Below are 56,728 nucleotides of genomic sequence, written 5' to 3'. Positions count from 1 at the left end.
GCAGGCTTGTCCTGCGTTGGGCTGCGAAGCGGCCCAAGTGAAGGCACTGAAATTTTCCTGAAAAAACTCGGCGTCCGGGTTAGGGGCTGCTTCGCAGCCCAACGCAGGACAAGCCTGCTCGCCACAGGAGAAATTGGCGGCCTTCAAACCAGCTCCCACATTGGACCATCAGTCTCTGTCAGTCCTGATTCAAGCCGACGCGATACAGCACGCCCTTGTCTTCATCGGTCAGCACATACAGGAAGCCGTCCGGCCCCTGACGCACATCGCGAATCCGTGCCTTCAACCCGCCCAGCAGGCGCTCCTCGTGGATCACCTTGTCGCCATCGAACTGCAGGCGAATCAACTCCTGGCTGGCCAACGCGCCGATAAACAGGTTGTGATCCCAAGCTTTGAAACGCTCGGCGTCATAGAACGCCATGCCACTGATGCCGGGTGATTTTTCCCAGACGTGGTGGGGTTCCACAGTGCCCTCCACAGCCTTGCCCTTGGCTTCCGGAATCGGCGTCAGCGAATAATTGATGCCGTGGGTTGCCAGGGGCCAGCCATAGTTTTTGCCGCGCTCGATGATGTTGATTTCATCGCCACCGCGCGGGCCATGTTCGTTTTCCCAGATCGTGCCGCTCCAGGGGTTCAACGCCAACCCCTGCGGGTTGCGCTGGCCATAGGACCAGATCTCCGGGCGCACGCCCTGCTGGCCCACAAAGGGGTTGTCGTCCGGCACACGGCCATCCGGGTAAATGCGCACGACCTTGCCTTGCAACTTGTCCAGGTCCTGGGCCGTCGGCCGGTCATTGTTCTCGCCCAGGGTCACAAACAGGTAGCCATCCCGGTCGAAGGCCAAGCGCGAGCCGAAGTGATTGCCGGTCGACAGCTTGGGCTCCTGGCGCAAGATCACCTTGAAGTCTTTGAGCCCGCTCAAGTCATCGGCCAAGCGCCCACGCCCCACGGCAGTGCCGGCCTTGCCACCCTCGCCGCCGCCTTCGGCATACGACAGGTAGACCAGGCGGTCCTGCTTGAAGTCTGGCGACAGCACCACATCAAGCAAACCGCCCTGCCCTTTGGCCCACACCTGCGGCACGCCGGTCAGCGGCGCGGACAGTTTGCCGTCCGGGCTGACAAAGCGCAGGTGGCCAGGGCGTTCGGTCACCAGGAAGCCTTGTTTGTCCGGCAGAAACGCCACGGCCCACGGGTGGTCGAGGCCTTTGGCAATGGGGGTGGCGGTGATGCTGCCTTGTTCGCTGGGGAACTGCTGGGCATCCGCCGCCATGACGACCGTCGCGGGCAGCAGGGTTGCGCAAATAGCGGCTAACAGGGTTTTACGTAGAAACATAAGACGGAGTCCTTACCGGCGATTGCCGTTCGCATCGTAAGTGGGCGCTTTGGGTGCAGTGGCAGGACGGCTCGGGGCCGCGTTACGCGTTGGGTAACGATTGCCGATACCGCCGTTTTCCACGGTCGGTGCAGGGCCGGTCGGCGCGGGTTGAACCCCGCGGGTGGCGGCCGGCGCATTGGGCTGGGTGCCCTGCATGCTGTTGGGGTTAGCCCGATGGATTGGGCTGTTATTGGTGTTGTAGCTGCCGGGCAGGTTCTGCGCCTGGGCCAATGGCGCGAGGGCCAGGCCCAACGCGACTACGGCGAGGTAACGCACACAGCTGTTCATGACAAAGCCTCATTGGGGCGAGTAGTACGTACTTTCGATAACACGCTACGCCTTGGGTTCGGCTTTCGACATTAAATAGTTTCTCATCAGATGTAACACGATCTGTCCGCGCATCCGTCCGCCGAAACTTTTGCACCAGCCTGCGAGTCACCAGAACACCGACTCTTCTCAAGGAACCGCAGCCATGCCAAGGGCAATCTGGAAAGGCGCCATCAGTTTCGGCTTGGTCCATATCCCGGTCTCGCTGGTCTCGGCCACGTCCTCCCAGGGCATTGACTTTGACTGGCTGGACAAACGCAGCATGGACCCGGTGGGCTACAAGCGCATCAACAAGACGACTGGCAAGGAAGTCACCAAAGACAATATCGTCAAGGGCGTGGCCTTTGAGAAAGGCCGCTATGTGGTGCTCAGCGAAGACGAGATTCGCTCGGCCCACCCCAAGTCGACCCAGACCATCGAAATCATTGCCTTTGTTGCCGCCGACCAGATCCCGCTGCAAAACATCGACACGCCCTACTTCCTGGCCCCGGACAAACGCGGCGGCAAAGTCTATGCGCTGCTGCGTGAGACCCTGAAAAAAACCGCCAAGGTCGCCCTGGCCAATGTGGTGCTGCACACCAAACAGCACCTGGCAGCGCTGATGCCGCTGGAATCAGCGCTGGTATTGGTGATGCTGCGCTGGCCCGCCGAAGTACGCAGCCTCGACGAGCTTGAACTGGGCAGTGACGTGACCAAACCGAGCCTGGCCAAGGGCGAATTGGACATGGCCAAGCGCCTGGTCGAAGACATGAGCGCCGACTGGCAGCCGGACGAATACCGCGACAGCTTCCAGGAAAAGATCATGGCGCTGGTGGCGAAGAAGGCCAAGGCCGGCAAAATAGAAGACGTTGAAAGCCAGCCAGGCAGCGAAGAACGCAAATCTGCCGATGTAATCGATCTGACCGAACTGCTCAAGCGCAGCCTGGCCGGCAAGCCCGCCGCGAAAAAGCCCGCAGCAAAAAAACCGGCCGCGAAAAAAACCAGCAAAAAGGCCTCTTGAGCCCGCCATCAGCAGGAGAACGCCATGGCCAAGCCCCTGAGCGAATACACGCGCAAACGCGACTTCGAGATCACCGCAGAGCCCGCAGGCGATGCACCTGCCAGCAAATCCAAAGCCTCGGCATTGTCATTCGTGATTCAAAAACACGACGCGCGCAACCTGCACTATGACTTTCGCCTGGAACTTGATGGCGTACTCAAAAGCTGGGCGGTGCCCAAAGGCCCGAGCCTGGACCCCAGCCAGAAACGCCTGGCCGTCCACGTTGAAGACCACCCACTGAGTTACGGCAACTTCGAAGGCAATATCGCCGCCGGGCAGTATGGCGCCGGCGATGTGATCGTGTGGGATCGCGGGGTCTGGCAGCCTCACGACGATCCGCACAAGGCGTATGCAGCCGGCAAACTCAAATTCACCCTGGTCGGTGAAAAACTCTCCGGCGATTGGGCGCTGGTACGCACCCGCCTCAAGGGCAGCGGCGACAAGGAACAGTGGCTGCTGATCAAGGAAAAGGATCAGCAAGCCCGCCCGGCCGCAGACTACGACATCGTAAAGGCCCAGCCCAAAAGCGTGCTCAGCGATGCCACCGTGGGCAAGCCCGCGCCTGCACCGCGGGCAAAGCGCCAGAAAGCCAAGATCGCCCTGTCCGATCAATTCGCGCCACAACTGGCCACCCTGGTCGACCGCGCCCCGCCCGGCGATTGGCAATACGAGATCAAATTCGACGGCTACCGCATGCTGGCGCGTATCCGCGACGGCGATGTGCGCCTGTTCACCCGCAACGGTCATGACTGGACCGAGCGTTTGCCGCGCCAGGTCAAGGCCCTCCAAGCCCTCAAGCTCAAGGACAGCTGGCTGGATGGCGAAGTGGTCAGCCTTAACGCCGACGGTTTACCGGACTTCCAGGCGTTGCAAAATGCGTTCGATATCGGCCGCAGCCTGGACATCGTTTACTACCTGTTTGATGCACCTTTTTTACACGGAAAAGACCTGCGTGAAGCGCCCGTGGAACAGCGCCGTGCTGCGCTTAAATCCGCGCTGTCGGGCAGCCGCAGCAAATTGCTGCGGTTTTCCGAAACCTTCGCCGCCAACCAACGCGACATCTTCGAAAGCGCCTGCGACCTGGCGCTCGAAGGCGTGATCGGCAAGCGCATCGGCAGCCCGTATGTGTCCAGCCGCAGTGCCGACTGGATCAAACTCAAATGCCGCCTGCGTCAGGAGTTTGTGATTGTCGGTTACACCCGCCCGCAAGGTTCGCGCACCGGCTTCGGCGCGTTGCTGCTGGCGGTCAATGACGACAACGGCTTGGTGTATGCCGGGCGTGTCGGCACCGGGTTTGATCAGCACGCGCTCAAAGCGATTTACGCCCAGCTCACGCCTTTGGCGCGCAAAACTTCGCCACTGCAAAACCCGCTGACCAGCAGCCAGGCACGCGGCGTGCACTGGGTGGAGCCCGAGCTGGTCGGCGAAGTCAATTTCGCCGAATGGACCCGCGAAGGCGTGGTACGCCAAGCCTCATTCGTGGCGATGCGCAGCGACAAGCCTGTGGCGCAGATCATCCATGAGCAACCGCGCGCGGCCAAATCTCTCAAGCAGGCCTCAGCGCCGAAAAAAGCCGGCAACGGCGTGAACATCACGCACCCCGATCGCGTGATCGATCCACGAAGTGGCACGCAAAAGCAGCAGTTGGCAGAGTTTTACGCCAGCATCAGCGAATGGCTCCTGCCGTTTCTGCGCCATCGGCCGGTCTCGCTACTGCGCGCGCCGGATGGCATCGAAGGCGAGCAATTCTTCCAAAAACATGCAGAGCGCCTGGCCATTCCCCATATCAAACAACTGGACCAGAACCTCGACCCTGGCCATGCACGGCTGATGGAAATCGACACCACCAAAGCCCTGCTCGGCGCCGTGCAGATGGGCACCATTGAGCTGCACACCTGGGGCGCGACTGCCGACAAAATCGAAACCCCGGACCGGTTTGTGCTCGATCTCGACCCGGACCCGGCGCTGCCCTGGAAAAGCATGCGGGAGGCCGCGCAATTGACCCTGTCGGTACTGGATGAGTTGGGCCTTGAGGCGTTCGTCAAAACCAGCGGTGGCAAAGGCCTGCACGTGGTCATTCCGCTGGCGCGCCGGGACGGCTGGGAGACAGTAAAGGCCTTTGCCAAGGCCATCGCACAGTTTATGGCACAGCAACTGCCTGAACGCTTTACCGCTACCAGCGGCCCGAAGAACCGCATTGGCAAGATCTTTATCGACTACCTGCGCAATGCCCGCGGCGCGAGTACGGTGGCGGCCTATTCGGTACGGGCACGCCCGGGCCTGCCGGTCTCGGTGCCGGTGAGCAAGGACGAACTGAACGGGTTACGCGGTGCGCAGCAATGGACGGTGGCTAATCTGCATGAGCGTTTGAGCACGCTCAAGGATGACCCCTGGGCGGGTTACGCCAACCGGCAGAAGATCAGCAAGAAAATGTGGGACAAGCTGGGGGCGCAGCCGCCACAGTGATTGGCATCCAGCGTCCGCCGCCGACAGCGTGCGGGCACTGTAGGTGTGCCCCATCAGGCGGGTGGGCAGTACGCGCCACTGTTCATCGAGGCTGTCGCCTTGCGGGTTGAGGAAGGCGAAGGTATACGGCCGCAGGCAGGCGATGTGCAGCAGCAGCTTGCCGAGGGCCGCCTGGTGGAAGTCATGCCGGACTGGGCCTGCATGGGCGAACCGCTGTGCATGTACTACCCGAGCCGCCGCCAGTCGCAACCGGGTTTGCGCCAGTTGATGGATATTATCCGGATGAAAACCATCGGTTCGCAGTTAATGGAAACACATTGAACCTGGGCCAGGCAGGTTGGCCTGGAGGGGGCGAAATATAGGGTTACGACTGAATCGGTGGAAGCAGGGAATCAAACCGAAGCGGCTGTTACGTAAGGGAAATGCCTCGTTAGTTCCCACATCGAGGCGCTATTCCCACACGCACAACGGCAGCCCACTATGAACAGTGTTTCCAATCAGATCATCGCACGCCCTTCATCTGCTCCAACGTTGCCGCTACTGCCGCCGCTTTCAAGGCCAAAACGTGACACCGCGTCCCCGCAGGAAGCGCAGGCTGCCACACGGGCCAATGGAGACAGCGAACTGGCCATGCAATACGCGATCGCCCTGAACCTGGCTGGCCGTCGCACTCATGTTGAAGACTTCGATCACATTGCTCCCCACTCCACCTTTGGCCAATGGTGGAGGCACTTGCATGATGCCTTCCAATCGCCCGATGTTCAGCAGTGGATCAAGGCCTTGGGGGTTGATACCACCTCGATAAAAATCGATCCAAAATCAGGTCAGATTTCCTTTTACCGTGAGCGCTTTCTTGACCCGCTAAGCACATTACACACGCTGGGCCAGGACGACAGCCAGTGGGCTGCCCTGAGCGGGCCTATCCTGCGGGCCGCAAGCGTCATAGATGGCGAATTTCCTTTTGCGCCTCCCGTCAATAGCCCGGACGCACCTGTACCCTGGAAGCTCGTCGGTCGATTTTATCAGGAGCCACAGAACCTGACGCTGTCTGGCATGCTCAAGCGAGCGGAAGAAATCAGCCACCAGACGGGTAACTTCAAAACCCTCGATCCAGGCCGCTTTGCGGACAAGATCCAGTCGCGCAGCGAAGAAACACTACAGGAACAGAAAGCGGCACTGGGTGATATCCACAACTGGCACCGGGCGGGTGCTGCACTGCAACGCCTGGCGATGGCCCTGGAGGATGGCAGTAAAAAGTTCGAGGAACTCCAGCCCGAACTGGGACAGCCGCTCCCACTGTCTGCAGACAGCACCTACCGGCCAACGGGCACTGGCGCCGCCAACGAAACCAGCCTGCTTCAATTTCTGACGGAGCATGGCATTGACGTCCCCACCAATTTCGAGCAACTGGAAAACCTCTCCAGCGCGCTCCTCACGACGCCCCCCAAGGCCGCCCCCCATGGCGACTTGGGCGGCGCGCTGACATGGCCCGAACCACTTGCACGTGACAACCAGACACAACTGAAGACGGGAATTACCGAAGGAAAATTCGGCGACGTCAGATTAAAACCCTTCAAGCATGTCCTGGATTATCTGCTCAACGGCAGATCGATCTCCGCGCAGGAACAGCTGAATCCACGGCAGTTGATCAGCAGCTTGATAAGTTCAGACAGAGGTACCGCACTGGGCAAGGCAATTGAAGCCACATTCGAGGCTCGCTCAGTCAAAGGCAGTGTCACCGACTGGCTGCTGGCGGCCTTGGGCGTGGGGAAATACGACCAAGCCCACGGTGAAACACGTATTGAGGGCTACCCCCTGGTTTCAGCCCACAACAGCCATAAATCGGCTTCGAGGGTGGTCAAGGAGCTGGAGGAGCATCTGCTTGCCAACGGCCTCGCTTCCAGCGCGCAAACAGCATCCGTGCAGGCCCACCTCATGCTCGCCAGTCGCGCACCGCAGTTTCTGGTCAAGGGTATCCCGCAGGAAGTGACGATGGGTTCGCACAGCTGGGTCAGCTTCACTACGGCGGTAGCGCGCGTGGAGGCGAAAGCGCCAGGCGCGACAGCCAACATGGACTACGCGCAAATCATGCTCGCGGCCAATATTGCACCGATCTCGAACGAGGAACGCCAGATCGAATATGCCGCCCAGAACGAGGCGATCAAAGCCTGGGGCGTTCCCAACGGCATGGGCTATCCGACCACGCAGACAGCCCTGTCCGAGGTGCGTGAGGCGTTCAACCGGCATATCAGCGAAATGAGCGAAGCCGCCTCACTGCCGCTCCTCGAGACGCCGACCACCAAAGCCATTGCGGTCGAGCTTTTGAAAAAAGCATGCCCCGGGATGGACCCAGCGCTGTTTGAGAAAAAGTGCATTACGTCGCAGCCCTCTACCAACGTATACCCCGGCCCCTACTCACTGTTGGACCTGCTCATTGATCGCAGGGCGCTTAGATCCCCACCACCAGATTCCGACAACAGAAAGCCTGCGGTATGGGTTTCATCATCAGACGAAATCAATATCGGCGATCTGCTGCCAATCCTCAAAACCCTGCCGGATCCCATCAAGCAGTTCAATGAGGACTTTCGCACGTTCTCTGACGCCGTCAAAAAGGCCACGTCGGCGCAGTTCAAGGTCATGATTTCGAAATTGCCACTGGAAGACCGGCAAAATCTGGCGTTCGGCGAAATCGTCGTACACAAAGAAATTCGCTACGACCGCATTCAAGGCTCCAGTTATGACAAGCGTGTTGAAACAGGCGTGGTACTGGTCGAGACCCTGCGTACCGTCAACGGTAAACCTCAGACCAGGCAGTACGCAATCAACCGGCTGGAGGGCACTATCACCCCGCAGCCGAGCCTGTTTTATGCATCACTCCCGCCCGCCAGCCTTGCGTCTACCGGCCCACGTTATATAGCAGACCAGATAACGCCCAGGGGTGAGTACCCCGCGGGAATAACAGACGAACGCAAAGGCGCCACGGGTGTACCGAAGAGCTTCGCCAGTGCCAGAACCCAATACCTGGCCGATGCATTGATTGAGGATATGAAGCTACCTGAGTTGGGCGCATATTCCAGGGGAACAACGACCTTTCAGACGGAACACAGCACCACCGAAGCCATTCGCGAGGTCTTGCTGGGCTTTATTCCGTTCAGGTCGGCCATTAAAAATTTCAACGAGGGCAAGACTGCCGACGGTGTTGTCGACTTGGCGTTCGACATTTTTGGTTTCGTGGTCGGCGTCGGCTCCGCTGCCAAGGCCGCGAGAGCTTCATTTGTCGGTGCTTCCGTGCTGTCAAAAGCTGCCCTGGGGTTCAAGATTGTCGGGCGGGCAGCAGTGGGCGCGCTCAATCCGTTGGGCGGTATTGATGACCTCGCGCGTAGCGCTATAAGGGGCGTAAAGTTTGTAGCCGGCAAAGCCTATAAAGGTGTCAATTACCTGCGCGGTTCGTACCGCCATGTCAACTTGTTGGAGGTGGCCAAAAGGGCCGATATCGCTGAAGGCGCATTCAGTGCCGCCAACAGCGCTCGCAATACAAAAGCCCTGGCTAAGTTCGATGAGGCAACCCATAAGTGGTACGCCTTGGATCCGCGCACGAAGCAGGCCTACGGCAAGCCGCTGGAGAACTTCGTCCCAGACGTGCCAAAACCGGGCGACTCGAATAGTTTGCGAGCAATCTCCAGTGACGACGCAATCCAGAACATCAGCAAGCAACACGGCCTGGCAGCAACCGGGACAATTCAGGTGGGCCAAGAAACAGTCGAGCGCCAGGCTGTGATGTTTCTGGGTAATTGGCATGAGTACGATGCATTGAAGCAACGCGCCATGGGCCTGCCCTTGAGAGACTTTAAACCTAACCGCGTTGCTGCCAATGGAGAAGTACGCTCACTGGATGATTTGCACAGTTATGAAACCCGCTACATCGCCGCAGACGAGTTATCGACCACGGGGTTGCAGAACAACGTGTTTGTGGGCCGTAGTAAACGCGAGTATGTGAAGGTTGATGGCAGGCTCTTTGAGTCCCAAGTCACAGACAGCCGGCGCGTCATCCGCCATCCGAACGGCACGAGCCCCGATATACCTGTCAAGGATCTTGGCCATTCAGGGTGGGCACCTTTATCCCGATCCGAACGTTTGCTGGGCGGCGCAAGTGGCACACCGACGCATTTCAGGCTGGGAGATGGAACCTACGTAGTGCCGATGGACGATATTAAACGCGTGGAAACCTCAGGCAATCCATTCAGGATTACTTACAAAAACGCCGATCAGGAAGTTGCGTTCGACAGCACGGCCGGCGCATGGAGAGGCACCCACGAGCAAGGCCAGCAGTATTACTGGCGAACTACCAAAGGCCACTGGCAACGGGGAACACTTGAAGCGTCCAGAAAGGCTAAAAAAGCCAGCGCCCACCACTATAACTTTGTGGATATTTCGTCGATTCCCAGAATCCCCAAACAACTGGCTCCCGTGCCCAAAACGTTGAACTATTTCTGGGCGGGCCAGGAGATTCCCGCCCACTTGGTCGACAACATGATCAAAAACGCCACCCGAGCTTCAGGCTATAAAACAGTCCTGCACGTGGACGCCGACAACCCCGCTGTGTTCAAACAAATAGAAAGCAAGCTGAAGGAGAAAATTCCCGGCGTGACGGTGCTCAACCTTAATGAAGATGCCGCATTTAAGCAGTTGAAGACCGGCGAAATGTACAACTACTTCCGACAAGGGCAAGGGAAGAATCTGGCTGCAGCTTCGGATGTAGCCCGCTACCCGATAATGAATAAACACGGTGGTTTTTACCTGGACACCGATGATCTTATCCAAAGCAACGTGGGTGCCGTCGATGTAGCAGCGGGCGCCGACGATGTGCTGCTCGGTTTACCAGTGGTGCACCAAGTGGCCGATTACAAAACGTTCTATAACACCAGTAACTTTGCTACTCGACCCGGTAACCCGGTGCTTGACGAGATGATCAGGGAAATGAATAAACGGTTTGCGACTAACAAACCCTACTTTGCGAATAATCGACCGACTATCACTCGAGGCCCCGAGGGCAGGCTGCAATTCACCCCGGAATTCAAGGAATATGAGGCAAAAATTTTCGATACCGTAGGGCCGAATATGTTTAATGACACGCTTAAAACGAAAAGACCCGACATGTATGATTTAGGTTTGGATGGCCTCTCTAAAGAAGCAACATTAGTCGATGGCATGCTCGTGTCGCACGGTCCGGTCGTCAACATTCAACAAAGGGTGAGTGAGGCCTATGCACGTCACGGCGTGGTGGCGCCAGTCACAGCGCCCTACCAGATCCTGAAGACCAAGGAGCATTACTTCCCGCTTCGCTACACGTTCAATGTGAAAGTTGGGGCTGACCATTCCTGGATCAGTACTTGATCGAAACACGTTGAAGCAACCTGCACCGAGTTGCTGGGCCGTCGTTCATGACCTGAGCACTCAGCCAAAGCTGGCGTGGTATGAACGACGAGCCAAGGCGAACGCTCAATCCTGACTTTCGGTGTTGCCTACATCCGCTGCATCATCGAGGTCGTTGAGCGGTACTTCTGCATCATCCATCAATGAACCTGGGTCTTCATTGCCCGGGTCATTGAGTTCTTCATCGTCATCGAGTTCCTGGGACATCACCTTCTCCTCTAACCACCTTGGGTGTCGATATCGGCATCGGTTTCAGGCTTGGGCTCGCGCGTGGGCTTGAAGTCTGGACTGTAGTCGTTTTCCCGGGCTTTGGGGTCGCTGGCAGGTTTCGGGTCTTTTGGCGCATCGGCAGCGGTGCCGGGCGCCGGCTCGCCGCCATCGATGGCCGGGTCGTTACGGTTGCCGGTTTGGGGGTCGTTGCTGGTGTTCATAGGTCACCTCTTGAGTAAAACGCAGCCTGCGTAGAGTTAAGGGTGTGCGCAGCGCCACGAAGTTCAAATTGCTTAAGAGACCGGGTTATCCACCTGGATATAAAACGCATAGGCACCCAGCAGCACCCAGAACACCATAAACAGCCACGGTGCACGCATGGAGAACAGCAGCGACTTGCGATAGCCCTTGTGGGACGATTCAGTCTCGCAGAACAGCGGCGAATCATCGTAGGCCATGCCCATCACCGGCTCACTGCGCAGCAGCTCGCTCTGCTTGTAGTGCCAGTGGTCGATAATTTCGTAGGCGGCGCGAATACCTGGCCAGGCATTCAATGAGCTAAGAATGCCGAGGAAGGCCAGAAACGCGGGCACAACCAAGGTAAAAAACTTGCCCCACTCCGGGTTCAGGTTACCCATGCCGGAGACAAAGGCGATCACCAGGAACGACTGTGCCGAGAGATAGGCGCCGGTACGGTTGGCCAGGATGCTGGTTTCGTACTGGATCTCGCGGCGATAGAAATCGAGGCGGTCTTTGGGTGAGCCGAAAATCTTGGCATTGTGCTCGTTGTGATCATCCAGGGCGGCTGCCGGTGTGTTGGGAGAGATGATTCTGGGCACGGCGGTGCTCCACAAGGTGACGAGCCTTGTTAGAAGAATCGGGGCTGGATGAAGTTCAAGTTTGTTCATGCACCAATTTGGCGCATTCGCTGCACCCTTGTAGTGAGCGGCTTTTAGTGGCACCACGCTTTTGTGGCGAGCGAGCTTGCTCGCGCTGGGCTACGTAGCGGCCCCAATAAAAGCGGGAGCGCTGCGCACTCCAGCGCGAGCAAGCTCGCTCGCCACAAAAGCTCGCTCGCCACAAGTGAATCACTGCCTTGAACACCGTTCCGGCACAAGCATTGCTTAATGCATTCATCTGCCCGGATACAGGAGCATTCGTTACCCCCCGACCCAGAGCCGACCCCATAAGAAAGTAAGGACCAGGCCCGTTGGCACCCTCAGCCACAGGCTCATAAAAATATGCGTTTTTTTAAGCGGCAGTGCCACCCAAGGCAACCCTGGGCACTGACAAGGTACTGGAATGGCTCGATCTTTCTTTGATGAAATGAATGACGCAAACGGCGCCTGCCGTGCGCACTATCAGGACTTCTCCCGCTGGCTGGCCAATACGCCGCCGGAACTGTTGGCCCAACGGCGTCGCGAAGCCGATTTGCTCTTCCACCGCGCCGGGATCACCTTCACCCTCTACGGCGACGAACAAGACACCGAGCGCTTGATCCCCTTCGATATCATCCCGCGCAGCATCCCCGCCAGTGAATGGGCCATGATCGAACGCGGCTGCATCCAGCGCGTCAATGCGTTGAACATGTTCCTTGCCGATATCTATCACGACCAGCGCATCATCAAGGCCGGGATCATCCCGGCGGACCAGGTGCTGGGCAACGAGGGTTATCAAAAGGCGATGGTCGGGCTGGACCTGCACCGTGACATCTACTCACATATTTCCGGCGTGGACCTGGTACGCGACGGCGACGGCACCTACTACGTGCTTGAAGACAACCTGCGCACCCCCAGCGGCGTGAGCTACATGCTCGAAGACCGCAAGATGATGATGCGCCTGTTCCCGGAAGTGTTCGCCAAGCAGCGCATCGCGCCGGTGGACCACTACCCCAACCTGCTGCTCAAGACCCTGAAAAGCTCGAGCCGGCTCGACAACCCCAATGTGGTGGTGCTGACGCCGGGGCGTTTTAACAGCGCGTTCTTCGAGCATGCGTTCCTGGCCCGGGAAATGGGCGTGGAGCTGGTGGAAGGCGCCGACCTGTTCGTGCACGACCTTAAAGTGTTCATGCGCACCACCGACGGCCCTAAACCAGTGGACGTGATCTACCGGCGTATCGACGACGCATTCCTTGACCCCCATGCCTTCAACCCGGACTCCATGCTTGGCGTGCCCGGCCTGGTCGCCGCTTACTGCGCCGGCAATGTGGTACTGGCCAACGCCATCGGCACCGGCGTGGCCGATGATAAGTCCATCTACCCTTACGTGCCGGAAATGATCCGCTTCTATCTGGACGAAGAACCGGTGCTGCAAAACGTACCGACCTTCCAGTGCCGCAAACCGGATGAACTGTCCCATGTGCTGGCGCATTTGCCGGAACTGGTGGTCAAGGAAACCCAAGGCTCCGGCGGCTACGGCATGCTGGTTGGCCCGGCTTCAACGGCTGCCGAAATCGAAGACTTCCGCCAACGCATCAAGGCGCGCCCTCACGCCTACATCGCCCAGCCGACGCTGAGCCTGTCCACCTGCCCCACCTTCGTCGAAAACGGCATCGCGCCACGGCACATCGACCTGCGCCCGTTTGTGCTCTCGGGCAAGGAAACCCGCCTGGTGCCTGGCGGGCTGACCCGTGTAGCGTTGAAGGAAGGCTCGTTGATCGTCAACTCGTCGCAAGGCGGCGGAACCAAGGACACCTGGGTGGTGGAGGGCTGAGTATGTTGAGTAGAACCGCCGCAGATCTGTACTGGATGTCCCGTTACCTGGAACGTGCCGAGAACCTGGCGCGCATGCTGGAAGTCAGTTATTCGCTGTCGTTGATGCCCCAGGCCGGGCGCAGTGACGGGCTGGATGAGTTGGCCATGTCGCTGCTCAGCAGCGGCACACTGGACAGCTACCTCGAACGTCATAAACAACTGGACGCCGAACGCATGCTGCACTTCTTCGCCCTCGACGAAGAAAACCCGGCCAGCATCTACAACTGCCTGCGCGCCGCCCGTGGCAATGCCCACGCCGTGCGCGGGCGCATTACCGCCGACATGTGGGAAAACCTCAACGCCACCTGGCTGGAAATGCGCAGCATCGCCGCCGGCGGCCTGGCGCGCCATGGCATCAGCCACTTTTGTGACTGGGTCAAACAGCGCTCGCACCTGTTTCGCGGGGCCACCTCCGGCACCATCATGCGCAATGACGCCTACCGGTTTATTCGCCTGGGCACCTTTGTCGAGCGTGCGGACAACACCTTGCGTCTGCTGGACGCGCGGTATGAAATGTTCGGCGAGGAATCGGAGGAAGTCAGCGACCTTTCGGCACGCGGCTATTACCAGTGGAGCGCCCTGCTCCGTGCGTTGTCGTCATTTGAGGCTTACACCGAGCTGTACCCGAATGCGCTGAATGCGCGCTCGGTCTCGGAGTTGCTGCTGTTGCGCAGTGATGTACCGCGCTCACTGCACGCGTGCATCGAGGAGTTGAGCCATATCCTCGCCGACCTGCCCGGCAGTTACGGGCGCGAGGCTCAACGCCTGGCGGCCGAGTTCGAAGCGCGGCTGCGTTATACCGGCATCGATGAAATCCTGGAGGACGGCTTGCACAGCCGGCTCACGGACTTTATCGACACCGTGCGCGAACTGGCGCGGGCGATTCACAGCTCGTACCTGGAAGTGGTGTGAGTGCATTCGGGTTACTTATCTGTCAATTCGGGTGATTGACCCTGCTTGAGTGCCGCTCTTATGTTGGGCAGGTGAACGACCTTCCCAACATAAGAACAGGTACAGCCCATGTCCGAACTCCACCTGAACCCCGCCGCCGCCCACAGCCTGCAACGCTGGCACGCCATGCTGGCCGCACGCGACCTCAACGCCCTGCCCGAACTGCTCGCACCTGACGCGGTGTTCCGCTCGCCCATGGCCCATACGCCCTACCCCGGCGCGCCGGTGGTGTCGATGATCCTCAACACGGTGATCAAGGTGTTCGAAGACTTCGCCTATCACCGTGAACTGGCGAGTGCCGATGGGCTTAACGTGGTGCTGGAGTTCAGCGCGCGCGTGGGTGAAAAACAGCTCAAGGGTATCGATATGATTCGCTTCAATGAACAGGGGCAGATCGTCGAGTTTGAAGTGATGGTGCGCCCCCTGAGCGGGTTGCAAGCGCTAGGTGAAGAAATGGGCCGCCGGCTGGCGCCGTACCTGGCCAAGGCCAAATCCTGAAGACGATCGTTCCCACGCTCCGCGTGGGAATGCCTCTTGTGACGCTCTGCGTCACGTCTTGGGACGCGGAGCGTCCTGGGCTGCATTCCCACGCAGAGCGTGGGAACGATCAGTCCGGGTGGTTATTGGTTTTTGACTAATACCGGCACGGCACGGTATTGGTCGGGGAACAGTTTCTTGAGCTGCGCCACCTTGGGCAAATCATTGATCACGATGTACGGGTAAGACGGGTTCTCGGTCAGAAAATCCTGGTGATAGGACTCCGCCGGGTAGAACGTCTTGCCCATCTCGACCTTGGTCACGATCGGCTTGTCGAACGCTTTGGCGGCGTCCAACTGGGCGATATAGGCCTGTGCGACTTTTTGCTGTTCGGCATTTTGCGCAAAGATTTCCGAACGGTACTGGGTGCCGCTGTCCGGACCTTGGCGGTTCAGTTCAGTGGGGTTGTGGGCCACCGAGAAGTAGATCTGCAACAGCTTGCCGTAGCTGACTTTGCTCGGATCGTAAGTCACCGACACCGATTCGGCGTGGCCGGTATCGCCGTCGCTGACCGACTCGTACTGGGCCGTGTTTGCAGCGCCGCCGTCATAGCCGGACACGGCGTTTTTGACGCCTTGCACATGCTGGAACACGCCTTGGACACCCCAGAAGCAACCCCCGGCGAACACCGCGGTTTGCAGGTTGCCGGGCTCGGCCGGCAGGTCCATGGCCGGCGGCGCGATCATCACAGCCTCTTCGGCGCCACCGAAGGAGAACGCCGAGCTTTGGCCGACGAAAGCGGCGAAGGCCAGTGCGGGTAAAATCTTGAGAAGCTTCATAGAACTCACTCCAGTACGCGGTCAAGTGTGGGAGCTGGCTTGCCTGCGATGGCACCGGCAGATCCAACATCATCGTCGGCAGGTACACCGCTATCGCAGCGATGCGGCGACCCGACAAGCCAGCTCCCACATGGATCAGGTTTTCACTTCAACCGAAAGTGAAGGCATACGCCGACACATGCGGGTCGAGAAATTCGATGCTGAACGTGCGGTCCTTAACCCCGGCTGGTTGACGCACCAGCTGGTACAGGCGTTGCTCGGTCACCGTGCCACTGCCATCCGGCGCCACGTCAGTACCATGAGCATCGCCGGGCGCCTGGCCATCAATCGTCACCTTGAAGCGCACCGGCTTGCCATCGGCGCCAGGCCCCAGCACCAGGTGCAGGTCACGGGCATGAAAGCGGTAAACCACACGCCCACCGGCCTGGTCGAGGGTGGCTTGTTGGCCGCCGACATTCCATGGGCCTTCCAGGGTCCAGTTGTTCAGGGCCAGGTGGCCGGCCGCCGGGTAATTCACCACTTTGTCGGTGCCCAACGCGCCGGTGGTGACGAAGTTTTCCGCACGCTGGAAGCCCAGGTAGGTTTCCGGCGATTGCACCTCGTTCATGTCCGGCGCTTGCTGCACACCCTTGGCATCGGCCTCGATCAAACCACCGGCGACGTTGGTCGCGCCGGCCTCACGCAACAGTTGCTGAATCACCCGCTCCGACTCGGCGTAGTCGCCTTCACCGAAGTGGTGATAACGAATCTGGCCCTTGGCATCGGCAAAGTAATGCGCCGGCCAGTATTGGTTGTTGAAGGCGCGCCAGATCTTGTAGTTGTTGTCGATCGCCACCGGGTAGGTGATGCCCAGGTCTTTCATCGCCTTGGTGACGTTGTTCACGTCGCGTTCAAAGGCAAACTCCGGGGCGTGTACGCCGATCACTACCAAGCCCTGGTCTTTGTATTTCTCGGCCCAGGCTTTGACGTAAGGCAAGGTGCGCAGGCAGTTAATGCAGGAGTAGGTCCAGAAATCCACCAGCACCACTTTGCCCTTGAGTGCTTCGGCGGTCAGCGGCGGGCTGTTGAGCCATTGCACCGCGCCCTCCAGCGGCGGCAGCGTGCCTTCGATAGGCAGTGTGTCGCTGTGGTTGGCCGCCGCCATCATGGCGCCACCGGCCATCATCGCCCCGCTCTTCTGTGCAGGTTTGGCGCTCAGTGTGTCGACCAGGCTTTGTTCAAGGCCACCGGTAGAGGCGGTCGACAAGCGCGACAACACGCCCGTGTCCAGGCCCAAGGCGATGGCGGCCACACCGGCCAGCATCAGCGCACCCAGGCCACGGCGCAGCCATTCGCCGGCGCCCAGGGATTTTTTCATCAAGCCAAAGACTTTACCGCCGACCAGCAAGGCCAAGGCCAGGGAGGTGGCAGCCCCGGCGGCGTAGGCCAGCAAGAGCAAGGTAGTGCCGATGCTGGCCCCTTGCAGCGCGGCGCCGGTCAGCACCAGCCCCAGGATTGGCCCGGCGCAAGGCGCCCAGAGCAAACCGGTGGCCACGCCGATCAGGAACGACGCACCCGGACGCGGTTTGGCATCGGCCCCGGCGGCCTCCGACAAACGACTGCCGGCGGCCACCAATGGCCGCGTCAGTCGCTCCGAGAGTTTCGGCAGCAACAGCGTGAGCCCGAACAGGGCAACGCACAGCAACGCGAGCCAACGCCCGTATTGATTGACTTGCACCACCCAGCCGCCGCCCACCGCAGCCAGTGAGGCCACCAGGGCGAACGTCACCGCCATCCCCGCTAACAGCGGCAAGCCACTGCGCATAAACGGCTGCCCGGTGCGAGCGAAGACAAAAGGCAGAACAGGCAGGATGCACGGGCTGACAATTGTCAGCACGCCGCCCAGATACGCGAGAACCAGCAGCCACATGGAATCGACCCTTATACGAATTAAAAATGGACATCGGCTTAAGCCGCCGTGAACGTCATGGCGACGCCATTCATGCAGTAACGCAGGCCTGTGGGCGCCGGGCCATCGTCAAAAACGTGCCCTTGGTGGCCACCGCAACGGCGACAATGAATTTCCTTGCGTACCACGCCATAAGAGGTGTCGACGTGGCTGGCGACCGCGTTGTCCAGCGGCTGCCAGAAGCTTGGCCAACCGGTGTGGCTGTCAAACTTGGTGGTCGAGGAGAACAGCGGCAATGCGCAACCGGCGCAGGCAAAGGCGCCGGCACGGTGTTCATCATTGAGTGTGCTGCTGTAAGGGCGTTCGGTGCCCTCCTCGCGCAGCACGTCAAATTGCTCAGCTGTCAGCAAACTGCGCCACTGGGCCTCGGTATGGCTGACCTCAAAGGTCTCGGCAGCTTCGACTTCGCTGATCATGTTGAGCTGTTTCAGCAGGCCACCGGCCAGGACGGCGACACCCAGGCCACCACCGGCCAGCAGCATTTGTCGACGTGAGTACATACGATTCTCCTCAACCCATAGGCATTCATGGCGCGTGTGCAACTGTGGCGAGCGGGCTTGCCCCGCGTTGGAGTGCGCAGCGCTCCCGCTTTTTTGGGGCCGCTACGCAGCCCAACGCGGGGCAAGCCCGCTCGCCACATAAAACCCATCCGCAGCAACAATGTCGCCATCCTGAGCCTTGGGCGGTCGCGAAATCCTCACGCAGAGTTAAACAATTCGTGATAACTACACTGTGGCAAAAGCCGCACAATGCGCGGACTACAAGCGAAGGTTTTCTTATATGGATCAGACCAAACGCGTCCTGGTGGTCGAGGACGATGCCCATATTGCCGACTTGATCTGCCTGCACCTGCGCGACGAGCAGTTCGAGGTGGTGCACAGCGCCGATGGCACCGAAGGCCTGGGCCTGCTCGAACAAGGTGGCTGGGATGCACTGATCCTCGACCTGATGCTGCCCGGCGTCGACGGCCTGGAGATCTGCCGCCGTGCCCGTGCCATGGCGCGCTACACACCGATCATCATCACCAGCGCGCGCTCAAGTGAACTGCACCGCATCCTTGGCCTGGAGTTGGGTGCTGACGACTATTTGGCCAAGCCGTTCTCGATGCCGGAGTTGGTGGCGCGGGTCAAGGCACTGTTGCGCCGGGTGGACGCGATGGCGCGCAACCTGAAGATGGACGCCGGCAGCCTTGAGCTGGGCGCGTTGTTCATCAACCCGCTGACCCGTGACGCCACCCTGCAAGGCCAGCGCCTGGACCTCACGCCGCGCGAATTTGACCTGCTGTACTTCTTTGCCCGTCAGCCGGGTAAAGTCTTCTCGCGCATGGACCTGCTCAACGCCGTGTGGGGCTACAGCCACGAGGGCTACGAGCACACCGTGAACACCCATATCAACCGGCTGCGCGCCAAGGTCGAGGTCGACCCGGCCAACCCGGCGCGCATCCTCACGGTGTGGGGCCGTGGCTACAAATTCGCCGAGAGCGCCGCATGAAGCTGACCCTGACCCAACGCCTGTCGGTGGTGTTTGCCGTGTTGCTGGTGATCTGCAGCGGCACGTCGGCCTGGCTGCAGGTGCGTTCCAACCACATGCATGAACTGGAAGTGGTGCAAGGCCTGTCCCGCGACCTGGCGACGCACATTGCCCGCGATACCCAACTGATGGACGCCGACGGCCTCAAGCCCGATGCCGTGCGCAACCTGTTCAACCAACTGATGCTGGTTAACCCGAGTGTCGAGGTGTACCTGCTCGATATTGACGGCCGTGTGGTGGGTAACGCCGCACCCAGCGGGCATTTGCTGCGTGACCATGTGGACCTCGCGCCGGTTCGGCGCTTTCTCAGCGGGGCCATGCTGCCGATCCTTGGCGATGACCCGCGCAGCGTCGACGGGCGCAAAGTATTCAGTGCTGCGCCGCTCAAGGCCAACGGCCAGCAAACCGGCTTTCTGTATGTGGTGCTGCTGGGCGAAGCCCATGATGTGTACGACGCCAAGGACGCCACCGGCATGGCCTTGAAGATCGCCCTGTGGTCCATCGGCCTGGTTGCCCTGCTCTGCCTGATGGCGGGCCTGATCGCCTTTGCCTGGATCACCCGGCCACTGCGCCAACTGACCGACAAGGTCGGCCAGTTCGACATTAACGGCGCGCCGAAAGCCGCCGAAACGGCTGTTCCCGAACTCAACAGCGGCGATGAAATCGCCGTGCTCGACCACGCCTTCGTGCAGATGGAAAACCGTTTGGGCGAGCAATGGCGCGCCATCACCCATCAAGACCAGGAACGTCGGGAGATGGTCGCCAATATTTCCCACGACCTGCGCACGCCATTGGCGTCGTTGCATGGCTACCTGGAAACCCTGTCGCTCAAGGATGCGAGCCTGAGCCCCGAAGAACGCCGGCGCTACCTGGGCATTGCGCTGGACCAGAGCCGTAAAGTCGGCGGCCTGGCCCAGTCCCTGCTGGAACTGGTGCGCCTGGAGCACGGTTTTGTGCAGCCGGTGATAGAAGGCTTCTCGCTGCCGGACCTGGTGCAAGATATCTTTCAGAAATTCGAACTGACCGCTGAAGCCCGCGCCATCACCCTCATCGCCACCCTGCCGCCCCAGGTGCCGACGGTGATGGCCGACCTGGGCCTGATCGAACGGGTGCTCACCAACCTGCTGGACAACGCGTTGCGCCATACGCCGGTGAATGGAGAAGTCGAGGTGATCCTGGCGCCCGAGGCCGGTGCCGTAGCGGTCATGGTCAGCGACAGCGGCCCCGGAATCGATGCCCAATTGCGCGAAGGCTTGTTCCTGCGCGCCTTCACCATCGGCGGCGCGCGCCGCGATGGCGGCCTGGGCTTGCGCATCGTGCACCGCATTCTGCAACTGCATGGGCGCAGTATCGAACTGGTGGAGCGCCCAGGGCATGGCGCGACGTTCAGGTTCTGCCTGGAAACCCGAGCCTCAACGCGTTGACTTGCGACTAGGCTGGCATGGCGGCCTGTGCCGCCATACCTTTTTTGCACTGCCTGCGCCCTTTGCGAACCAGCCCCTACACTTTTGCTCAGTGTTTACAGCAGGCCTCCGCCGTCGATATCAATTACCGCGCCGGTGACAAAGCCATTTTCCATGGCCAGTACATAACCCGCCGCCACTTCATCCGCCTGCCCGACTCGCCCCACTGGCAACGCCGTGCCGGCCTTGGCGAACATCGCCAGGCGTTGCTCTTCTGCCAACCCCGCATATGCCGGCGTGTCGATCACACCTGGGCTGATCACATTGACGCGCCGTGGTGCCAACTCTTTTGCGAGCTGCTTGCCCAGCGCTTCAGTCGCAGCATTGATACCCGTCTTGATGAACTGCCCTGCCATCAACTTACGGCCCAGTTGGCCCGAGGTCAGGCTGATGCTGCCGTGTTCTGCCAAAAATGGCAGCGCTTGCTGAATCGCGCGCAATGCGCCCCAGAGTTTCACGCTGAAATTGTCCTGGGCCTCGTCCAGATCGGTCTCGACCAGCGGTTTTGCCCGCACTGACGGGCCGGAGGTAAACACCAAGTGGTCAAAACGCCCGACCGTCTCGAACAAACGCTGCAAGGAGGCGCTGTCGGTGACGTCGACCGGTTCGCTGCGCACAGCGTTTTCGACACCCGAGGTCAAACGCCGCCCGGCCAGCACCACGTGTGCACCACGGGCGCTGGCGGCCTTGGCCACGGCGGCACCGATGCCGCTGCTGCCGCCGATCACGATAACGGTTTTACCGCTGAGGGAAGATGTCATGGGGTTACTACCTGGCTAAAAAAGTGAGCGTTGATCTTCTCAGCTTGGCAATCGGCGAAAAATCCCGGTAAAACGACAAGATCTTTAAAGGATTTTTACAAATGAGCTCGACCCTGGACCTTGAAGTGTTCGTGCGCACCGCCGACACCGGCAGCCTGTCGGCGGCGGCGCGCAGCCTCAACCTCACCCCGGCGGCGGCAAGTATTGCGCTCAAGCGCCTGGAAACCCGGCTGGGCATCCGCTTGCTCGCCCGCTCGACGCGTAGCATGCGCCTGACCGAAGAAGGCCGGCGCTACCTCGACAGCGTGCGCGTAGCCCTCGAAGCGCTGGCCGAAGGCGAGCAGGCGATCAAGCAACAAGGCCAGAGCTTGAGTGGGTTATTGCAACTGGCAGCACCTTCGGACTTCGGCCGCAATGTACTGCTCGGCTGGCTGGATGAGTTCAAGCTTGCGCACCCGACGATCCGCCTGCAGCTACTGCTCAACGACAGTAACGCGGATCTGTTCCGCGACACCGTCGACATTGCCCTGCGCTTTGGTGTGCCGAGGGATTCCAGCCTGGTGGCGCTGCCCGTGGTACCCGGCCACCATCGTATCCCCTGCGCCAGCCCCGACTACCTGGCGCGCCATGGCACACCGCGCACGCCAGCCGACCTGGCGCAGCACAGTACATTGCGCTACATGCGCCGTGGGCAGGCAAACAGCACCTGGTACTTTCGCCAAGGCGCCTTGCTGCAGGAGGTCGAGGTGTCGGGTGATTACCTGAGCGATGACGGTGAAATCGTGCGGCGCTGGGCGCTGGCAGGCCACGGCATCGCCTATAAGGCCAACCTGGATATTGCCGGCGATATCAAGGCTGGGCGGTTGGTGCCGCTGCTGCCCGACTGGCAAGGCGAGCCCACGCCGTTCAACCTGATGTGCCCACATCGCCTGCAAGTGTCGGAACGGGTGAAAGTGCTGCATGGTTTTTTACAGCAGCGCTGCCAGACCTTGCTGAGTGCATGAAGAAACGCGCGCAGGGCTTGTTCCAGAGCCGCCGAGTCTGGTATTGCATGGATAACGTTTCCCTGCCATGAGGAGCTTTGCATGATTTACCGCACATTGGGCCAGTCCGGGTTGAAGGTCAGCGCACTAACCCTGGGCACCATGATGTTTGGCGAGCAGACCAACACGGAGGACTCGCTGCGCATCATCGACAAGGCCTGGGACCAGGGCATCAATTTCATTGACACGGCCGACGTCTACACCGGTGGGCGCTCCGAGGAAATCGTCGGCGAGGCCATTGCCCGCCACCGTTCGGATTGGGTGCTGGCCACCAAAGTCGGCTTTGGCCCGGTGGACGGCCTGCCCAACCGCAGCGGCTTGAGCCGCAAGCGCATGTTCAATGCACTGGAAGCCAGCCTGAAGCGCCTGGACACCGACTACCTGGACATTTATTACCTGCACCGCGAGGACCACGACACGCCGCTGGAAGTCACCGTGTCGGCGATTGGCGACCTGATCCGCCAAGGCAAGATCCGCTATTGGGGCCTGTCCAACTACCGTGGTTGGCGTATCGCCGAAGTGATTCGCGTGGCCGAGCGTCTGGGGGTCGACCAGCCGATCATCAGCCAGCCGCTGTACAACATCGTCAACCGCCAGGCCGAGGTCGAGCAACTTACCGCTGCAGCCGCCTATGGCTTGGGCGTGGTGCCTTACAGCCCACTGGCCCGTGGCGTACTCAGTGGCAAATACGCCCCCGACGTGACACCCGAAGCCGGCAGCCGTGCGGCGCGCCAGGACAAGCGCATCCTGGAAACCGAATGGCGGGTGGAGTCATTGCGCATTGCCCAGCAGATTCAGCAATACACCCAAGGACGGAGTGTGGGAATGGTCGAGTTTGCAATTGCCTGGGTGCTGAACAACTCCGCGGTCAGTTCGGCGATTGTCGGGCCGCGTACCGAGGCGCAGTGGGATGCGTATACCGGGGCGCTGGGGGTGAAGATCACGGCAGAAGATGAGGCGTTTATTGACTCGCTGGTGACGCCAGGGCATTCGTCTACGCCGGGGTTTAATGACGTGAGCCATTTTGTGTCGGGGCGTATTAGTCGGTAGTCATACCCCGCCCACAGTCGCCAGTGTGGGCGGGTTTGTTGGTTGCCGAGTTATAGTTTTATATCGGCTTTTACACCTAACCCATGGGCGGCTTCCCTGGCCTCTTCTTGTGTCACAGGTTGTTGTTTTAATATCTTCGCCAGCACGGCGGCGACAGATCTGTAAGTACCATAGCCAGGCACAAACCCCTGAGCGGCAGTAGCAAAGTTGGTAAGTATCGCGTTCATTTCACTTTTTGGCAGACCGAATACCCTGCCGATATCGTTGTTCTTATTCAAGAAAAGCAACACGGCATTGACGGGGTTATCCAGGCCGCGTTCGACGGTATCGGCAGTTGCTTTGTCGACTCCAAGCGCTTGTAGCAGCGTTGAGACCCCGGAAAATGGACTTTCTAGAAAATTGGCGAAGGCGTTGACCACAGAGTTCAGGTCACCATTGCCCCTGAAGACGAGCTCTCTTAGTTGTGGCAATGTGATGGGAACCAGTGGCAATTGACTATGGGCGCCATTTCTAAGGAAGTAAAAATTCCCCTTGTCACCCGAACCCAGCAAGTTGCCGTGAAAGTCGTACCGATAGACCACTTTCTCTCCATCGGGCCGCACGCCGCTAAAGGTCGGCCTGCCTGCAACGACCGATTCCAGCTGCTGATTAACAAGGCCATTGACAAAAATAATTGTCGTGGGGTTTTCACGGGTTCGATCCAAGTGCTCGAACACATTCCCTACGATCTGCTTGCCTGGCCCCATCAGCATTTTGGGTACACTGCCTTCAGGTGCGGATGCCCGTTCCTGTAAAGCGGTCCTGACAGGGGAAGACGCTTTCTTGTCTCCAAAATGGGCAAGAAATGCGTTAAAGGCGTCAGGCTTTTTTGGTAAGTTTTTCAGAAAATCGTCGATGGCCTCATAACTGTTAAACTCATAACTTGATTTAAAGTCCTTCTCCGGCATCCACAATACGAAATTCACGGCGCCCGGCACGATCGGTTCGCGTTTGACAATGAAACTATCCTTGGCCTTATAAGGCCCCACGTTGAAACTGTAAGCACTAACGCGAGGTTGCTTCGCTGTATCTGGAGAGGTGGCTGCTTCCAGTAATGCCTTCCCGTGCGCTGTGAATACACCGCTTTGGGTATCTCTCGCGACCGACTCGGAAAAAGTCTTATACGTTTCAAGTTTTTGCCAGGAAGGTATGTCACCTTTCGGAAACGCGAAGCTTTCGCCGAACCTGCCTATAATACCGGGCAAGCCGTTGAAGGTGGCAGGTGAAGAACCATAATAGGGGGAAATGCCATGCATAGGGTGGACCTCATTATCTAATGTCTTAGTCTGCAACCCTCTGAACCACTCCTTGCCAGAGCCATGGTTATCATCACGCAGTGATGACGCCCACCAAAGTCGCGCTTACTAACTTATTTCCATTAGTTGATGTTTTTTGCAGAGCATTAATAAGCCATGCAAAACTTTCCATGCAAAACCAAGCGCAGTCATGCTAGCCGCGAAAAGTCATACTTGTGTGGCACGGGGGTAGGAAGGTGTTCCATTAAAATGTTGTAATCGGCGTGACAAAGAGTGTCACGAACCCTATATTCCCCACCTAAGTTCCCCTTCTTCTGTAAAAATCAGCTTTCGCGAGGACAGTGTGTCTAAAGGTGTTGTTTTATCGGTCTTGGCCTCGGTGTTGTTTGCCGTGATGTATTACTTCACCTCGCTGCTCACGCCCTTGAGCGGCCTGGAGATTTTTGGTTGGCGCATGCTGCTGACCGTGCCGTGCATGACGGTGTTCATGATCGTCAGCGGTGAATGGCGGCGCGTGTGGGAGTTGCTGCGAATGCTGGCGGCTAAGCCGCGGCTGATCGGTGGCGTGGTGCTGTCGTCCGCCCTGCTGGGCGTACAGTTATGGCTGTTTATGTGGGCACCGTTGAACGGGCGCAGCCTGGATGTGTCGGTGGGGTATTTCCTGCTGCCACTGACCATGGTGCTGACCGGGCGCCTGGTCTACGGCGAACGCTTGTCGCGCTTGCAGCAGATCGCGGTATTTTTTGCCGCGCTCGGGGTGCTTAATGAGTTGTACCAGGCCGGTGGTTTTTCCTGGGCCACGCTGGTGGTAATCATTGGGTACCCGATCTACTTCGTGGTACGCAAATACCTGAGCACCGATCACCTGGGCGGCTTGTGGCTGGACATGGCGCTGATGCTGCCGGTGGCCTGGTGGTTTGTGCAGCATGGCGAACAAGGTTTTGCCGTGCTCGAGCTGCACCCCAAGCTCTATGCGTTGATTCCAATGCTGGGCTTGATCAGTGCCTCGGCGCTGGTGAGCTACATCATCGCCAGCCGCTTATTGGCCTTCAGCCTGTTCGGCTTGCTCAGCTATGTGGAGCCTGTGTTGCTACTGTTCGTGGCCTTGTTGCTGGGCGAAGGCATCAAGGGCGGCCAGTGGCTGACGTATATCCCGATCTGGCTGGCGGTGATGGTGCTGGTGTATGAAGGTTTCAAGCATCTGCTGCGTCAGCGCAAAGCCTGATGCGCAGGCAATAAAAAGCCCGGCCGGGGGTTAACCTCGGCCGGGCTTTTTTGTGCTTAGTCGGTGGTCAGTACACCACGACGCACCTGGTCACGCTCGATCGACTCGAACAGTGCCTTGAAGTTGCCCTCGCCAAACCCATCGTCGCCTTTGCGCTGGATGAATTCGAAGAACACCGGCCCCATCAGGGTTTCCGAGAAAATCTGTAGCAGCAGACGTTTGTCGCCCTCGATCGAGGAGCCGTCCAGCAGAATACCGCGCGCCTGCAGTTGGTCCACCGGCTCGCCGTGGTTTGGCAGGCGGCCTTCGAGCATTTCGTAGTAGGTGTCCGGCGGCGCAGTCATGAAGCGCATGCCGATCTTCTTCAGCGCATCCCAGGTCTTGACCAGGTCTTCGGTGAGGAACGCCACGTGCTGGATGCCCTCGCCGTTGAACTGCATCAGGAACTCTTCGATCTGGCCGGCGCCTTTGGACGATTCCTCGTTCAGCGGGATGCGGATCATGCCGTCCGGGGCGCTCATGGCCTTGGACGTGAGGCCGGTGTATTCACCCTTGATATCGAAGTAGCGTGCTTCACGGAAGTTGAACAGTTTCTCGTAGAAGTTGGCCCAGTAGACCATGCGGCCGCGATACACGTTGTGGGTCAGGTGGTCGATGACCTTGAGGCCTGCTCCTACCGGATTGCGGTCGACACCTTCGAGGTACACAAAATCGATGTCATAAATCGAGCTGCCTTCACCGAAACGGTCGATCAGGTACAGCGGCGCACCGCCGATGCCCTTGATGGCCGGCAGGTTGAGCTCCATCGGGCCGGTTTCGATATGAATCGGCTGGGCGCCCAGTTCCAGTGCGCGGTTGTAGGCTTGCTGCGAGTCTTTGACGCGGAACGCCATGCCACACACCGACGGGCCGTGTTCGGCGGCAAAGTACGACGCCAGGCTGTCGGGCTGGTTATTGAGGATCAGATTGATCTCGCCCTGGCGATACAGGTGCACATTCTTGGAGCGGTGGGTCGCGACTTTGGTGAAGCCCATGATCTCGAAGATCGGCTCCAGGGTGCCTGGAGTCGGCGATGCGAACTCAATAAATTCAAAGCCCATCAGGCCCATCGGGTTTTCGTATTGGTCGGCCATTTCGGCACCTCATCATTCTTGTAAGTAGCAAGCAGTCAATTACAGGCAAGGATGAGGTTGCAGGGTGGCGCGCACGAGAGACCCCGCACGCTGCGGGCGAGGAAGTCACCAAAGATCAGGGGGGAGCCGAGTAGCTTCATGATTACATCAGTCTCTGACGGCCGAGGCTTGCGTGAGCGCAAGTCCATATTCTTGTATGCGTAAATCGATTCTACACAGCGTAACAGTATTTGTCCGCACTCTCATCAAATCCCTATTGCCCTGGGCTGCGCAAGGGGTTTGTTGCACAGATAGATGCCCAACAGGATCACCGCGCCACCCAGCGCCATGGGTAACGTCAGTTGTTCGCCGAGCAGCAGCGCGCCGCAGATCACCGCCGTCAGCGGGTTAAGCGCGATGAACACGCCCGCGCGGGTCGCGCCGATACGCCGTATGCCATCGTAATAGCCGATGTACGCCAGCGCGGAGCCGAGCACACCCAAATACAACAGGCTCACAACCTGCGGCCAGTGCAGGCTGACGACCCCTTGTACGGTGAAACGCCCGGTGAGCGCGGTGGCCAGTGTCAGCATCAGGGTGCCGAGCAATACTGACCACGTGACGGTTTGCAACGGCCCCAGGCTTTGATTCAACGCGCGGGAAAACAACGAGTAAATCCCCCACCCCAGCACACAGCCAAACACCAGCACGTCGCCCTGCCAGGTATTCGATACACCTTGCAGCAGTTGCGGGTTACGACTGACGATCACCGCCGCAGCGCCGGCCAGGCACAACGCCATGCCCAGCACCTTGGCAGCGCCGAGGCGCTCTTTGAACAACCACCAGGAAGCCAGGCCGATCACGGCCGGATTCAACGCCACGATCAACGAAGCGCGCGAGGCATTGATGTACTGCAGGCCGTAGAAAAAACACAGGTTGTAGAAAAAGATCCCGAAAAAACCCAGCACTGCCAGACGTAGCAGTTGCCGGGGACGTGGCCGCGCCAGCGGGATGCGTGCACACAGCATAAACAGCAGCAGCGCCAGGCTGGCCAGGATAAACCGCAGGCTGGCGGCCAGCAGCGGGTCTACTTGATGGGCCAGGTAGCGTCCGGCGACAAAGGTGCCACCCCAGATCATGGTCACAGCGGCGAGCTTCAGGTAGGTGAGGCGATCAGACGAATGATGCATTGGCAGTTGCTCGACAGGTGGCAGGGTTGGCATATTCTTCGACTAATGTTCAGTAATCGTAAAATGAGCCTTTACTCATGACCTTGACCCAACTGGAAATTTTTTCACTGGTGGCCGAGCTACAAGGTTTCACCAGTGCGGCTCACCGCCTGGGTATCAGCCAGTCGGCGGTGTCCCATGCGGTCAAGGCCTTGGAGCAGGAGCTGGGCGTGGAATTGTTTCGGCGCCACCAGACGTTGGTGGAGCTGAGCGATATCGGCGCGCAATTACTCGGGCGCGCCCGTGCCATGCTCGGCCTGGCCGCGACCTTACAGCAGGAAGCCGCCGACGCCCGTGGCATGAAGCGCGGCACCTTGCGCATCGGCTCCTTCGGCCCCACTGCGTCGGTGCGCTTGTTGCCGACAATCCTCAGCCATTTTCGGCAGGCCTACCCGGGCATTGAAGTGCATGTGGACGAGGGGCCAGACCGGCAAGTCATCCAGTGGCTGGACGAGCGGCGTGTCGACGTGGGTTTTGTGGTGCTCGCCGACACGCCAACAGACAGTGAGCGTTTCGACACCGTGGCGTTGTTCGAGGATCAGCTTGTCGTGTTGTTGCCGGCCACCCATGCGCTGGTTGCCAGCACATCAGTACCTTTGCAAGCGCTGTGTGACGATCCGTTCATTCTCACCGAAGCCGGCTCATCGGAGTTGGTGATGCGCTTGTTCAGCGACGCGCGTTTGCGGCCCAACGTGCGGTATCGCTGTGCCCAATTGCTCAGTACGCTGGAAGCCGTCAGCCGTGGCGACGGGCTGAGCATCGTGGCGCAGGCATCGTTGCCCGAACGTGTCGACAGTCGTTATGTGGCACGGCCATTATCACCGCCGGTGCCGCGCTGGGTCGGCCTGGCGGTGTTGGACCGGCGCCAGGCCTCACCTGCTGCCCTTGCGTTCCTCACACTCGCGCAAGGGCTGCAACACACCGGCACTCACCGATAACTCATGGTGAACGAAGCCAACCCGTTGGCCGTACCGGGTCGGATCATTTTTTCGGTTTGCACATAACGAGCAGTCAAGGGGATCGTGATGGTGCCGTTGCTCGTACTTGTCACCCGCCATTGGTTCAGGTTGCCGACGGCCGAAGAATCGGCGCCATAGTTGAGCACTGAGGGGCCACTCAACAGCTGTATTGCCACCCCCTTGGCTGTCGAAGTGCGCGTCAGCGACAACTGATTGCCGCGATTTGCGGGGTTAGTCTGGTCGGTCACCGTGACCCAGATATCCAGGCTGCCACCGGTTCCCCCGGCACAGTCCAGCCTGATGTTATGGCTCACGCTTGCAGCGTAGCTGCCTACACCCCTGAAATCACGGCTGGCCACAGGCCCCATCGGCATGACAACCGAGGGTGTCGAAACATGGCAGGTAGGCCGCAGCGGCGGCGCTATGACCGCGTTGCTCAGGCTTACCGAAGCGTAGCCCGGGCCTGAGGTCGTGACATTGGTCAGCGTGTAGTTGGCAAACGTGCGCGCAGTGATCGTGCCGGCCGAGACAGGGCCGGTAGCCACCAGGTAGATCCGCCCCTGGAGCCCCCACCCATTGGGCTTGTTGTGTTTGACGGTTAATAACGCGGTGGTGCCGTGATGGAGTGGGTGAAAAGGCTGGCCGGGATCCCTGGCCATCACCGCGAATCCCACTCCGGGCAGGTTGGTGGCGTAGACCGGCATCGAGAGGCCGGACGCACTGAACGTGATCCCCGTAGCCGGCGAATTGACTATGCTTATGTTCGCTGTCACGGGTTGCTCGATAGGCCAATCCTTGTATTGACAGCGCATCACATAAGCATTGCGGCTGTCGAAGTCATAGCCGTTTGCCGCGCCCAGGACCTGCCCGATCTGTACGTTGCCCTGCAAGGTGATGGGCGCAATCGAGACATTCAGGTTTGCCTGGGGCGAACAATCGCCAGCATTACCAAAGTGCGCTTGGGCAGGCATTGCGAAAGCCCAGCCGCTCAGCAGTGCGACGACGCCGGAAAACCTGATCGTGAAGCGTTGAGCACCGTTCATCGTGTGATTCATCAGGTGCTCTCCTCGTAGCGACACTGGCTGACCAATTGATCTGTATTTTCTTGGCGGCGACCGGGTTCACGGGCAGGTAGATGGTAACGAATGAAACACCGCTCGCCCGCCGCCTCAGCCCACTGCACGGTCAGCCTGCCGTGGTCGGCAACCCCGCGTACAAAAGCCTTGCCCGCCTGGCCAACCACCCCGACTTCGTTGCCCTGCTCGTCAAATACCTGGGCTGCGAACGGCAGGGGTCTGCCGTTCGGGTGGGTGGCTTTGATCACTACCGCCCGGCCGCTGACGGTCTCGAATTTGACCAGCGATATTGCGCCCAGGGTCGGTACCACGGAACGGTTCGACTCCTTTAATTCCACGTCCATGGGCATGCCTTGCGGGTCGATGTCCACGGCGTTGGACTGGTACGCCCGCAAAGAAGGCATGACCCCGTAACCCTGCTTGTCGATACGCACCCCGGAACCGCCGAGCTGCGCTCCCTGGGCATCCGGCGCATACACCAGCGCCGAAGCTTCACCGAGGTTTTGCGCCAGGGTGACGCCACCGCTGTGGGCGATCAGGCCGCCGTCGACGCTCATGGACACTTGCGCATTGCCCTGGCGCTGGCCATAACCGCCGCGCAGGTTGGCTGCGTTACTGCGATAGCCCGCGTAAGCGTTGAAGCTTGAGCCGCCGTGATCGCCGGTGCCGCGACTGCCGACCAACCCGTAATGGGTGTGCGCCGTATCCCCCAACAAACCATTGATGCCGACTTGTTGCTGACTGCCGCGCGACTCACCTGCATCCCGCGACAGTGAACTGCTCAGGGTCGGTGCGCGCGTGCCCTCGCCCAATGGCATGGAGAGGCTCAGCACCCAGTGATTCTCAACGCGTTCGGTTCGCGTCGAGCGGCCGAAGAAAATATCCTCACCGCGTTCGCGGTCGCTCGCCCGATACAGCTCGCTGACTCTCGAACGCTGCGCCGAGAGGTTCCAACTCAGCGACTTCCAACTGGCCCCATAACTGGCGGTGAACGACGTCTGGCGCCCTTGCTGCCCGGCCCAGTAGTCAGTGGAGCTGCCATACAAACTCAGGGTGCCCTCCCCCAGCTGCTGGCTGATCGTCAGGTCCAGGCGGCTCTTTTGCCGGACATAGCTGTCCAGGTTCCCACCATGACGGCCCAGGTCGCGCACATTCAATGCGTCCGGCAGGTTCAGGTAGCCATCGGTCGAGAAGCGATAGGCGCCGAGTGCAAAATGCGTTCCCGAAAACGGCACATTCTTGTTGTAGGCCAGGCCAAGGCTTTGTCCGTGGGCCAGGGCTTGCCCCTGCACCTGTGTGCGCGAGTGGGTAGTGTCCAAGGCGATTGCACCAACAGGCGTACTCATCGCCAGGCCCGCCTTGCCTTGGCTATAGCCCTGGGAAAGCGTGGCGCCGCCATAAACGGTGAGGTTATCGACTAGCCCATGTTGCAGCGTGCCTTGAAACACTGAAGCGTTGGCATCACTCACACCATGCTGCTGCACCTGCCCCACCGTTGCGCTGTAGTGTGTGGCGCGGTAACGCAACAGTTGCGGGGCCACCGAATAAGGCACGACAAAGGTGCTGCGTCGCCCGTCTACCTCGGTGACACTGACGTCGAGGTCGCCTCCGTAGCCCGTGGGGTAGAGATCATCGATCACAAAAGGCCCAGGCGCCACAGTGGTTTCGTAAAGGGTGTAGCCGTTCTGGCGCACCGTCACCGTGGCATTGCTGTCGGCAACGCCGCGCACCTGAGGCGCATAGCCTTGTTGCGACGGCGCAAGCATACGGTTATCCGTGGCCAGCGTAACGCCACGCACGCGCACGCCATCAAGGATCTGACCGCTGCTGAAACTGTCACCTACGGTCAGTTGCGACTGCCAGGCTGAAACGGCGCGTTGCAAGTAGGTGGCCGTGGCTTGATAAGGCAAGTGGCTGCTTCGCGAAGCCCAGGCTTGCCCGCCCTGGTGGCGCAACCGCCAGTCACCCAGGTTGACCCCGCCGTCCAGGCCAAGATAACTGCGGTCTTCACCCGCACCTGATGTCACCGCAGCGGCGCTGTAGGTGTAATTGAGCAGTGCGGCATCAACGCCCGCGTCCCATTGGGCGGGGTCAATGTAGTCGCGTGCGGAGCCATTGATGTAGACCTGCGGGATGCTGACATCCAGGGTCAGGGACTCGACATCGACATGGCTGCTGGCCATGGGCATCCATGCGGCGAAATCGCGACAATCCTCCTCGGCGCCTGCCTCGAACTTGCGCAGTACTACTCCGAGTTCGGCCAGTTGTTGCGCGCTCACACAGGGTTGCGCAGCGTCCTGTTTGTCCAGGTTCACGAAGGTGATCGGGCGACGGCCCAGCGATTGCCCGTTGAGTATCACGTCAACGCGATAAACCCCTGGCGTCAACACATTGCTGGTATTGAAGCGTGAGAGATCCGCCGGGCTGGACACACCGCTGGTAAAGGCCTCCAGGTCAAACAACAACGGGGCAGCCTCGGCCGATAACACGAGCGTGCTCAGCAGGCCGAACAACAGCACCAGCCGAGGGTGGGAAAACAGCCAGGCAGCGCCTTGGCAAAACGTGAATGGCAACAAGGCAGGCATAGTCAGAACTTCAGAGGAGCACGCTGCGGCGCGGAAAACGTGCCGTAGTCATTGATATATTTGAAATGCACCCGGGCATCCGCAGGGATGGGCTGCACGGCCTTGTGCACCCTCAGGGTCAGGTTGCCGCCTGGCGGCACCATGCCCTCTTCCGCCGGCAGCAGCGGCGCGTCTTGCTGCGGGCCCATGGCCAACGCCACCTCGTTGAATGTCACGTGATAGGCCGATGGGTTGTGCACATCCAGCAGCGCCCCCTGGGTACTGCGGCGCAAGGACCAGCGTAATTGCGTGTGCGCTTCGTTCGGGCTGCCAGGCAGATCGGCGGGGCGAAAAAACACTTTGGTACGGATACGAAAGGCGAATTGCAGGTGATTCGCCGGGCCAACCTCTGCATCGGCCTCGGTGTTGACCTTGGGCGGGATCTCCAGCGCATTCAGCCAAAACAACGATTCCCGATCAGCCGGCAGTGGCTCTTGGGTGTAGACCAGGCGCACGGCCTGACTTTTCTGCGGGTTCAGGCGAAACACCGGCGGCGAAAGGCTGAAAGGCACCTCGCTGTTAGAAGGGTCTGACGCCGGGTCACCCTGATCCAGCCATACCTGGACCAGGCGCGGAGCCCGTTCGTCGTCGTTGGTCAGGCGCAAGGTGATTTCGCGACGCTGTTGCGGGTAAATGTGCCGCGTGCCATCGATCACTACACCGGCATGGGCAACGGATGGCCATCCGCTAACCATCGAAATGGCGAGCAGCAAGGCAATTGCGAACATGAGTCGGGCAAGCATGGGGCGGTCCTCCAAGGCGCTGTCCAGTGCCTGGCGGACCGCCAGGCTCCGGGCCTTGATCAGGGAAACGTGACGGAATACAGCACCTGCGTACTTACCGGGCCTGGGGTTGCGGCGCCGGTGGCGAAGTACTGCGCGGCGAACGGCAGCGACACCTCACCGTTGTCGGGGACTTTTGCGCTGCTCGAATTGAGTGCCAGGCGCAGGTCCATAGGCTTTTGGGTAGTGCCGTCGACAATCTGCACCTCAACCAGGCTGGCAGGCACTGGTTTGGCCGGCGCTTGATTCTTCAAGTTGCCGGTAGCCGGGTTGATCGCCGGGCTGCTGCTCTCGAACAACACCGCCACCGTCGTATCCTTGGGGCACGCACCCACACGCACAACAAATGGGGTGGTGCCGGCCGTCTGGCCTTTTGCCTTGAGCGCGCTGGCCTGGACCTTGTTGAGCACAACGGCGAAGTTCGGGCTGGCGCCAGGCGCGGAGCCTGCCCCGCCACTGATACTGCAGGTGGTGCCGGTGATTTCACCGGTCAGGCTGATGGTACCGTCTGCGGCAAAAGCAGGCAGCGCGGCGACGCCGGTAGCAGCCAGGAAAGCAGCGGCCAATCGGATGTTGTTCATTGCAGGTAATTCCTTATCAAGTAGCGTTAACGGGTTACGAAACGAATTTCAACAATTGAAAGACGAGGGTCGACCGTCCCGCCAGAAGTGGGCTGAAACGGCTGAGAGAGAGGCTGGAAGGGTCGGTGCTCCGAAGTCTCTTACTTTTTGCAACGATGTTTATCTTGCCAAGTTGAGACAATCGCAACAACTGACCGAACGGCTAGGTCAATTCGCGCCAAACAAGTGAGCGGCACTGCGCAATGCCAACTATCATCGGCACACACCCGTCTTTTTATTCTGTTATTGGCTGCCTCTATGCCCCTCACTGCCAAAGGCCCCCGAAGCCGAACTGCACGCGCGCTCATCAGCAGTGTCTGCGGCCTGGTTCCCGTTTTATTGGGGGTTGTGATTCTTCATTGGCAAGCCGAACGCACCCTTGAGCAAAGCACCGCCCAAACCGCGCTGGAGGCTGTGCGCCAATTCGATTTAATGCTCGACAACACCGCCCTCGCCGCCCAGGCATTGCTGCCGCTGGCCGGCCAACCGTGCGACAACGGCGCGCAACTGGCACTGCGCGAACAGGTCACGCGGCGCCCCTTTGTGCGGGCAACGACCTTGTCCTGGCAAAAAAACATCTATTGCAGCTCGTTGTTCGGCGGCAGCTACCAGTCACCGGTCAACCCGGACGATTACGTAGCGGGCACGCTGTGGTTGATGAACGGCAACCCGGTAACGCCCGATACCGCGTTGTTGGTTTACCGCCTGGTCGATGGCGATAAAGCCGCGTTTGCCTCGGTTGACGGCTATCACCTGACCAACGCCTTGCGCCTGATCAGCCGCTACGCACACCTGATCCTGCAAGTGGGAGCCAACTGGCTGGACGCTGACGGCAAGGTGCACACCACTGCAATGCCGCAGTTTGCAGTGGCCCATCAGCACCTGAACTCTGAGCGTTACCCGTACAGCGTCGATGCCGGCATGCCTGTCGGTGAGGTGTGGCGGTACATGGAGGCGCGCTACCCGGCGCTGTTCAGTCTGCTGGTGTTCTTTGGTGTGCTGGCGGGCGTGTTGGCGCACTGGCTGCAAAAGCGCTCGTCCGCGCCGACCCATGAGTTGCAGCGGGCATTGGGGGCCAATGAATTCATTCCGTATTTCCAGCCAGTGGTGCGTGGCGACACCCGCGAATGGGCCGGCTGTGAAGTATTGATGCGCTGGCGGCACCCGAAGGAAGGCCTGGTTCGCCCTGACCTGTTTATACCGTTGGCCGAACATTCGGGCCTGATCGTGCCGATGACCCGCTCGTTGCTACGCCAGACCGCTGCGCAACTGGCCCCGCATGCCGGGCGCTTCAGCCCGGGCTTCCATATCGGCGTGAACATCACCGCCAGTCACTGCCAGGACCTCGACCTGGTGCAGGACTGCCGGGAGTTTCTCGCTGCGTTCGCCCCCGGCCAGGTGACGCTGGTACTGGAGTTGACCGAACGTGAACTGATTCAGCCTACCGACACCACCGCCCGCCTGTTCGACGCCTTGCATCAACTGGGGGTGATGATCGCGATTGATGACTTCGGAACCGGCCACTCCAGCCTGGGTTACTTACGCAACTTCAACGTCGACTACTTGAAAATCGATCAAAGTTTTGTCGCCATGATTGGCGCCGATGCACTCTCACGGCATATTCTGGACAGCATCATAGAACTCAGCGGCAAGCTGGACCTGGGTATTGTCGCCGAGGGCGTGGAAACAGCAGAGCAATGCGAATACCTGGCGGCCCAAGGTGTGGATTTCCTGCAGGGCTACCTGTTCGGCCGGCCGTTGCCCTGTGAGGAATTCATTAAGTCGCTGAGCAGCCATTGAATAGCCATCTAGTGCGCTGGATGAAATAATCTTATTTAGGTAACGCCGTGATTTACTCGCGCGGCATTAACTACTACAATTTTTCCTGCCTGTGCTGAACTCGCAGAAAGGCCTCTTTCTTTGAGTTACCTTAAAGCTCCTGGCTTACACGCTTTATCTGCAGTTGATATCAGCCAACTACACTATTGGAGTACAGATTTTGTCCAGACTCGCCGAATTTCGCGCAGCAGAAAAAGCCCTTCAAGAACAGCTGGCTCAGCTGGAATCCTTGAAGAACGACGCCGGCCTGAAAAAAGAAATCGAATTCGAAGAAAAGCTGCAAGGGCTGATGAAGCACTACGGCAAAAGCCTGCGCGACATCATCTCGATCCTTGATCCTAACCCTGGCAAAGCCAGCGCTGCTGCCGCCGCACCAAAACAGCGCCGCGCACGTGTGGTCAAGGTTTACCACAACCCACACACCGGCGAACTGATCGAAACCAAAGGCGGCAACCACCGCGGCCTGAAAGCCTGGAAAGAACAGTATGGCGCTGCCACAGTAGATTCCTGGTTGCGCGGCTGATCAAAAGACGCTGCAAAAACCCCGCTGATGCGGGGTTTTTTTTTGCTTCGAAAACGAACTTAATCAAGTGTTCACTTTGTTCAAAAACGAGTGAGATAACCCGTTCAAAGTTTAAGGCTATCACGCACTGAACTGACTTCAGCCTTACTGGCTTCATAGGCCTCGGCCTGACCGGCGAAGGAAAAGACATAGGCTTTATCGCTATCAACTGCGCCGACCAATGTTTGTGACAATATGTGCCGACCGTTCTCGGTAATCACGCAAGTAGTTTCCAGCGCTTCAAGACGGCTCAATGTGCTGGTGTGCATTTTGGTGCACACGCTTTGATAACCGCTGCCGGCAAAATCCTTCTGGATGGATTTGCGCATTTCCAGCAGTACGCCTTGAAGATTAACTTTATGGCCCGCCTCAATCGGTGTACCGGTCAACTCCATGACCATCAAGGTGTTGCCGTTTTCATCATTCTTGATTGCGCGTTGGCGGGACACCGCCTGAGGTTTTACCGGCGCTTCGTCGTCGGGCACTACTTCCTCGACTTGCCAGCCGCTGGGCCAATGAACTTCCGGGTCGGCCGCCAACACAAAGGGGCTGCCCAGCAACACGCATACAGCGCTCAACAACGGCTTACGAAATTCAATCATCAAGAAAACACCCAAGGTTCAAGCGTCGAAGTTTGAGCCTGACACCCTTGGCTCGCAAGGGCTGAGTAACCTTTTTCATTTGGCTCGGCCGGCAACGCTTGCGTATCATGGCGGTGCGGCACGGATGCCGGCCGCAAGCCAAGGGACCACTCAAGTCACGAGTCGCGTTTGCCCCATTTTTTCTGGAGGGCCCATGAGCCTGCACGATCTGAACACTTTCCCGGGCGTCACCGCCCAACCTGACACCGCCACGTCGAACTTCGTGTTCAACCACACCATGCTGCGGGTCAAGGACATCACCAAATCGCTGGACTTCTACACCCGCGTATTGGGCTTTTCCCTGGTTGAAAAGCGCGACTTCCCGGAAGCCGAATTCAGCCTCTACTTTCTGGCCCTGGTGGACAAGGCCCAGATTCCAGCCGACGCCGCCGCGCGCACGCAGTGGATGAAGTCGATCCCTGGCATCCTCGAACTGACCCACAACCACGGCACCGAAAACGACGCCGACTTTGCTTACCACAACGGCAATACTGACCCGCGTGGCTTTGGCCATATCTGCATTTCGGTGCCGGATATTGTCGCCGCTTGCGAGCGTTTTGAAGCCTTGGGCTGTGATTTCCAGAAGCGCCTGAGCGATGGCCGCATGAAAAGCCTGGCGTTCATCAAAGACCCGGATGCTTACTGGGTTGAGATTATTCAGCCGGCGCCGCTGTAAGCGTTCTGCGTGACGCGGAGCGTCACCGGATGCATTCCCACGTAGAACGTGGGAACGAGAAAACCCCATGATCACTCATGGGGTTTTTTATTTTCGCAGCCGGATTTAAGCGGGTGCCGAGGTACGGATCAGGTGATCAAAAGCACTCAGCGAAGCCTTCGCGCCCTCGCCTACCGCAATCACGATCTGCTTGTACGGCACGGTCGTCACGTCACCGGCAGCAAACACGCCCGGCAGTGAAGTTTCGCCACGCGCATCGACGATGATCTCGCCGCGCGGGGTCAATTCCACCGTGCCCTTGAGCCAGTCGGTGTTGGGCAACAAGCCGATCTGAACAAAGATGCCTTCCAGGTCGATGGTCTTGAACTCGCCGCTGTCACGATCCTTGTACGCCAGACCAGTGACCTTCTGGCCATCGCCTTTGACTTCACTGGTCAATGCGCTGGTGATCACGTCCACGTTCGGCAGGCTGTAGAGCTTGCGCTGCAACACGGCATCGGCGCGCAACTTGCTGTCGAACTCGAGCAAGGTCACGTGGCTGACGATACCGGCCAGGTCAATGGCTGCTTCAACGCCGGAGTTACCACCGCCGATCACTGCCACACGCTTGCCTTTGAACAACGGGCCGTCGCAATGCGGGCAGAAGCACACGCCGCGGGCCTTGTATTCCTGCTCGCCCGGCACACCCATCTCGCGCCAGCGGGCACCGGTGGCCAGAATCACGGTTTTGGACTTGAGGGTCGCACCGCTTTCAAAGCGAATTTCGTGCAAGTCACCGGCATTTTTTGCCGGGATCAGACGGCTGGCACGCTGCAGGTTCATGATGTCCACGTCGTACTGACGCACATGCGCCTCCAGGGCGCTGGCCAGTTTCGGCCCTTCGGTCTCCTGCACGGAGATGAAGTTCTCGATGGACATAGTGTCCAGCACCTGGCCGCCGAAACGCTCAGCTGCCACGCCGGTGCGAATACCTTTGCGTGCGGCGTAGATAGCTGCGGCAGAACCGGCTGGGCCACCACCGACCACCAACACATCAAAGGCCTCTTTGGCGCTGATTTTCTCGGCGGCCTTTTCGATACCGCTGGTGTCGAGCTTGGCGAGGATCTCTTCCAGGCCCATGCGGCCCTGGCCGAAGTTCACACCATTGAGGTACACGCTGGGCACTGCCATGACCTGGCGTTCATCGACCTCAGCCTGGAACAGCGCGCCGTCGATGGCGACGTGGTGGATGTTCGGGTTAAGCACGGCCATCAGGTTCAGCGCCTGAACCACGTCAGGGCAGTTCTGGCACGACAGCGAGAAGTAGGTCTCGAAGCTGAACTCGCCTTTCAAGGCACGAATCTGTTCAATCACTTCGACACTGGCCTTCGACGGGTGGCCACCGACTTGCAGCAGGGCCAGCACCAGCGAAGTGAATTCATGGCCCATGGGGATGCCGGCAAAACGCAGGCTGATATCGGCACCCGGGCGGTTGATGGAGAACGACGGCTTGCGCGCATCATTGCCATCGGTTTTGAGGGTAATCAGCGTGGTGAGGCTGGTTACGTCCTGCAACAGGGCAAGCATTTCCTGGGATTTCGCACCGTCGTCGAGGGAGGCGACGATCTCGATCGGCTGGGTGACCCGTTCCAGGTATGACTTCAACTGAGCTTTAAGATTGGCGTCCAACATGCGGGCGATTTCCTGTTAATTCGGTTTATTGCAGACAAAAAAACGCCCGAGCGAATCTCGCCCGGGCGTTTTGAGGGCGGTGCAGCTTACTTAAGGTGCGGCAACCCGCCCTTGATGTTTCACAGACTTAGATCTTGCCGACCAGGTCCAGGGACGGAGCCAGAGTAGCCTCGCCTTCTTTCCACTTGGCTGGGCAGACTTCGCCCGGGTGAGCAGCGACGTACTGAGCGGCCTTGATTTTGCGCAGCAGCTCGGAAGCGTCACGGCCAACACCGCCGTCGTTCAGTTCAACGATCTTGATCTGACCTTCCGGGTTGATCACGAAGGTGCCGCGGTCTGCCAGGCCAGCTTCTTCGATCAGTACGTCGAAGTTGCGCGAGATGGTCAGGGTTGGGTCGCCGATCATGGTGTACTGAATTTTGCCGATGGCTGGCGAAGTGTTGTGCCAGGCAGCGTGGGCAAAGTGGGTATCGGTGGAAACGCTGTAGATTTCGACGCCCAGTTTCTGGAATTCGGCGTAGTTGTCAGCCAGGTCTTCCAGTTCGGTTGGGCAAACGAAGGTGAAGTCGGCTGGGTAGAAGAAGACTACGGACCATTTGCCTTTCAGGTCAGCGTCCGACACGTCTACGAAGTTGCCGTTTTTGTAGGCGGTCGCTTTGAACGGTTTTACTTGGCTGTTGATGATAGGCATCGGTGACTCTCCGTCAGTGGTTGAAAAGTTGATGAGATGAATCCTACTCACTCTTTCCGTCGGTGGCTCATTGGCAAACCTGATGCTGACGATTGGTTTTCCCTATCAGGTATCTGTATTAATAGAAGAAATCTCAAACCAGCGGTGGAGTCGCCAAGGTCATGCCCAAAAAGGGTGTCGCTTCAACATAGCGCATGGCGGATTTCATGTCGCTCCAGCCGACGTAACTCATCAGCGACTTGATGTCCCAGCCACTGCGATGGGCCCAGGTGGCGAAACCGCGGCGCAGCGAGTGGCTGGTGTATTGATCAGCCGGAATGCCCGCGCGCTCCAAAGCCTGGCGCAGCAGCGGGATCACGCTGTTGGGGTGCAGCCCCTCCTCGCCCAGGTTGCCCCAGCGATCAATCCCCCGAAACACTGGCCCCCGCACCAGGGCCGAAGCGCTTAGCCAGTCGCTGTAGGCCTGCACCGGGCACAAGCGCAGCAACGCCGGCGTCTGGTAGGTTTTGCCGAGGTTGTCGCGGTCACTTTTGCTGCGCGGCAGGTACAGGCTGATGCCGGCGCCGGGCACCGCTTGCACGTGTTCGATGCTCAGGCGACATAACTCGTCGCTGCGAAAGCCGCGCCAGAAGCCCAGCAGGATCAACGCAGTGTCGCGCTTGGCGCGCAGCAAGCGCGGCTGATCCTGCGCTTCAATGGCCTGCCTGGCTTCAACCTCAAGTGATGCCACCACCTGTTCAAGGTGCTTGAGCTGCAAAGGTTCGGCCTGCTTCTCCCGTGCCGGGTGCACCGCCCGAATGCCCTTGAGCACCTTGCGCACCACCGGCGCCTTGGTCGGGTCCGGGAAACCCTGGCTGGTGTGCCACTGCGCAAGCGCCGAGAGCCGCAGCTTCAAGGTGTTGACCGCCAGCACCCCGGCATGGGCCACCAGGTAGCGCGCCACGCTGTCGCTGGTGGCTGGCAGGAACCCGCCCCAACTCACTTCGAAATGCTCGATGGCTGCGCGATAGCTGCGCCGCGTGTTGTCGCGGGTGGCGGCGTTGAGGTAACGGTCCAGGTCGCTCATGAAAGGCCTATTCGTACTGCTGGCGGGTGTATTAACGGTTAAAACGGCTCTGACACGGGATAATACGCCAATATCCCATCTGTTAAATCATGAATTTAAACAGGTTTTTATTCGTGATAAAGTATGTATCTACATACCATGTACCACAGTACTAAATCGACGGAGACTTCATGGCGCGCGGCGGCATAAACAAAGCAGTGGTTCAAACGGCACGCCTGGCGATCCTGGCCCGTGGCGAAAACCCGAGCATCGACGCGGTGCGCATCGAAATGGGCAATACCGGCTCGAAAACCACGATTCATCGCTATTTGAAGGAACTCGATGACAGCGAAACCCGGCTGACCATCACCCAGGCGCCCATCGACGATGAACTGGGCGAGTTGGTAGCACGGCTGGCTCAACGCCTTAAAGACAAGGCCCAGGAGCCGATTGACGCGGCACTGGCGCAGTTCGAGCAGCAAAAAGCCGCCCTGCTCGCCCAGGTGCAAACGCTTGAAGAAGCCCACGGCCAGCTCAAGCAGCAATTGGATATCCAGGCCGCCGCACTGGCCGAAGAAAGCGCCGCCTTGCAGACCGCCAGCACCAGCCTGCAAACCGAACAAACTCGCAATGCGGGGCTAAGCCAGGCGTGCAGCGATTACGAGTTGCGCATGAATGACAAGGACGAGCAGATTCGCTCGCTGGAAGACAAACACTTGCACGCCCGCGACGCGCTTGAGCACTACCGCAATGCGGTGAAGGAGCAACGCGAGCAAGAGCAACGGCGCCATGAAGGCCAGCTGCAGCAGGTGCAGGCCGAGCTGCGCCAGGCGCAACAAAGCGCCATGGTGCGCCAGGATGAGATCACCCAGCTGCATCGCGATAATGAGCGGCTACTGATCGAGCACCGCGTGACCAGCAAGGAACTGACCGCCCTGCAGGAGCAATCACGCAAGGAACAGGCGCAGCAGCAAACACTCAGCGAACAGCTGGGCCGCATGGAAAGCGAACGCACCCTGCTTCAGGAGCGCTTGCGGGTTGCGGTAGAGGAAAGTCAAGCGCGCCAGGCAGCGCTGAGTGAGCAACAGCAGGTGAGCAAAACCCTGGAACTGGACCTGATCAAGGCCCAGGCCAGTATCGAGGCATTGCGCCTGGCGGCCGTCGTTGCAACGCCGCCAGAGGCAACCGCCGACGCCTGATCAGCCCGCTACAGGCGTGCGCATTGTGACGAACTCTTCCGCCGCCGTAGGGTGCACGCCGATGGTTTCATCGAAATGCTGCTTGGTCGCGCCCGCCTTGAGCGCGATCGCCAGGCCCTGGACGATCTCACCCGCATCCGGCCCGACCATGTGGCAACCCAGGACTTTGTCGGTGTCGGCGTCGACCACCAGCTTCATCAAGGTTTTTTCCTGGCAATCGGTCAACGTCAGCTTCATCGGCCGGAAGCGGCTTTCGAAGATCTGCACGTTATGGCCGTTTTGCTTCGCGTCTTCTTCGCTCAGGCCCACGGTGCCGATATTCGGCAGACTGAACACCGCGGTCGGGATCATCGCGTAATCGACCGGACGGTATTGCTCGGGCTTGAACAGGCGACGAGCAACCGCCATGCCTTCGGCCAGCGCGACGGGCGTCAATTGCACGCGCCCGATCACATCGCCAATGGCCAGGATCGAGGCTTCGGCGGTCTGGTACAGGTCGTCGACTTCGACAAAGCCACGCTCATCCAATTTGACGCCGGTGTTTTCCAGCCCCAGGTTGTCGAGCATCGGGCGGCGGCCGGTGGCGTAGAACACGCAATCGGCTTCGAGCACGCGGCCGTCTTTGAGGGTGGCCTTGAGGCTGCCGTCAGCCTGTTTGTCGATGCGCTCGATATCGGCATTGAATTGCAGGTCGAGGCCGCGCTTGGTCAGCTCTTCCTTCAGGTGCGTGCGCACTGCGCCGTCAAACCCGCGCAGAAACAGGTCGCCGCGATACAGCAAGGTTGTCTGGGCGCCCAAGCCATGGAAGATGCCCGCAAACTCGACGGCGATGTAGCCGCCGCCCACTACCAGCACGCGCTTGGGCAGCTCTTTGAGGAAGAACGCCTCGTTGGAGCCTATGGCGTGCTCACGGCCCGGGATTTCCGGGATCTGCGGCCAGCCGCCCGTCGCGATCAGGATGTGCCTGGCCGTAAAGCGCTCGCCATTGATCTCCACCTGGTGCGGATCAACCAAACGCGCATGCCCTTCGTGCAGGGTCACGCCACTGTTAACCAGCAGGTTGCGGTAGATGCCATTGAGGCGGTTGATTTCACGGTCTTTGTTGGCGATCAGGGTCGCCCAGTCAAAGTTCGCTTCACCCAACGACCAGCCGAAACCGCTGGCCTGCTCAAAGTCTTCGGCGAAATGCGCGCCGTACACCAGCAGTTTTTTCGGCACGCAGCCAACGTTCACGCAGGTACCGCCCAGGTAACGGCTTTCAGCTACCGCCACTTTAGCGCCAAAGCCTGCGGCAAAGCGCGCCGCGCGAACACCGCCGGAACCGGCGCCAATTACATACAGATCAAAATCGTAGGCCATTTCACTCTCCTCGGCAGGGCACCAGCATACCGACTTACATGGGGCTGAAAAACGAAAAAGCCACCCGAAGGTGGCTTTTTGGGCGGGCTACCGTGAATCAGTAAGCCTTACCGGTCTTGTAGAAGTGCTCGTAGCAGAAGTTGGTGGCCTCAATGTAGCCTTCAGCGCCACCACAGTCGAAGCGACGGCCTTTGAATTTGTAGGCGATCACGCAGCCATCTTTGGCTTGCTTGAGCAGGGCGTCAGTGATTTGAATCTCGCCGCCTTTGCCTGGCTCGGTTTCTTCGATCAGCTTGAAGATGTCCGGCGTCAGGATGTAACGACCGATAATCGCCAGGTTCGACGGCGCATCTTCCGGCGCTGGTTTTTCAACCATGTCACGCACGCGAATCAGGCCATCACCAATGTCGTCGCCGGCGATCACGCCGTACTTGTTGGTTTCCTGAGGGTCGACCTCTTGAACCGCAACGATGGTGCAGCGGTATTTCTGGTACAGCTTGACCATCTGGGTCAGTACGCCGTCGCCTTCCAGGTTGACGCACAGGTCATCAGCCAGCACCACGGCGAACGGTTCGTCACCGATCAGCGGGCGGCCAGTGAGGATGGCGTGGCCAAGGCCTTTCATCTGGGTTTGACGGGTGTAGGAGAACGAGCACTCGTCGAGCAGTTTACGGATGCCGACTAGGTATTTTTCCTTGTCGGTGCCCTTGATCTGGTTTTCCAGCTCGTAGCTGATATCGAAGTGGTCTTCCAGCGCGCGCTTACCGCGGCCGGTAACAATGGAAATTTCGTTCAAGCCGGCATCCAGTGCCTCTTCGACGCCGTACTGAATCAGTGGCTTGTTCACCACCGGCAGCATCTCTTTGGGCATGGCTTTGGTCGCTGGCAAGAAGCGAGTGCCGTAACCGGCTGCTGGGAACAAGCATTTCTTGATCATATAAGTCCTTACAAAGGGCTGTGCGTACGGAATTCGGCGCAGTCTAATCAGGCCGCAGTCACCTTACAATGGGTCCTGCTGGCGTTGCGATGTCAACATAGAGAAAAAATGTGCGCGTAAGTTCCGCTGATCCTACGAAGAGCATTCACTCAGGGCGCGACATAACCAGCCATCGCCCCTTTGCTTACGAGCGCCTCAATGGTTTTAGCACGCTTTTCGCGGCAGGGCACTGACCTGCAACAACTTGCGCGCCTCGGGGCCAATTGGCGCTATCATTACTGGCTTGAACCAGACCACGAGATTGATAGATGTCAGAACCAAAAGGCGTAAACGGCTACCTGATCACCCAGCGTGCGGACGGCTGGCACCTGATCAACTTCCACGGTGACAGCGTCGCCGGGGTATTCGCGAGCGAAAGCATGGCCGTTGCGGTGGCTGAAGTGTTTGTGGACGAAGCCGGCCACGCATCGAGCAAGCGCCCCAAGGACAAAAAGTAAGCGTCATTGCTTGCGCACAAAGCCCCGGTCAACGGGGCTTTTTTGTGTTTGTCTGTACCTTGATGGCCGTTCGCTATAATCTTGCTACGAACGCCCCACGACAGTGTCTGCGCCCCTCCTACACCCTCGACGACGACCCAACACATGAACAAGATTCTGGCACTGACTGCGGCCCTGGCGCTGATGACCGGCTGCACCACCACGTCCGACACCTACCTGAAAAACGGCGAGCAAGGCCTGACCATCGACTGCTCGGGCGAGGCCAATTCATGGGCCAGTTGCTACGAAAAAGCTGACGCTTCGTGTGCGGGCACCGGTTACCGCATCGTCGGCACCGAAGGTACGCCGGCACTCAAGGAGAGCGACAAGACCCTGGGCAAAGACGTAGGCAACTTCAAGAGCCGTAGCGTCGTCGTGGTGTGCAAGTAATACTGCGTACTACAGATGAACCTCGGCGAACTTGAGCCCCAGGCCACGCAAGGTCTCGATCAGGTCATCCAGGCGCGGGAATGACTCAACCTCATCCTGATCGTCGACCAGAAAGTAACTGCGGCCGCCGCTCTTCTTGAAAAATACGATCCACTCGCCCAGGTCGGCGGGGTTCTGGATAACATGGGTGGCCGATATTTGGCCTTCGGCATGTCGGGCTTTGACGTGTTCTCGTTTCATGACGGGCTTTCCAGGAAGGACTAATGCCGCGCAAACCCAAAGTTTGAGCGGCATCTTTGCATTGAATGGCCGACAGTTTAACGGATGCCCTGCCCGATCAGCACTCCCTCTACAAGCGACAACACCCGAATAAACGCAAAAAAAAGCCTGACGCTGCAATGGCAGGGTCAGGCTTTTTTATCGGGTTCAGTACGCGGATAAACCAAAGGCTCAGCCGGAGATGCAATCCTCCCCGGCTTTCTTGATGTCGCCTGGGCGAATCGGCACATTTGACATGCTTTCATAGAGCTTGATACTGCTGCCGCTGGAGCGTTCTTCGATCTCGAAGATCGCCGAAGGGTCGGCCGAGAATTTCTGCGGAACAATCACCTGTACACCGTCCTTATGCGGCTCAATCTGCGGCGGCCGACGCGTCGCCTCCAGTTTTCGGACCACACAGGCAGCATATTCAGGCGGTTTTTTGCCTGAAATAACCACCAGGGTTGGCGGGGTCTGCTTGATATCTGCAACCGAAGCACATCCACCTAACGCCAAGGCCAGAACCAACACACTCCACTTCATACTTAAACCTCCGATAAAGACCCTACGACCGCGAAGAGAGGAAATTTCTCCCGCCCATGTGGGATTTATCTCTGAAAACTTGGGAAATAACTGTTTTAAATTGTCGAAGTCGTCGACGACGACCCGATAATAATCGCGTCAGGGCTGATAAACTCTATCTTAACCTACGTATCATTCTGATTTTTCAGAAAAAGCCCTTCTGGAGACACCCCCATGAAATTCATCCACCAGCGCGAGCACCTCAACGAGGGCGACATCGTTGTCATCGAATGCTCGCAGACCTGCAACATTCGCCTGATGAGCGATGCCAATTTCCGCAGTTTCAAGAACGGTGGCCGCCACACTTACCACGGCGGCGCGTTCGACAAATTCCCGGCAAAAATCACCGCACCCAGCACCGGGTTCTGGAACATTACCCTGGATGTGGTCACGCGCCGCGCCATCAGCGTGACCCGCAAACCTGCGTTGTCCCACAAGATTCGCATTGTTCGCCGCACCAGCACCAAACTAAGCTGAGCCGAACCCTCGACAGGAAAACCGCTGTGACTAAATACGTTATGAAGTACAAGCTCAATGGCGAACGTCGCTTTGAATTCGCCCTGCTGCAATCGGGAAGCGTTGAAGAAGCCAAAGAAGCCCTGGCAAAAATCCACGATGCCACCGATGAAATCACCGACATCACCGTGAGCAAGGCCCTGTAACCCATGCCAGGCCCGACGGCTGATCTGTTCGCTGAGGATGCCTTGCAGCAACCGGCGGGGCGCGAGCAGATTGGCGAAGAGTCCTACGTACTCAGGGGCTTCGCCCTGCCCTGGACTGAACGCCTGCTGCCTGAACTGCGACGGGTGTTGGCCCAATCGCCGTTTCGACAAATGGTCACACCCGGCGGCTTCACCATGTCGGCCGCACTCAGCAGTTGCGGCACATTGGGTTGGACCACCGACAGCACCGGCTACCGCTACAGCCCGATTGACCCCCGCAATCAGCAGCCCTGGCCGGCTATGCCCGAAACGTTGCGTGAACTGGCCACGCTTGCCGCAGCCGAAGCTGGCTTCAGCGCATTTGCCCCGGATGCCTGCCTGATCAACCGCTATGTGCCGGGCGCCAAGATGTCCCTGCATCAGGATAAAAACGAACGCGCCTATAGCGCCCCTGTGGTTTCAGTCTCCCTGGGCCTGCCGGCGATCTTCCTGTTTGGCGGCCATGAGCGCAGCAGCAAAACTCAAAAAGTTTCACTGTTCCACGGCGACGTGGTGGTCTGGGGCGGCGTGGATCGTTTGCGTTTTCATGGGGTGATGCCGATTAAAGAGGGCGTGCATCCGGTCATGGGCCCGCAGCGCATCAACCTGACCTTTCGCACCGCTGGCTAATTTGACCGCAAGCTTCAGAGTGCCGGCCATCTGCAACGCGGTTAATCTGGCCGTGATCCGTCAAGAGTGCAGGCCATGACCACCGAACAAGACCCCCGCTGGGCCGCCATCGTCGCCCGTGATGCCAAGGCTGACGCCCTGTTTGTCTACGGCGTTAAAACCACCGGCGTGTATTGCCGCCCCAGCAGCGCCTCGCGATTGCCACGCCCGGAGAACATCGAATTCTTCGACACCCCTGCCCAGGCTGAAGCGGCGGGTTATCGCCCAAGCAAACGCGCGGCCGGCGACCAGACTCAATTGGCGGCCCTCCACGCCCAACGGGTGGCCGAGGCGTGCCGGCAGATCGAGCAGGCCGAAACCGCGCCCAGCCTGGAAGCACTCGCCAGTGGCGCCGGGCTGAGTTCATTCCATTTTCATCGCATATTCAAAGCGGTGACCGGCCTGACGCCCAAGGGATATGCCAGCGCCCTGCGTTCGCGCAAAGTTCGCCACGGCCTCAAGGGCGAGCATTCAGTGACCGATGCGTTGTATGACGCGGGCTTTAATTCCAACAGCCGCTTTTATGAATCAGCCAACCAACTGCTCGGCATGAAGCCCAGCGACTACAAAGCCGGCGGCACCAACAGCACGATTTTGTTTGCCGTGGGCCAATGTTCACTTGGGGCGATTCTGGTGGCGCAAAGCCAACGCGGCGTGTGTGCGATTTTATTGGGCGATGACCCGGACACCTTACTGCGCGACCTGCAAGACCAGTTCCCCAAAGCCGAACTGGTCGGCGCAGATCATGAGTTCGAACAGTTGATCGCCCAGGTCGTGGGTTTTATCGAAGCCCCTGCCCTGGGGTTGAATTTACCCCTGGACCTGCGCGGCACCGCCTTTCAGGAACGGGTGTGGCAGGCACTGCGCGACATCCCGGTGGGCAGCACCGCCAGCTACGCGCAGATTGCTGTGCAGATCGGCGCGCCCAAATCGTTTCGCGCGGTGGCCCAGGCCTGTGGCGCCAACAGCCTGGCGGTGGCGATTCCCTGCCACCGCGTGGTGCGCAGTGACGGGGCGTTGTCGGGCTACCGCTGGGGCGTAGAGCGCAAGCGGCAACTGCTGGAGCGCGAACAGTCGGTGAAACGCTAGCGAACACCGATACACACCAGCGCCACATCGTCAGCCTGATACATTTCGAATGTCAGTCACAAAGACAACCTCACGCTGTACCCGGCGTTCCAGGCGTTTTTTCAAGGCCACGCAGGCGACAACGCGAACGCCGGGCGCATCCATGCGGTGTTGGGGCACGCCATCGACGCATGGCAGCGCACGAAATTACCCCCTCGTCCAGTGAATAAAACAGACTGGCCGGGTGCCAATGGCCCTGTTAAAACAGCGCAAAGTCTTATTCACGCTGGAGACGCATCCCATGAGCACCTGGCCAGACACCCGAATTCTCGACCTGCTGGGCATCGACGTGCCTATCATCCAGGCCCCGATGGCCGGCGCCACCACCACAGCGATGGTCATCGCCGCCAATCAAGCCGGCGCCTTGGGCTCGATGCCCGCCGCAGCGCTGAGCATCGAGCAACTGCGCGACGCCTTGAACACCATTCGCCAGGCCAGCGCGAGCCCGATCAACGTCAATTTCTTCTGCCATCAACCGCCAGCAGCTGATAACGCGCGTGACCACCGTTGGAAAACGTTGCTGGAGCCCTACTACCGCGAGCTGGGCGCTGATTTTGATGCACCAACACCGGTGTCCAACCGTGCGCCGTTCGACGAAGCCGCCTGCAAAGTCGTCGAAGAATTTCGCCCCGAGGTGGTGAGTTTTCACTTTGGGCTACCGGAAAAAGCCTTGCTCGACCGGGTAAAAGCCACCGGCGCCAAGGTGCTGTCCTCGGCCACCACCGTTGAAGAAGCCATTTGGCTCGAACAGCATGGCTGCGATGCAATCATCGCGATGGGCATTGAAGCCGGTGGGCACCGAGGGATTTTCCTCAGTGACGACCTCGACACCCAAATCGGCTTGATGGCGCTGGTGCCGCAAATTGTCGACGCGGTGAAGGTGCCGGTGATCGCCGCAGGCGGCGTTGGCGATGCACGTGGCATCGTCGCGGCATTGGCCCTGGGTGCCTCGGCGGTGCAAATCGGCACTGCGTACCTGTTTACTCCCGAAGCCAATGTCAGCGTGTCCCATCACTATGCCTTGCGCCATGCCCAGGCCAGCGAAACCGCGCTGACCAACCTGTTCACCGGCCGCCCGGCGCGCGGCATCGTCAACCGGGTGATGCGCGAACTCGGTGCGATCAACCCGTCTGCCCCAGCATTCCCAACTGCCGGCGGCGCCTTGATGGCGCTCAAGGCCAAGGATGAAGCCGGCTTCAGCAACCTGTGGGCAGGCCAGGCGCTGCGTCTGGGTAGAGATATTTCTACGTATGACTTGACCCGCCAGTTGGCCGAACAGGTGCTGGCCAAGCTCAAGCGCCACTGACACTTGGGGCAACTTTGCACTGTACCGGCAATGGCCAACCGCTATATATTCCCATACATAGCGGTAAAGCCTTCTACCTATAACAAGCCGTACAACCCCCAAGGAGCTGCTTCATGACGATCCGCGCCTCACGCCTGGCCCCTACTGCCCTGGCCACCCTGATTGCCGCTTTTACTTTTGGCTCAGCCCACGCCGATGAAGTCCAGGTGGCTGTCGCCGCCAACTTCACCGCGCCGATCCAGGCGATTGCTGCCGATTTCGAAAAAGACACCGGCCACAAATTGGTCGCCGCCTACGGCGCTACCGGCCAGTTCTATACCCAGATCAAGAACGGTGCGCCGTTCGAAGTGTTCCTCAGCGCCGATGACACCACCCCGCAAAAACTTGAAACCGAAGGCGATACGGTCAAAGGTTCGCGCTTCACCTACGCAGTCGGCACCCTGGCGCTGTGGTCGGCCAAAGAAGGTTACGTAGATGCCAAAGGCGAGGTGCTGAAGAAAAACGACTTCAAACACCTGTCCATCGCCAACCCGAAAGCGGCACCTTATGGCCTGGCGGCCACTCAAGTGCTGGCTAAAGAAGGCCTCACCGAGAAGGTCAAGGACAAGCTGGTCGAAGGCCAGAACATCACCCAGGCGTATCAGTTCGTGTCCACCGGCAACGCCGAGCTGGGCTTTGTGGCGCTGTCGCAGATCTACAAGGACGGCAAGGTCACCAGCGGTTCGGCGTGGATCGTGCCGGCGGCCATGCACGACCCGATCAAGCAAGACGCGGTAATCCTCAATAAAGGCAAGGACAGCGCGGCGGCCAAAGCCTTGGTTGAATACCTCAAGGGGCCAAAAGCCGCTGCGGTGATCAAGTCCTACGGTTACGAATTGGCCAACTGACTATGCCGCTGTCGAGTGCCGATTTTTCCGCCATCTGGTTGACCATTAAACTGGCGTCACTGACGACTGTGATCCTGCTGATCATCGGCACTCCGATCGCCCTGTGGCTGTCGCGCACCCACTCCTGGTGGCGCGGCCCCATAGGCGCGATTGTCGCGTTGCCGTTGGTGTTGCCACCGACGGTCATCGGCTTTTACCTGCTGCTGACCATGGGTCCCAACGGCTACTTCGGCCAGTTGACCCAATGGCTGGGCCTGGGCACCCTGACCTTCAGCTTCGCCGGGCTGGTGATCGGCTCGGTGATCTATTCCATGCCGTTCGTGGTGCAGCCGTTGCAAAATGCCTTCTCCGCCATCGGCACGCGCCCATTGGAAGTGGCGGCGACGCTGCGTGCCAACCCATGGGACACGTTTTTCACGGTGATCCTGCCCCTGGCCCGCCCCGGCTTTATCACCGCCTCGATTCTTGGCTTTGCCCACACCGTCGGTGAGTTCGGCGTGGTGCTGATGATCGGCGGCAATATCCCCAACAAAACCCGCGTGGTCTCAGTGCAGATCTATGACCACGTCGAAGCCATGGAATATGCCCAGGCCCACTGGCTGGCCGGCTCCATGGTGGTGTTCGCTTTTCTCGTATTGCTGGCGCTCTATTCCAGCCGTAAAACCAAGATGGGCTGGAGCTGACCGCAATGATTGAAGTACGCCTGAACGTGAAGTACCCAGGCTTCGCCCTGGACGTGGACCTGCACCTGCCCGGCCGTGGCGTGACCGCGTTCTACGGGCATTCCGGCTCAGGCAAGACCACTTGCCTGCGCTGTATCGCCGGGCTTGAGCGCGCTGAAGACGGGTTTATCCAGGTCAACGAAGAGGTCTGGCAAGACAGCCGTAACGGCGTGTTTTTGCCGCCGCATAAGCGCGCACTGGGGTATGTGTTCCAGGAAGCGAGTCTGTTTCCCCACCTGTCGGTGCGTGCCAATCTGGAGTTCGGCCTCAAGCGTATTGCCCGTCCGCTTCGCCGTGTGGACATGGCCCAGGCCGCCGAACTGCTGGGCATCGGCCACTTGCTTGAACGCCACCCGCAGCACTTGTCCGGCGGCGAACGCCAGCGCGTCGGCATCGCCCGCGCATTGCTCACCAGCCCGCAGTTGTTGTTGATGGATGAGCCGCTCGCGGCCCTGGACAGCAAGCGCAAAAGCGAGATCCTGCCCTACCTCGAACGCCTGCACGATGAGTTGGATATTCCGGTGCTGTACGTCAGCCATGCCCAGGATGAAGTGGCGCGCCTGGCCGATCACATCGTGCTATTAAGCGACGGCAAGGCGCTGGCCAGCGGCCCCATCGGCGAAACCCTGGCTCGCCTGGACTTGCCGATGGCGCTCGGCGATGACGCCGGCGTGGTCATCAATGGCAGCGTGATTGCCTACGATGAACACTATCAACTGCTCACCCTGCAATTGCCCGACAGCCCGTTGCAAATGCGCGTGGCTCACGCACCGCTGGCGTTGGGCAAACCGTTGCGGGTCAAGGTGCAAGCACGCGACGTCAGCCTCAGCCTGCACGCCGAAGAAGCCAGCAGCATCCTCAACCGCTTGCCGGTGACGGTCACCCAGGAAATAGCGGCGGACAACAGCGCCCACGTGCTGGTGCGCCTGGATGCCGGCGGTACGCCACTGCTGGCGAGGATTACCCGCTTCTCCCGCGACCAACTGCACCTGCATCCGGGCCAGGTGTTGTGGGCGCAAATCAAGGCGGTGGCCGTACTGGCGTAAGTATTTGGCACGCGCGCAAAACCCTGCGGTCAATCAGGTATACCGGCCTGATCTGTTGCCAAGGAACTTGCACCATGCCCGACTCTGCGCTGCCTGCCGACCTGCCCCGCGACCTGCATTATGTTGACGACACCCAACCCGGCATCCGCCGTAAAAAACTGCGCGGCACGTTTCAGTATGTCGACCCCAAAGGCCAGCGCATCACCGATGCCGATGAAATCAAGCGCCTGAATGCGTTGGCCGTGCCACCGGCCTACACCGACGTGTGGATCTGCGCCGACCCGCGCGGCCACCTGCAAGCCACCGGCCGTGATGCGCGGGGCCGCAAGCAGTACCGCTATCACAGCCGCTGGCGCGAAGTGCGCGACACCGACAAATACTCGCGCCTGCAAGAGTTCGGCAAGGCCTTGCCCAAATTACGCAAACAATTGGAAGCGCAAATCGCCGCGCCTGGGTTCACCCGTGAAAAAGTCCTGGCCACCGTGGTGATGCTGCTGGACGCCACATTGATCCGCGTCGGCAACACCCAATATGCCCGCGACAACAAATCCTACGGGCTGACCACCCTGCGCAACCGCCATGTGGACATCAAGGGCAGCGAAATCCAGTTCCAGTTTCGCGGCAAGAGTGGCGTCGAACACCAGGTCAGCGTCAAGGACCGGCGCCTGGCCACGGTGGTCAAGCGTTGCCTTGAACTCCCGGGCCAGAATCTGTTTCAGTACCTGGACGAAGACGGCGAGCGCCACACCGTCAGTTCCCACGACGTGAATGCCTATTTGCACAGCCTCACCGGCGCCGATTTTACCGCCAAGGACTACCGCACCTGGGCCGGCACGGCGATGGCCCTGGCGGTGTTGCGCGAATTGGAATGGCAGCCCGAATCCGATGCCAAGCGGCATGTGGTGGCGATGGTCAAGGATGTTGCCAAGCAGTTGGGCAATACGCCAGCAGTGTGCCGCAAGTGCTATATCCACCCGGCGGTGTTGGAGCATTTCAGCCTGGGCGAGCTGTCCAAGCTGCCCAAGCCACGGATGCGCAAAGGCCTTAAAGCCGAAGAAGTCGCGCTGGCGATGTTCCTGGAGCAATTGGCCGCCGACTTGCCCAAGCACGCCTAGCTGAGTTAGCCTGCGGGTCCCTTCTGACTCACGGGATGAGCGCCGACGTGAACAACTAAGCCTTCCAGAATGTATTTGCAACGAGCCGCCTGGCGCGCTTGTTGGCCTGTTCGACATTTTTTTGGAGGTGCTGATGACTGACGTCAAACGCCTGCCCGTATTGGTTTCCCTGCAACACGTGTCGTTCCAGTTCGCCAATGGCGAAACCTTGCTGGACGACCTCACACTGTCCATTGATTACACACCCACCGGGATTGTCGGCCGTAATGGTCGCGGCAAAAGTATCCTGGCGCGCTTGCTGGCCGGCGTACTTGCGCCCTCTTGCGGTACGCTCGATGGCAAGGCCCGCGTAGCCTACGTCGCACAGAGCCTGACGCTGCAACCGGGAGCAAGCCTTGCGCAGATCACCGGTACTGCCCAGGCATTGGCCGCGCTTGAGCGCATGGCCCGAGGCGAGGCCTGGGCCGGTGACCTTGAGCTGATTGACGATCGCTGGGACCTTGCCGAACGCTTGCGTGCCGCACTTGATGACGCGGGTTTACACGCACTCGGTTTTGAAGCCCCAGCCACTCAACTGAGTGGCGGCCAACTGGCCAGGGTTGTCGTAATCGGTGCGCTATTGGCCGCGCCGGATCTGCTGGTACTGGATGAGCCCACCAACCACCTCGACAGCCATGGGCGCGAGTGGCTGCTGCGGGTTTTGAGCAACTGGCGCGGCGGCTTGGTGGTGGTCAGCCATGATCGACAGCTGCTCAATACCCTGGCGCGTATCGTCGAACTGTCGCCCCTTGGCATGCGTGTGTATGGCGGCAATTACGCTGCCTATCGCCAGCAGCGCGATACCGAACAACACGCTGCCGCCATGGCACTTGAGCATGCTCGCCTGCAACGCAGCCGCGAGCGCAAGCGCCTGCAAAAGGATCACGACAGCCTGCAACGCGATGCCGCACGCTCACGCAAGCATGCCGAAACCGCCAACGTTGATCGCTTTACCAAAGCCCGCTGGAAAGGCGCCGCCACGGAAATCGTCAGCACGGTGCGCAGCGCTCACCACGCCTATAAGAATGAGCTGGATGGGCAGGTGCGCCAAGCCTATGCGCGTGTCGTCGATGAAACCCCCACGTTGCTCGCCCTGCCCGGCTCGGCCTTGCCCAACGGCCGCCACGTACTCACCCTGGAAAATGCCCAACTGCCGTGGCTCGACCCACACCAGCCAGCCACTTACCTGACGCTCAACTTGAACGGCCCGGTACGCGTGGCCGTGCGTGGGCCAAACGGTTGCGGCAAGTCCACGCTGCTCAAGCTGCTGGCCGGCCAATGGCAAGCGGTCAGCGGCGCCTGCACGGTGTCGATACCCGCCGCGTATATCGATCAGCACCTGGCGCTGCTGATGGATGAGCGCTCCATCGTCGAACAACTCAACCTGCTCGACACGCCCCTGGCCGAAGCCGAGCTGCGCACGCGCCTGGCCTTGTTGCAGCTGGACGCCCTGCGCGTCACCCAACCCACCGGCCAACTGAGCGGTGGCGAACGCTTGAAAGCCGCCATGGCGATCGCCTTGTGGCGCGATGCCCCGGCGCAACTGCTATTGCTGGACGAGCCCACCAACCATCTGGACCTGGAATCGGTACTGGCCTTTGAACAGGCGCTGCGCGGGTTTAGCGGGGCCATTGTTGCGGTGTCCCATGACGAGGCGTTCATTAACGCGATCCGGCCGACCCATCATTTGATCTGGCAGCACACCGGCTGGCGACTGGAAAGTGTCTGAGGTCATTGCATGCACCGCCAAAGCGTCCTACGGTAGTGGCCGAGTAATCTCACCGCGGAGCCCGGTCCTATGTTGCCTTCGTCCCAAAGGCTTTATGCCAATGCAGCGCTTGCCCATCGCCAACGCTGGCGCGGGCGGGTCGGATTGATGCTGGTGGCCAGCCTGTCGGTGCTGGCGGGCATGACCGATGCGATTGGCTTTATGGCCAGCGGGGATTTTGTTTCATTCATGAGCGGCAACACCACGCGCCTGGCGGTGGCAATCAGCGCCGGTGACCTGGGCCTGACCGGGCGCCTGCTGTTGCTGGTGGCGGTATTTGTGCTGGGCAACGCCTTGGGGGTGGTGGTCAGCCGCTTCAGCCGCCGGCATGCGCTGCCTTTGCTGCTGTGCATCGCCGCCTTGTTGTGCGGCGC

The 56,728-nt window shown here is 59.6% G+C and carries 53 protein-coding genes and 2 pseudogenes (1 of these 55 only partly in view); 30 read left to right on the top strand and 25 right to left on the bottom strand.

What is annotated here, in order from left to right:
• Positions 1–178: 178 nt before the first annotated feature.
• On the bottom strand, positions 179–1,333 hold the full coding sequence (locus ACQY47_RS29200) for a PQQ-dependent sugar dehydrogenase (protein WP_428554225.1): 1,155 nt from the start codon (positions 1,331–1,333) through the stop codon (positions 179–181).
• Between the two features lie 12 nt (positions 1,334–1,345).
• Positions 1,346–1,663, bottom strand: a complete 318-nt coding sequence (locus ACQY47_RS29195) for a hypothetical protein (protein ID WP_099549844.1) — start codon at positions 1,661–1,663, stop codon at positions 1,346–1,348.
• Between the two features lie 184 nt (positions 1,664–1,847).
• Between ACQY47_RS29195 and ACQY47_RS29190 the strand changes: the two genes are divergently transcribed.
• Positions 1,848–2,702, top strand: coding sequence for a Ku protein (locus ACQY47_RS29190; RefSeq protein ID WP_428554222.1), 855 nt, complete (start codon positions 1,848–1,850; stop codon positions 2,700–2,702).
• Positions 2,703–2,726: 24 nt separating this feature from the next.
• A complete protein-coding gene (gene ligD / locus ACQY47_RS29185; protein WP_428554219.1) occupies positions 2,727–5,207 on the top strand; it encodes a DNA ligase D in 2,481 nt (826 codons plus the stop codon).
• A gap of 48 nt (positions 5,208–5,255) precedes the next feature.
• Here the strand turns inward: ligD and ACQY47_RS29180 are convergent.
• Positions 5,256–5,342 (bottom strand): annotated as a pseudogene (locus ACQY47_RS29180) (hypothetical protein); the annotation flags it as partial.
• A 9-nt stretch (positions 5,343–5,351) separates the two neighbouring features.
• Here ACQY47_RS29180 and ACQY47_RS29175 point away from each other — a divergent pair.
• Positions 5,352–5,528, top strand: a pseudogene (locus ACQY47_RS29175) (LysR family transcriptional regulator); the annotation flags it as partial.
• Positions 5,529–5,687: 159 nt separating this feature from the next.
• Positions 5,688–10,601 carry a glycosyltransferase gene (locus tag ACQY47_RS29170; RefSeq protein ID WP_428554216.1) on the top strand — a complete coding sequence of 1,638 codons (4,914 nt, stop codon included), beginning with the start codon at positions 5,688–5,690 and terminating at the stop codon, positions 10,599–10,601.
• A 105-nt stretch (positions 10,602–10,706) separates the two neighbouring features.
• Here the strand turns inward: ACQY47_RS29170 and ACQY47_RS29165 are convergent, their stop codons facing one another.
• The 3 genes from ACQY47_RS29165 to ACQY47_RS29155 form a co-directional block, all read right to left on the bottom strand.
• Positions 10,707–10,847, bottom strand: a complete 141-nt coding sequence (locus tag ACQY47_RS29165; RefSeq protein ID WP_017135523.1) for a hypothetical protein — start codon at positions 10,845–10,847, stop codon at positions 10,707–10,709.
• An 11-nt stretch (positions 10,848–10,858) separates the two neighbouring features.
• Positions 10,859–11,071, bottom strand: a complete 213-nt coding sequence (locus ACQY47_RS29160; protein ID WP_017135522.1) for a hypothetical protein — start codon at positions 11,069–11,071, stop codon at positions 10,859–10,861.
• Positions 11,072–11,143: 72 nt separating this feature from the next.
• Positions 11,144–11,689: a hypothetical protein gene (locus ACQY47_RS29155; RefSeq protein WP_428554212.1), complete on the bottom strand. Its 546-nt coding sequence runs from the start codon at positions 11,687–11,689 to the stop codon at positions 11,144–11,146.
• Positions 11,690–12,152: 463 nt separating this feature from the next.
• Between ACQY47_RS29155 and ACQY47_RS29150 the strand changes: the two genes are divergently transcribed.
• The 3 genes from ACQY47_RS29150 (at position 12,153) to ACQY47_RS29140 (ending at position 15,052) form a co-directional block, all read left to right on the top strand.
• The gene (locus tag ACQY47_RS29150; protein WP_017135520.1) at positions 12,153–13,562 is read left to right on the top strand and encodes a circularly permuted type 2 ATP-grasp protein; all 1,410 of its coding nucleotides are present in this window, start codon (positions 12,153–12,155) and stop codon (positions 13,560–13,562) included.
• Between the two features lie 2 nt (positions 13,563–13,564).
• Entirely contained in the window at positions 13,565–14,515 is a 951-nt protein-coding gene (locus ACQY47_RS29145; RefSeq protein ID WP_017135519.1) for an alpha-E domain-containing protein, read from the top strand.
• A 108-nt stretch (positions 14,516–14,623) separates the two neighbouring features.
• The gene (locus ACQY47_RS29140) at positions 14,624–15,052 is read left to right on the top strand and encodes a nuclear transport factor 2 family protein (protein ID WP_099549850.1); all 429 of its coding nucleotides are present in this window, start codon (positions 14,624–14,626) and stop codon (positions 15,050–15,052) included.
• A 122-nt stretch (positions 15,053–15,174) separates the two neighbouring features.
• Here the strand turns inward: ACQY47_RS29140 and msrA are convergent, their stop codons facing one another.
• The 3 genes from msrA to msrB form a co-directional block, all read right to left on the bottom strand.
• Complete coding sequence (msrA, locus tag ACQY47_RS29135; protein WP_428554207.1) at positions 15,175–15,870, bottom strand: peptide-methionine (S)-S-oxide reductase MsrA; 696 nt, start codon at positions 15,868–15,870, stop codon at positions 15,175–15,177.
• Positions 15,871–16,018: 148 nt separating this feature from the next.
• Positions 16,019–17,779 (bottom strand): cytochrome c biogenesis protein DipZ, encoded by a 1,761-nt coding sequence (locus ACQY47_RS29130; RefSeq protein ID WP_428554204.1) that lies wholly within the window; start codon positions 17,777–17,779, stop codon positions 16,019–16,021.
• A gap of 38 nt (positions 17,780–17,817) precedes the next feature.
• Complete coding sequence (msrB, locus tag ACQY47_RS29125) at positions 17,818–18,318, bottom strand: peptide-methionine (R)-S-oxide reductase MsrB (RefSeq protein WP_428554201.1); 501 nt, start codon at positions 18,316–18,318, stop codon at positions 17,818–17,820.
• A 280-nt stretch (positions 18,319–18,598) separates the two neighbouring features.
• On the opposite strand from msrB, the gene ACQY47_RS29120 reads away from it, so the two are divergent.
• Both ACQY47_RS29120 and ACQY47_RS29115 read left to right on the top strand, forming a co-directional pair.
• Positions 18,599–19,309 carry a response regulator transcription factor gene (locus tag ACQY47_RS29120; protein WP_428554198.1) on the top strand — a complete coding sequence of 237 codons (711 nt, stop codon included), beginning with the start codon at positions 18,599–18,601 and terminating at the stop codon, positions 19,307–19,309.
• Positions 19,306–20,772, top strand: a complete 1,467-nt coding sequence (locus ACQY47_RS29115) for a sensor histidine kinase (protein ID WP_428554195.1) — start codon at positions 19,306–19,308, stop codon at positions 20,770–20,772. Before ACQY47_RS29120 ends, ACQY47_RS29115 begins: the two co-directional genes overlap by 4 nt.
• A 95-nt stretch (positions 20,773–20,867) precedes the next feature.
• Here ACQY47_RS29115 and ACQY47_RS29110 read toward each other — a convergent pair whose 3' ends face one another.
• Positions 20,868–21,572, bottom strand: a complete 705-nt coding sequence (locus ACQY47_RS29110) for an SDR family oxidoreductase (protein WP_170038339.1) — start codon at positions 21,570–21,572, stop codon at positions 20,868–20,870.
• A gap of 101 nt (positions 21,573–21,673) precedes the next feature.
• On the opposite strand from ACQY47_RS29110, the gene ACQY47_RS29105 reads away from it, so the two are divergent.
• Together ACQY47_RS29105 and ACQY47_RS29100 are read left to right on the top strand one after the other, a co-directional pair.
• Complete coding sequence (locus ACQY47_RS29105; RefSeq protein ID WP_236461599.1) at positions 21,674–22,576, top strand: LysR family transcriptional regulator; 903 nt, start codon at positions 21,674–21,676, stop codon at positions 22,574–22,576.
• Positions 22,577–22,657: 81 nt separating this feature from the next.
• Entirely contained in the window at positions 22,658–23,665 is a 1,008-nt protein-coding gene (locus ACQY47_RS29100; RefSeq protein WP_428554190.1) for an aldo/keto reductase, read from the top strand.
• A 50-nt stretch (positions 23,666–23,715) separates the two neighbouring features.
• Here ACQY47_RS29100 and ACQY47_RS29095 read toward each other — a convergent pair whose 3' ends face one another.
• Positions 23,716–24,960: a hypothetical protein gene (locus ACQY47_RS29095; RefSeq protein WP_428554187.1), complete on the bottom strand. Its 1,245-nt coding sequence runs from the start codon at positions 24,958–24,960 to the stop codon at positions 23,716–23,718.
• Between the two features lie 343 nt (positions 24,961–25,303).
• Between ACQY47_RS29095 and rarD the strand changes: the two genes are divergently transcribed.
• Entirely contained in the window at positions 25,304–26,185 is an 882-nt protein-coding gene (gene rarD, locus ACQY47_RS29090) for an EamA family transporter RarD (protein ID WP_428554184.1), read from the top strand.
• Positions 26,186–26,241: 56 nt separating this feature from the next.
• On the opposite strand, the gene hppD is transcribed toward rarD, so the two are convergent.
• Both hppD and ACQY47_RS29080 read right to left on the bottom strand, forming a co-directional pair.
• Positions 26,242–27,318, bottom strand: coding sequence for a 4-hydroxyphenylpyruvate dioxygenase (hppD, locus tag ACQY47_RS29085; protein WP_017135508.1), 1,077 nt, complete (start codon positions 27,316–27,318; stop codon positions 26,242–26,244).
• Positions 27,319–27,563: 245 nt separating this feature from the next.
• A complete protein-coding gene (locus ACQY47_RS29080; RefSeq protein ID WP_236461604.1) occupies positions 27,564–28,487 on the bottom strand; it encodes a DMT family transporter in 924 nt (307 codons plus the stop codon).
• Positions 28,488–28,564: 77 nt separating this feature from the next.
• On the opposite strand from ACQY47_RS29080, the gene ACQY47_RS29075 reads away from it, so the two are divergent.
• Positions 28,565–29,464 carry a LysR family transcriptional regulator gene (locus ACQY47_RS29075; RefSeq protein WP_428554179.1) on the top strand — a complete coding sequence of 300 codons (900 nt, stop codon included), beginning with the start codon at positions 28,565–28,567 and terminating at the stop codon, positions 29,462–29,464.
• Here ACQY47_RS29075 and ACQY47_RS29070 read toward each other — a convergent pair.
• From ACQY47_RS29070 to ACQY47_RS29055, 4 genes are read right to left on the bottom strand one after another with little or no spacing between them, the layout of a single operon-like run.
• Positions 29,455–30,540: a fimbrial protein gene (locus ACQY47_RS29070; RefSeq protein ID WP_428554176.1), complete on the bottom strand. Its 1,086-nt coding sequence runs from the start codon at positions 30,538–30,540 to the stop codon at positions 29,455–29,457. The two genes, ACQY47_RS29075 and ACQY47_RS29070, sit on opposite strands and share 10 nt — an antisense overlap.
• Positions 30,540–33,146: a fimbria/pilus outer membrane usher protein gene (locus ACQY47_RS29065; protein WP_428554173.1), complete on the bottom strand. Its 2,607-nt coding sequence runs from the start codon at positions 33,144–33,146 to the stop codon at positions 30,540–30,542. Before ACQY47_RS29065 ends, ACQY47_RS29070 begins: the two co-directional genes overlap by 1 nt.
• 2 nt (positions 33,147–33,148) lie before the next feature.
• A complete protein-coding gene (locus ACQY47_RS29060) occupies positions 33,149–33,928 on the bottom strand; it encodes a fimbrial biogenesis chaperone (protein WP_428554170.1) in 780 nt (259 codons plus the stop codon).
• 59 nt (positions 33,929–33,987) lie between these two features.
• Positions 33,988–34,548, bottom strand: coding sequence for a fimbrial protein (locus ACQY47_RS29055; protein WP_099549862.1), 561 nt, complete (start codon positions 34,546–34,548; stop codon positions 33,988–33,990).
• A 297-nt stretch (positions 34,549–34,845) separates the two neighbouring features.
• On the opposite strand from ACQY47_RS29055, the gene ACQY47_RS29050 reads away from it, so the two are divergent.
• Both ACQY47_RS29050 and ACQY47_RS29045 read left to right on the top strand, forming a co-directional pair.
• Positions 34,846–36,387 carry an EAL domain-containing protein gene (locus ACQY47_RS29050; protein ID WP_428554166.1) on the top strand — a complete coding sequence of 514 codons (1,542 nt, stop codon included), beginning with the start codon at positions 34,846–34,848 and terminating at the stop codon, positions 36,385–36,387.
• A 199-nt stretch (positions 36,388–36,586) separates the two neighbouring features.
• Positions 36,587–36,949 (top strand): histone-like nucleoid-structuring protein, MvaT/MvaU family, encoded by a 363-nt coding sequence (locus tag ACQY47_RS29045; protein ID WP_017135500.1) that lies wholly within the window; start codon positions 36,587–36,589, stop codon positions 36,947–36,949.
• A gap of 104 nt (positions 36,950–37,053) precedes the next feature.
• On the opposite strand, the gene ACQY47_RS29040 is transcribed toward ACQY47_RS29045, so the two are convergent.
• A complete protein-coding gene (locus ACQY47_RS29040; protein ID WP_428557402.1) occupies positions 37,054–37,590 on the bottom strand; it encodes a DUF4946 domain-containing protein in 537 nt (178 codons plus the stop codon).
• A 193-nt stretch (positions 37,591–37,783) separates the two neighbouring features.
• On the opposite strand from ACQY47_RS29040, the gene gloA reads away from it, so the two are divergent.
• Positions 37,784–38,305 (top strand): lactoylglutathione lyase, encoded by a 522-nt coding sequence (gloA, locus tag ACQY47_RS29035; RefSeq protein WP_017135498.1) that lies wholly within the window; start codon positions 37,784–37,786, stop codon positions 38,303–38,305.
• Positions 38,306–38,410: 105 nt separating this feature from the next.
• Here gloA and ahpF read toward each other — a convergent pair whose 3' ends face one another.
• From ahpF to ACQY47_RS29020, 3 genes are all read right to left on the bottom strand, one after another.
• The gene (gene ahpF / locus ACQY47_RS29030) at positions 38,411–39,976 is read right to left on the bottom strand and encodes an alkyl hydroperoxide reductase subunit F (RefSeq protein ID WP_099549863.1); all 1,566 of its coding nucleotides are present in this window, start codon (positions 39,974–39,976) and stop codon (positions 38,411–38,413) included.
• 127 nt (positions 39,977–40,103) lie between these two features.
• A complete protein-coding gene (gene ahpC / locus ACQY47_RS29025) occupies positions 40,104–40,667 on the bottom strand; it encodes an alkyl hydroperoxide reductase subunit C (protein ID WP_010210361.1) in 564 nt (187 codons plus the stop codon).
• A 133-nt stretch (positions 40,668–40,800) separates the two neighbouring features.
• Positions 40,801–41,733, bottom strand: a complete 933-nt coding sequence (locus ACQY47_RS29020; RefSeq protein WP_428554160.1) for a site-specific integrase — start codon at positions 41,731–41,733, stop codon at positions 40,801–40,803.
• Positions 41,734–41,903: 170 nt separating this feature from the next.
• Here ACQY47_RS29020 and ACQY47_RS29015 point away from each other — a divergent pair, with 170 nt between their 5' ends.
• Positions 41,904–42,911, top strand: a complete 1,008-nt coding sequence (locus tag ACQY47_RS29015) for a DNA-binding protein (protein WP_099549864.1) — start codon at positions 41,904–41,906, stop codon at positions 42,909–42,911.
• Here the strand turns inward: ACQY47_RS29015 and gorA are convergent, their stop codons facing one another.
• Positions 42,912–44,270 carry a glutathione-disulfide reductase gene (gene gorA, locus ACQY47_RS29010; protein WP_428554157.1) on the bottom strand — a complete coding sequence of 453 codons (1,359 nt, stop codon included), beginning with the start codon at positions 44,268–44,270 and terminating at the stop codon, positions 42,912–42,914.
• Positions 44,271–44,367: 97 nt separating this feature from the next.
• Positions 44,368–45,207, bottom strand: coding sequence for a UTP--glucose-1-phosphate uridylyltransferase GalU (gene galU / locus ACQY47_RS29005; RefSeq protein WP_003212579.1), 840 nt, complete (start codon positions 45,205–45,207; stop codon positions 44,368–44,370).
• A 308-nt stretch (positions 45,208–45,515) separates the two neighbouring features.
• On the opposite strand from galU, the gene ACQY47_RS29000 reads away from it, so the two are divergent.
• Together ACQY47_RS29000 and ACQY47_RS28995 are read left to right on the top strand one after the other, a co-directional pair.
• Complete coding sequence (locus ACQY47_RS29000; protein ID WP_428554152.1) at positions 45,516–45,704, top strand: hypothetical protein; 189 nt, start codon at positions 45,516–45,518, stop codon at positions 45,702–45,704.
• A gap of 144 nt (positions 45,705–45,848) precedes the next feature.
• Entirely contained in the window at positions 45,849–46,133 is a 285-nt protein-coding gene (locus tag ACQY47_RS28995; RefSeq protein ID WP_017135492.1) for a hypothetical protein, read from the top strand.
• 9 nt (positions 46,134–46,142) lie between these two features.
• On the opposite strand, the gene ACQY47_RS28990 is transcribed toward ACQY47_RS28995, so the two are convergent.
• Together ACQY47_RS28990 and ACQY47_RS28985 are read right to left on the bottom strand one after the other, a co-directional pair.
• Positions 46,143–46,373, bottom strand: coding sequence for a hypothetical protein (locus tag ACQY47_RS28990; protein WP_017135491.1), 231 nt, complete (start codon positions 46,371–46,373; stop codon positions 46,143–46,145).
• Positions 46,374–46,583: 210 nt separating this feature from the next.
• Positions 46,584–46,934, bottom strand: a complete 351-nt coding sequence (locus ACQY47_RS28985; RefSeq protein WP_065929976.1) for a hypothetical protein — start codon at positions 46,932–46,934, stop codon at positions 46,584–46,586.
• Between the two features lie 213 nt (positions 46,935–47,147).
• Between ACQY47_RS28985 and ACQY47_RS28980 the strand changes: the two genes are divergently transcribed.
• The 11 genes from ACQY47_RS28980 to ACQY47_RS28930 form a co-directional block, all read left to right on the top strand.
• On the top strand, positions 47,148–47,450 hold the full coding sequence (locus ACQY47_RS28980; protein ID WP_003173824.1) for a DUF1883 domain-containing protein: 303 nt from the start codon (positions 47,148–47,150) through the stop codon (positions 47,448–47,450).
• Between the two features lie 26 nt (positions 47,451–47,476).
• The gene (locus tag ACQY47_RS28975) at positions 47,477–47,635 is read left to right on the top strand and encodes a hypothetical protein (RefSeq protein ID WP_017135489.1); all 159 of its coding nucleotides are present in this window, start codon (positions 47,477–47,479) and stop codon (positions 47,633–47,635) included.
• Positions 47,636–47,638: 3 nt separating this feature from the next.
• Positions 47,639–48,304: a DNA oxidative demethylase AlkB gene (alkB, locus tag ACQY47_RS28970; protein ID WP_428554145.1), complete on the top strand. Its 666-nt coding sequence runs from the start codon at positions 47,639–47,641 to the stop codon at positions 48,302–48,304.
• A 75-nt stretch (positions 48,305–48,379) separates the two neighbouring features.
• Positions 48,380–49,432 (top strand): bifunctional DNA-binding transcriptional regulator/O6-methylguanine-DNA methyltransferase Ada, encoded by a 1,053-nt coding sequence (gene ada, locus ACQY47_RS28965; RefSeq protein ID WP_186616964.1) that lies wholly within the window; start codon positions 48,380–48,382, stop codon positions 49,430–49,432.
• Between the two features lie 280 nt (positions 49,433–49,712).
• A complete protein-coding gene (locus ACQY47_RS28960) occupies positions 49,713–50,777 on the top strand; it encodes an NAD(P)H-dependent flavin oxidoreductase (protein ID WP_428554140.1) in 1,065 nt (354 codons plus the stop codon).
• A 113-nt stretch (positions 50,778–50,890) separates the two neighbouring features.
• Positions 50,891–51,664, top strand: a complete 774-nt coding sequence (gene modA, locus ACQY47_RS28955) for a molybdate ABC transporter substrate-binding protein (protein WP_262380238.1) — start codon at positions 50,891–50,893, stop codon at positions 51,662–51,664.
• Positions 51,661–52,347, top strand: coding sequence for a molybdate ABC transporter permease subunit (modB, locus tag ACQY47_RS28950; RefSeq protein ID WP_186616988.1), 687 nt, complete (start codon positions 51,661–51,663; stop codon positions 52,345–52,347). Before modA ends, modB begins: the two co-directional genes overlap by 4 nt.
• Before the next feature lie 5 nt (positions 52,348–52,352).
• Complete coding sequence (gene modC / locus ACQY47_RS28945) at positions 52,353–53,432, top strand: molybdenum ABC transporter ATP-binding protein (RefSeq protein ID WP_428554137.1); 1,080 nt, start codon at positions 52,353–52,355, stop codon at positions 53,430–53,432.
• A 74-nt stretch (positions 53,433–53,506) separates the two neighbouring features.
• Complete coding sequence (locus ACQY47_RS28940; RefSeq protein ID WP_099549872.1) at positions 53,507–54,547, top strand: DNA topoisomerase IB; 1,041 nt, start codon at positions 53,507–53,509, stop codon at positions 54,545–54,547.
• Positions 54,548–54,680: 133 nt separating this feature from the next.
• Positions 54,681–56,315, top strand: a complete 1,635-nt coding sequence (locus tag ACQY47_RS28935; protein WP_428554133.1) for an ABC-F family ATP-binding cassette domain-containing protein — start codon at positions 54,681–54,683, stop codon at positions 56,313–56,315.
• 69 nt (positions 56,316–56,384) lie between these two features.
• Positions 56,385–56,728, top strand: the 5' end (the start) of a protein-coding gene (locus ACQY47_RS28930; protein WP_017135480.1) for a YoaK family protein. The gene runs 361 nt beyond the window's last position; only the first 344 of its 705 coding nucleotides appear in the window; the start codon lies at positions 56,385–56,387; the stop codon falls past the right edge of the window.

The sequence above is a fragment of the Pseudomonas edaphica genome, assembly GCF_965277385.1.
Lineage (GTDB): Bacteria > Pseudomonadota > Gammaproteobacteria > Pseudomonadales > Pseudomonadaceae > Aquipseudomonas > Aquipseudomonas edaphica.
Note: the sequence above shows the minus strand (reverse complement) of the source record. Positions and strands in the feature narration are given on the sequence as shown.

Excerpts from the sequence above, each read along its gene's own strand:
- gloA (WP_017135498.1), top strand. The coding sequence starts at position 37,784 with ATGAGCCTGCACGATCTGAACACTTTCCCGGGCGTCACCGCCCAACCT.
- ahpF (WP_099549863.1), bottom strand. The coding sequence starts at position 39,976 with ATGTTGGACGCCAATCTTAAAGCTCAGTTGAAGTCATACCTGGAACGG.
- ACQY47_RS29000 (WP_428554152.1), top strand. The coding sequence starts at position 45,516 with ATGTCAGAACCAAAAGGCGTAAACGGCTACCTGATCACCCAGCGTGCG.
- gorA (WP_428554157.1), bottom strand. The coding sequence starts at position 44,270 with ATGGCCTACGATTTTGATCTGTATGTAATTGGCGCCGGTTCCGGCGGT.
- ACQY47_RS28995 (WP_017135492.1), top strand. The coding sequence starts at position 45,849 with ATGAACAAGATTCTGGCACTGACTGCGGCCCTGGCGCTGATGACCGGC.
- ACQY47_RS29060 (WP_428554170.1), bottom strand. The coding sequence starts at position 33,928 with ATGCTTGCCCGACTCATGTTCGCAATTGCCTTGCTGCTCGCCATTTCG.
- ACQY47_RS28990 (WP_017135491.1), bottom strand. The coding sequence starts at position 46,373 with ATGAAACGAGAACACGTCAAAGCCCGACATGCCGAAGGCCAAATATCG.
- ACQY47_RS29195 (WP_099549844.1), bottom strand. The coding sequence starts at position 1,663 with ATGAACAGCTGTGTGCGTTACCTCGCCGTAGTCGCGTTGGGCCTGGCC.
- ACQY47_RS28935 (WP_428554133.1), top strand. The coding sequence starts at position 54,681 with ATGACTGACGTCAAACGCCTGCCCGTATTGGTTTCCCTGCAACACGTG.
- msrB (WP_428554201.1), bottom strand. The coding sequence starts at position 18,318 with ATGTACTCACGTCGACAAATGCTGCTGGCCGGTGGTGGCCTGGGTGTC.
- ada (WP_186616964.1), top strand. The coding sequence starts at position 48,380 with ATGACCACCGAACAAGACCCCCGCTGGGCCGCCATCGTCGCCCGTGAT.
- ACQY47_RS28940 (WP_099549872.1), top strand. The coding sequence starts at position 53,507 with ATGCCCGACTCTGCGCTGCCTGCCGACCTGCCCCGCGACCTGCATTAT.
- ACQY47_RS29015 (WP_099549864.1), top strand. The coding sequence starts at position 41,904 with ATGGCGCGCGGCGGCATAAACAAAGCAGTGGTTCAAACGGCACGCCTG.
- ACQY47_RS29075 (WP_428554179.1), top strand. The coding sequence starts at position 28,565 with ATGACCTTGACCCAACTGGAAATTTTTTCACTGGTGGCCGAGCTACAA.
- ACQY47_RS29065 (WP_428554173.1), bottom strand. The coding sequence starts at position 33,146 with ATGCCTGCCTTGTTGCCATTCACGTTTTGCCAAGGCGCTGCCTGGCTG.
- ACQY47_RS29020 (WP_428554160.1), bottom strand. The coding sequence starts at position 41,733 with ATGAGCGACCTGGACCGTTACCTCAACGCCGCCACCCGCGACAACACG.
- ACQY47_RS29190 (WP_428554222.1), top strand. The coding sequence starts at position 1,848 with ATGCCAAGGGCAATCTGGAAAGGCGCCATCAGTTTCGGCTTGGTCCAT.
- ACQY47_RS29080 (WP_236461604.1), bottom strand. The coding sequence starts at position 28,487 with ATGCATCATTCGTCTGATCGCCTCACCTACCTGAAGCTCGCCGCTGTG.
- ACQY47_RS29055 (WP_099549862.1), bottom strand. The coding sequence starts at position 34,548 with ATGAACAACATCCGATTGGCCGCTGCTTTCCTGGCTGCTACCGGCGTC.
- ACQY47_RS29050 (WP_428554166.1), top strand. The coding sequence starts at position 34,846 with ATGCCCCTCACTGCCAAAGGCCCCCGAAGCCGAACTGCACGCGCGCTC.
- galU (WP_003212579.1), bottom strand. The coding sequence starts at position 45,207 with ATGATCAAGAAATGCTTGTTCCCAGCAGCCGGTTACGGCACTCGCTTC.
- ahpC (WP_010210361.1), bottom strand. The coding sequence starts at position 40,667 with ATGCCTATCATCAACAGCCAAGTAAAACCGTTCAAAGCGACCGCCTAC.
- modC (WP_428554137.1), top strand. The coding sequence starts at position 52,353 with ATGATTGAAGTACGCCTGAACGTGAAGTACCCAGGCTTCGCCCTGGAC.
- ACQY47_RS28960 (WP_428554140.1), top strand. The coding sequence starts at position 49,713 with ATGAGCACCTGGCCAGACACCCGAATTCTCGACCTGCTGGGCATCGAC.
- ACQY47_RS29095 (WP_428554187.1), bottom strand. The coding sequence starts at position 24,960 with ATGCATGGCATTTCCCCCTATTATGGTTCTTCACCTGCCACCTTCAAC.
- ACQY47_RS28985 (WP_065929976.1), bottom strand. The coding sequence starts at position 46,934 with ATGAAGTGGAGTGTGTTGGTTCTGGCCTTGGCGTTAGGTGGATGTGCT.
- ACQY47_RS29165 (WP_017135523.1), bottom strand. The coding sequence starts at position 10,847 with ATGTCCCAGGAACTCGATGACGATGAAGAACTCAATGACCCGGGCAAT.
- ACQY47_RS29160 (WP_017135522.1), bottom strand. The coding sequence starts at position 11,071 with ATGAACACCAGCAACGACCCCCAAACCGGCAACCGTAACGACCCGGCC.
- alkB (WP_428554145.1), top strand. The coding sequence starts at position 47,639 with ATGCCAGGCCCGACGGCTGATCTGTTCGCTGAGGATGCCTTGCAGCAA.
- ACQY47_RS29105 (WP_236461599.1), top strand. The coding sequence starts at position 21,674 with ATGAGCTCGACCCTGGACCTTGAAGTGTTCGTGCGCACCGCCGACACC.
- hppD (WP_017135508.1), bottom strand. The coding sequence starts at position 27,318 with ATGGCCGACCAATACGAAAACCCGATGGGCCTGATGGGCTTTGAATTT.
- ligD (WP_428554219.1), top strand. The coding sequence starts at position 2,727 with ATGGCCAAGCCCCTGAGCGAATACACGCGCAAACGCGACTTCGAGATC.
- ACQY47_RS28980 (WP_003173824.1), top strand. The coding sequence starts at position 47,148 with ATGAAATTCATCCACCAGCGCGAGCACCTCAACGAGGGCGACATCGTT.
- ACQY47_RS29145 (WP_017135519.1), top strand. The coding sequence starts at position 13,565 with ATGTTGAGTAGAACCGCCGCAGATCTGTACTGGATGTCCCGTTACCTG.
- ACQY47_RS29115 (WP_428554195.1), top strand. The coding sequence starts at position 19,306 with ATGAAGCTGACCCTGACCCAACGCCTGTCGGTGGTGTTTGCCGTGTTG.
- modA (WP_262380238.1), top strand. The coding sequence starts at position 50,891 with ATGACGATCCGCGCCTCACGCCTGGCCCCTACTGCCCTGGCCACCCTG.
- ACQY47_RS29200 (WP_428554225.1), bottom strand. The coding sequence starts at position 1,333 with ATGTTTCTACGTAAAACCCTGTTAGCCGCTATTTGCGCAACCCTGCTG.
- ACQY47_RS29070 (WP_428554176.1), bottom strand. The coding sequence starts at position 30,540 with ATGAATCACACGATGAACGGTGCTCAACGCTTCACGATCAGGTTTTCC.
- ACQY47_RS29110 (WP_170038339.1), bottom strand. The coding sequence starts at position 21,572 with ATGACATCTTCCCTCAGCGGTAAAACCGTTATCGTGATCGGCGGCAGC.
- ACQY47_RS29040 (WP_428557402.1), bottom strand. The coding sequence starts at position 37,590 with ATGATTGAATTTCGTAAGCCGTTGTTGAGCGCTGTATGCGTGTTGCTG.
- ACQY47_RS29170 (WP_428554216.1), top strand. The coding sequence starts at position 5,688 with ATGAACAGTGTTTCCAATCAGATCATCGCACGCCCTTCATCTGCTCCA.
- ACQY47_RS29120 (WP_428554198.1), top strand. The coding sequence starts at position 18,599 with ATGGATCAGACCAAACGCGTCCTGGTGGTCGAGGACGATGCCCATATT.
- ACQY47_RS29100 (WP_428554190.1), top strand. The coding sequence starts at position 22,658 with ATGATTTACCGCACATTGGGCCAGTCCGGGTTGAAGGTCAGCGCACTA.
- ACQY47_RS29150 (WP_017135520.1), top strand. The coding sequence starts at position 12,153 with ATGGCTCGATCTTTCTTTGATGAAATGAATGACGCAAACGGCGCCTGC.
- ACQY47_RS29130 (WP_428554204.1), bottom strand. The coding sequence starts at position 17,779 with ATGTGGCTGCTGGTTCTCGCGTATCTGGGCGGCGTGCTGACAATTGTC.
- ACQY47_RS29140 (WP_099549850.1), top strand. The coding sequence starts at position 14,624 with ATGTCCGAACTCCACCTGAACCCCGCCGCCGCCCACAGCCTGCAACGC.
- msrA (WP_428554207.1), bottom strand. The coding sequence starts at position 15,870 with ATGAAGCTTCTCAAGATTTTACCCGCACTGGCCTTCGCCGCTTTCGTC.